The 57,671-nt window shown below is 40.0% G+C and carries 32 protein-coding genes and 3 tRNA genes (1 of these 35 running past the window's edge); 11 read left to right on the top strand and 24 right to left on the bottom strand.

The window, feature by feature from the left end; all coding sequences use genetic code 11:
- From ACPFYS_RS00175 to ACPFYS_RS00165, 3 genes are all read right to left on the bottom strand, one after another.
- Nucleotides 1–2,334: the 5' portion of an ABC transporter permease gene (locus tag ACPFYS_RS00175; protein WP_427876768.1), read on the bottom strand. Its footprint begins 369 nt before the window's first position; 2,334 of the gene's 2,703 nt are visible here — the first part of the coding sequence; the start codon lies at nt 2,332–2,334; the stop codon falls past the left edge of the window.
- Between the two features lie 18 nt (nt 2,335–2,352).
- Nucleotides 2,353–3,195 carry an ABC transporter ATP-binding protein gene (locus ACPFYS_RS00170; RefSeq protein ID WP_427876766.1) on the bottom strand — a complete coding sequence of 281 codons (843 nt, stop codon included), beginning with the start codon at nt 3,193–3,195 and terminating at the stop codon, nt 2,353–2,355.
- A 269-nt stretch (nt 3,196–3,464) separates the two neighbouring features.
- Nucleotides 3,465–4,787, bottom strand: coding sequence for an O-acetylhomoserine aminocarboxypropyltransferase/cysteine synthase family protein (locus ACPFYS_RS00165; RefSeq protein ID WP_427876764.1), 1,323 nt, complete (start codon nt 4,785–4,787; stop codon nt 3,465–3,467).
- 294 nt (nt 4,788–5,081) lie between these two features.
- On the opposite strand from ACPFYS_RS00165, the gene ACPFYS_RS00160 reads away from it, so the two are divergent.
- From ACPFYS_RS00160 to ACPFYS_RS00140, 5 genes are all read left to right on the top strand, one after another.
- On the top strand, nt 5,082–5,738 hold the full coding sequence (locus tag ACPFYS_RS00160; RefSeq protein WP_427876762.1) for a YraN family protein: 657 nt from the start codon (nt 5,082–5,084) through the stop codon (nt 5,736–5,738).
- A complete protein-coding gene (locus ACPFYS_RS00155) occupies nt 5,738–7,363 on the top strand; it encodes a YifB family Mg chelatase-like AAA ATPase (protein ID WP_427876760.1) in 1,626 nt (541 codons plus the stop codon). Before ACPFYS_RS00160 ends, ACPFYS_RS00155 begins: the two co-directional genes overlap by 1 nt.
- Complete coding sequence (dprA, locus tag ACPFYS_RS00150; RefSeq protein ID WP_427876758.1) at nt 7,360–8,949, top strand: DNA-processing protein DprA; 1,590 nt, start codon at nt 7,360–7,362, stop codon at nt 8,947–8,949. Before ACPFYS_RS00155 ends, dprA begins: the two co-directional genes overlap by 4 nt.
- Before the next feature lie 113 nt (nt 8,950–9,062).
- The gene (locus ACPFYS_RS00145) at nt 9,063–11,075 is read left to right on the top strand and encodes an FAD-binding protein (RefSeq protein WP_427876756.1); all 2,013 of its coding nucleotides are present in this window, start codon (nt 9,063–9,065) and stop codon (nt 11,073–11,075) included.
- Between the two features lie 38 nt (nt 11,076–11,113).
- Nucleotides 11,114–11,201: transfer RNA gene (locus ACPFYS_RS00140), tRNA-Leu, on the top strand.
- Nucleotides 11,202–11,478: 277 nt separating this feature from the next.
- Here ACPFYS_RS00140 and ACPFYS_RS00135 read toward each other — a convergent pair.
- From ACPFYS_RS00135 to guaA, 3 genes are all read right to left on the bottom strand, one after another.
- Nucleotides 11,479–12,210 carry a GntR family transcriptional regulator gene (locus tag ACPFYS_RS00135; protein ID WP_427877688.1) on the bottom strand — a complete coding sequence of 244 codons (732 nt, stop codon included), beginning with the start codon at nt 12,208–12,210 and terminating at the stop codon, nt 11,479–11,481.
- 202 nt (nt 12,211–12,412) lie between these two features.
- On the bottom strand, nt 12,413–13,813 hold the full coding sequence (locus ACPFYS_RS00130) for a PTS ascorbate transporter subunit IIC (RefSeq protein ID WP_427896782.1): 1,401 nt from the start codon (nt 13,811–13,813) through the stop codon (nt 12,413–12,415).
- Nucleotides 13,814–14,346: 533 nt separating this feature from the next.
- Complete coding sequence (gene guaA / locus ACPFYS_RS00125; RefSeq protein WP_427876752.1) at nt 14,347–15,909, bottom strand: glutamine-hydrolyzing GMP synthase; 1,563 nt, start codon at nt 15,907–15,909, stop codon at nt 14,347–14,349.
- A 411-nt stretch (nt 15,910–16,320) separates the two neighbouring features.
- On the opposite strand from guaA, the gene ACPFYS_RS00120 reads away from it, so the two are divergent.
- From ACPFYS_RS00120 to ACPFYS_RS00110, 3 genes are all read left to right on the top strand, one after another.
- Nucleotides 16,321–18,798 (top strand): phosphoketolase, encoded by a 2,478-nt coding sequence (locus ACPFYS_RS00120; protein WP_427876750.1) that lies wholly within the window; start codon nt 16,321–16,323, stop codon nt 18,796–18,798.
- Between the two features lie 255 nt (nt 18,799–19,053).
- Nucleotides 19,054–20,757 carry a phosphate acetyltransferase gene (pta, locus tag ACPFYS_RS00115; protein ID WP_427876748.1) on the top strand — a complete coding sequence of 568 codons (1,704 nt, stop codon included), beginning with the start codon at nt 19,054–19,056 and terminating at the stop codon, nt 20,755–20,757.
- A gap of 151 nt (nt 20,758–20,908) precedes the next feature.
- Nucleotides 20,909–22,138: an acetate/propionate family kinase gene (locus ACPFYS_RS00110; protein WP_427876746.1), complete on the top strand. Its 1,230-nt coding sequence runs from the start codon at nt 20,909–20,911 to the stop codon at nt 22,136–22,138.
- Between the two features lie 159 nt (nt 22,139–22,297).
- Here the strand turns inward: ACPFYS_RS00110 and ACPFYS_RS00105 are convergent, their stop codons facing one another.
- The 3 genes from ACPFYS_RS00105 to ACPFYS_RS00095 form a co-directional block, all read right to left on the bottom strand.
- On the bottom strand, nt 22,298–23,479 hold the full coding sequence (locus ACPFYS_RS00105; protein WP_004126753.1) for an IS256 family transposase: 1,182 nt from the start codon (nt 23,477–23,479) through the stop codon (nt 22,298–22,300).
- 130 nt (nt 23,480–23,609) lie between these two features.
- The gene (gene aroA, locus ACPFYS_RS00100; RefSeq protein ID WP_427876744.1) at nt 23,610–24,971 is read right to left on the bottom strand and encodes a 3-phosphoshikimate 1-carboxyvinyltransferase; all 1,362 of its coding nucleotides are present in this window, start codon (nt 24,969–24,971) and stop codon (nt 23,610–23,612) included.
- Nucleotides 24,972–25,056: 85 nt separating this feature from the next.
- A tRNA-Pro gene (locus ACPFYS_RS00095) sits at nt 25,057–25,130 on the bottom strand.
- Between the two features lie 195 nt (nt 25,131–25,325).
- On the opposite strand from ACPFYS_RS00095, the gene ACPFYS_RS00090 reads away from it, so the two are divergent.
- Complete coding sequence (locus ACPFYS_RS00090; RefSeq protein ID WP_427876742.1) at nt 25,326–26,438, top strand: ABC transporter permease; 1,113 nt, start codon at nt 25,326–25,328, stop codon at nt 26,436–26,438.
- A gap of 83 nt (nt 26,439–26,521) precedes the next feature.
- Here the strand turns inward: ACPFYS_RS00090 and glgX are convergent, their stop codons facing one another.
- The 14 genes from glgX to pyk form a co-directional block, all read right to left on the bottom strand.
- Nucleotides 26,522–28,660 carry a glycogen debranching protein GlgX gene (gene glgX, locus ACPFYS_RS00085; RefSeq protein WP_427876740.1) on the bottom strand — a complete coding sequence of 713 codons (2,139 nt, stop codon included), beginning with the start codon at nt 28,658–28,660 and terminating at the stop codon, nt 26,522–26,524.
- Between the two features lie 112 nt (nt 28,661–28,772).
- The gene (locus tag ACPFYS_RS00080; RefSeq protein WP_427876738.1) at nt 28,773–29,663 is read right to left on the bottom strand and encodes a Nif3-like dinuclear metal center hexameric protein; all 891 of its coding nucleotides are present in this window, start codon (nt 29,661–29,663) and stop codon (nt 28,773–28,775) included.
- A 127-nt stretch (nt 29,664–29,790) separates the two neighbouring features.
- Nucleotides 29,791–32,850, bottom strand: coding sequence for a DNA polymerase I (gene polA, locus ACPFYS_RS00075; protein WP_427876736.1), 3,060 nt, complete (start codon nt 32,848–32,850; stop codon nt 29,791–29,793).
- A 99-nt stretch (nt 32,851–32,949) separates the two neighbouring features.
- Nucleotides 32,950–33,741, bottom strand: coding sequence for an ANTAR domain-containing response regulator (locus tag ACPFYS_RS00070; protein WP_427876734.1), 792 nt, complete (start codon nt 33,739–33,741; stop codon nt 32,950–32,952).
- A 216-nt stretch (nt 33,742–33,957) separates the two neighbouring features.
- On the bottom strand, nt 33,958–35,049 hold the full coding sequence (gene menA, locus ACPFYS_RS00065; RefSeq protein ID WP_427877687.1) for a 1,4-dihydroxy-2-naphthoate octaprenyltransferase: 1,092 nt from the start codon (nt 35,047–35,049) through the stop codon (nt 33,958–33,960).
- Between the two features lie 38 nt (nt 35,050–35,087).
- Nucleotides 35,088–35,861 (bottom strand): energy-coupling factor transporter transmembrane component T family protein, encoded by a 774-nt coding sequence (locus ACPFYS_RS00060; protein ID WP_427876732.1) that lies wholly within the window; start codon nt 35,859–35,861, stop codon nt 35,088–35,090.
- Nucleotides 35,862–35,902: 41 nt separating this feature from the next.
- A complete protein-coding gene (locus ACPFYS_RS00055; protein WP_427876730.1) occupies nt 35,903–37,774 on the bottom strand; it encodes an ABC transporter ATP-binding protein in 1,872 nt (623 codons plus the stop codon).
- A 172-nt stretch (nt 37,775–37,946) separates the two neighbouring features.
- Nucleotides 37,947–38,549: a tryptophan transporter gene (locus tag ACPFYS_RS00050; RefSeq protein WP_427876728.1), complete on the bottom strand. Its 603-nt coding sequence runs from the start codon at nt 38,547–38,549 to the stop codon at nt 37,947–37,949.
- Between the two features lie 40 nt (nt 38,550–38,589).
- Nucleotides 38,590–39,129: a tryptophan transporter gene (locus ACPFYS_RS00045; protein ID WP_427877686.1), complete on the bottom strand. Its 540-nt coding sequence runs from the start codon at nt 39,127–39,129 to the stop codon at nt 38,590–38,592.
- A gap of 696 nt (nt 39,130–39,825) precedes the next feature.
- Complete coding sequence (locus ACPFYS_RS00040) at nt 39,826–41,163, bottom strand: glycoside hydrolase family 3 protein (protein ID WP_427876726.1); 1,338 nt, start codon at nt 41,161–41,163, stop codon at nt 39,826–39,828.
- 220 nt (nt 41,164–41,383) lie between these two features.
- Nucleotides 41,384–44,038: a VWA domain-containing protein gene (locus tag ACPFYS_RS00035; RefSeq protein WP_427876724.1), complete on the bottom strand. Its 2,655-nt coding sequence runs from the start codon at nt 44,036–44,038 to the stop codon at nt 41,384–41,386.
- Between the two features lie 257 nt (nt 44,039–44,295).
- The gene (locus ACPFYS_RS00030; protein ID WP_427877685.1) at nt 44,296–45,840 is read right to left on the bottom strand and encodes an alpha-amylase; all 1,545 of its coding nucleotides are present in this window, start codon (nt 45,838–45,840) and stop codon (nt 44,296–44,298) included.
- Between the two features lie 279 nt (nt 45,841–46,119).
- Nucleotides 46,120–46,193: transfer RNA gene (locus ACPFYS_RS00025), tRNA-Leu, on the bottom strand.
- Between the two features lie 232 nt (nt 46,194–46,425).
- On the bottom strand, nt 46,426–47,865 hold the full coding sequence (gene pyk / locus ACPFYS_RS00020; protein ID WP_427876722.1) for a pyruvate kinase: 1,440 nt from the start codon (nt 47,863–47,865) through the stop codon (nt 46,426–46,428).
- A 632-nt stretch (nt 47,866–48,497) separates the two neighbouring features.
- Here pyk and ACPFYS_RS00015 point away from each other — a divergent pair.
- Entirely contained in the window at nt 48,498–49,874 is a 1,377-nt protein-coding gene (locus ACPFYS_RS00015; RefSeq protein ID WP_427876720.1) for a hypothetical protein, read from the top strand.
- Nucleotides 49,856–57,130 (top strand): hypothetical protein, encoded by a 7,275-nt coding sequence (locus tag ACPFYS_RS00010; RefSeq protein ID WP_427876718.1) that lies wholly within the window; start codon nt 49,856–49,858, stop codon nt 57,128–57,130. The genes ACPFYS_RS00015 and ACPFYS_RS00010 overlap by 19 nt, the downstream gene beginning before the upstream one ends.
- Before the next feature lie 442 nt (nt 57,131–57,572).
- Here ACPFYS_RS00010 and ACPFYS_RS00005 read toward each other — a convergent pair whose 3' ends face one another.
- A complete protein-coding gene (locus ACPFYS_RS00005) occupies nt 57,573–57,671 on the bottom strand; it encodes a type II toxin-antitoxin system YafQ family toxin (RefSeq protein ID WP_427896807.1) in 99 nt (32 codons plus the stop codon).

The following is a 57,671-nucleotide window of genomic DNA, read 5'->3' as shown; positions in this document are numbered from 1 at the left end:
AGCTATTAATCCAATGAACACCATCATAATCGTATTGATAGCACTCTCCCACGTTGCACGCTGGAATACGCTTCCACTAGTCATAACCTCAGCATAATTAGATGTAACATTTCGAATGTTTTTAACAATATCTATAAGATTAGCTTTTCTAGAATCTACCGAAATAAGCAGCATATGCGTTGTAGGCTTAAGATAGTTATTGAAGTATGATTTGCTCACAAAAGCGGTATTATTTGAATGCACACCAACATTTCGATACTTCTTAAACTGAACCTGCTTTACGGTAATGTTCTTATCATTATTACTAGAGTCCGTATTCATACCAGTGAATGGCGTAATATTGTCGCTATTATCATCGCCATCTTCACCAGAACTGTACTTTTCTACGTAAGCTTGTAAATTCAGGTCTCCTTCTTTAAGGCTAAAAGGCTTTCCACCCTCACTGTCAAACTTAGGCAAAAGCACAGAATCTTTCTTTATTTCAACGCCATCAAGATCAGTGTGCATTACATTTCTAAGTTGATTTACATTATCAACTCCAGCTACCATAGCGTACTCAGTTTTGCCTTTGACATTCTTGAAAGTCATAGGAACCGCAGGAAGCAACTCAGTATGCTTTATTCCACTAATCTTTGAAATATCGGCAGCTAGAGACTCATCAACATTCTTGCCTTGAACAATAATGTCAACACTGTATCTATCATCAACAAAACCTTTAAGAGTTGCTTTACCACACGTTGCGCCCGTTACCACTGTTGAAACAAGCGTTACACCTATAAGCAAAGCAGTTCCAGTTGCTGCAACTCTTCTAGGATTTCGCTGCACATTTGCGTTAGCAACTTTAGATGCTGGCCCACAAAGTGCCATGATTGCGCCGGTCGTCTTCATAGCTAGCGGCATCCAGAATGTGGCTGTCATAACAATACCAATGAACACAAGCGCGCATCCAAACATTGCTCCGAGCAAAGTCATCCAAGAATCAGAACCAGCATTAGGCGACTTCCCCGCAATCATATTTGACAAAGCATTAACACTTAAAGCAGTAAATAGCACACCTACAACAATAAATAGAACGCCAAAAACTGCTCGAACAATACTAGCTCGCTTATCTTTAATCAAATCCATTGGTCGCAATGCTTCCATAGGCGTTACTTTTGTAGCAGACCTAGCAGCACCAATAGACGCAAGAACCGTTACTATCACGCCAATTACAATTGGCCACACAATCGCTGAAAGTGAAACAATCAAAGGAAGCCTAGATAATGGGCCAGAATTAATGTTTACGTTACTAATAACGCCCATAAATCCGATTGCACAAAGCACACCAACACTTGCAGAAATAACTCCGAGTATTGCAGCTTCAAGCAAAACTGCAGAATAAAGCTGGTGCGACTGCGCGCCAATTACGCGCAAAAGCGCAAGAGTGCGTCTGCGTTGAGCAACCAAAACTTGGAATGTGTTTGCTATTACAAGCGAAGAAACCAGCAAAGCTAGAATACCAAATGACAACAGGAACATAACCACGAAATTAGTGCCGTTGGACACATCTCGAACAACTTTTACACCAACTTCATGCCTAGACATAAAAGAGAATTTCTCTGGAAGCAAAGCGTTAATTTTAGGAGCTAAATCACTTGCTTTCGCATCATCAACACTCATATATACTTTGTTTTGCACAACTTGATCGTCAAAATTTTTAAGATTGTTGAGTTTTGCAGAAAAATCATTCGTTATACCACCAAGATACATGCCGCGATATGAAGTTGGTATTTGAGAATGTTCTCCATCGTCTACAAGACCAACCACATGAACATCGTATGATTTTTCATTATTCCCACCAGTATCATCTACTTTAACCAAAGTTACAGCATCACCAATATTTGCATGTATTGATTTAGCAACACTTTTAATAAGTGTAATTTCGCCTATTTTTTGCGGATCTCTACCTTCTGTTGATTTATACACAGGAAGATTACCATACAAGCCAGTAGACCAAGCAATACTTGTAACTGATTTATCGCCTTTTTCTACTCTTACAAGAGTAGACGTATCGTCACTACGGATAGCGTTAACACCAGGCATCTTCGATATTTTGTCTAAGTGAAGATCTTTATAATGGATTTCACTACTCGGAGAACTGTTAGGATTCTTAAATGAGATTGCATAATTTGCGCTACCGAATTCTTCTGTTGCGTTACGAGCCATCAAGTCGTCAACACTATTTACAAAAAGCAAAGTAGCGCTCATAAACATGCTGCCTATAAGAATTGCAATTCCAGAAGCTATTAGCATGCGTGAGCTTTTACGCATAAGTTTTAGTGCGATTTTCCACATTCTAACTTCACCACCTTGTTATTGCAATTGAGACGGTTGATTATTAATATGATCTACTTCGCTTCTTTCCATAAGCATTTTGCTCATGCCTTCTGCAGTAGGGTGATATACATCTTCAACGATTTGACCATCTGCAAATACGATTGCTCTATCTGCATAAGACGCTGCAACAGCATCGTGAGTAACCATAATCACAGTTTGACCAAGCTCTGTTACCGACTTCTTCAAGAAATGCAAAACTTCTGAACTAGAAGCAGAATCGAGATTACCAGTAGGCTCGTCTGCAAAAACTACGGAAGGCTTAGAAATCAAAGCGCGCGCAATAGCAACTCTTTGACACTGACCGCCAGAAAGTTCAGCAGGCCTATGCTTTAAACGATTTTGCAAGCCAAGAGTATTAACCAGGATGTCAAACCATTGCTTATCTGGCTTTTTGCCTGCCAAAGTAAGAGGCATAAGAATATTTTGCTCAGCACTAAACATTGGAAGAAGATTAAAACTTTGGAAAATAAATCCAACCATTTCGCGTCGCATAAGTGTAAGCTGCTTATCGCTCATGCCTGTAATATCTAGGCCATCTACCAAAACTTTCCCAGAATTAACACTGTCAAGACCAGCCAAAGAGTGCATTAAAGTTGACTTTCCAGATCCAGACGGGCCCATAATCGCCGTGAATTTTCCACGCTCAAAACTAACGCTTACATCTCGCAAAGCGTGAACAATGCCCGCACCCTTGCCAAAATCTTTAACAACATGCAAAGCTGCAACCGCTGTTTCACCAATCAAGTTCTGATTAAAATCTGCTCTAGAATCTAAAGCATTTTCTCGCTCGTATGAGCTTGTTTCGTACGAACTGTTCATAACTGCTCCTTTTCTTAAAAAGTAGTAATCGCATAGTTATCTACTGCTAATACTTAAATTTACGGAAAAATACAGCTGATTACCATCGTACGTAAGGCGGAAATTATTTAGAAAAAATTATCGTCTCATACTAAAGTATGATGCGCAAATTTACAGAATATATAAACAAAAATCGGAGCACATACAAATACAATATGCGCTCCGAATAAAATGGTAATGGATCTTCAGGAATATTTTTTAATTAATAACTTTTGTTTTCTCTTTTCTATTTAAGCAAGACCTGCTTTACGAACCGCGTCAAATCCACGCTGCAAATCAGCAAGAATATCGTCAATATGTTCAGTTCCAATAGACAAACGAATAGTGCCTTCATGAATACCCTGATCTTCCAATTCTTCAGGAGTTTCCTGAGAGTGCGTGGTAGATGCAGGGTGAATAACCAACGACTTCACGTCAGCAACATTTGCAAGAAGCGAGAAAAGCTGTAAATTGTCAATAAATACGCGAGCTGCATCCCTTCCACCTTTAATATCAAAGGTGAAAATAGAGCCTCCACCATTCGGGAAATAACGCTTATAAAGCTCGTGATCAGAACGACCTTCAATAGAAGGATGACTTACAGACTCAACTTCTGGCACAGTTTGCAAATATTGAACAACTTTCAACGCATTCTCAACGTGACGCTCAACACGCAAGCTCAAAGTTTCCGTGCCTTGCAAAAGCAAGAATGCTGCAAACGGGCTAATGCAAGCACCAGTATCGCGCAAAATAATCGCACGAATACGAGTCACAAAAGCCACAGATCCTAAAGCTTCATAGAAGTTCAAACCATGGTAGCTAGGATCAGCTTCCGTAAGAGTTGGGAATTTTCCTGGAACTTTAGCCCAATCGAAATTACCGCCTTCAACAATAACGCCACCAAGAGTTGTGCCATGGCCGCCAATAAACTTCGTAGCAGACTCAACTACAATATCTGCACCATGCTCAAGTGGACGGAAAAGGTATGCAGTTGCGAAAGTGTTGTCAACAAAAACAGGAAGATTGTGACGATGAGCAATCTCGGAAATAGCCTCAAAATCAGGCAAATCGGCGTTAGGATTGCCAAAAGTTTCAAAGTACACTAGCTTCGTATTTGGCTGAATAGCATCCTCGAAGTTTTGAGGATTCTTAGGATCCACAAAAGTAGTTGTTACACCATCTCTAGGAAGAGTGTGACGAAGCAGGTTATAAGTTCCACCATACACATTCTTTGAAGACACGATGTGATCGCCCTGCTGCGTGATGTTACGAATAGCATAATCTACAGCTGCTGCACCAGAAGCAACAGCCAAAGCTGCAGTTCCGCCTTCAAGAGCCGCAATTCTACGCTCAAAAACATCTTGAGTAGAATTCGTTAAACGACCATAAATGTTTCCAGCATCACGCAAATCAAAACGAGCTGCAGCATGATCAAAATCATGGAATACGTAGCTTGTTGTTTGATAAATAGGAACTGCACGAGAATCAGTTGCCGGATCCGCCTGCTCTTGACCAACATGCAATTGCAAAGTTTCAAAATGATACTTTCCTTGCACTTCTTCAGTATTGCTCATAATACCCCTCCTCGAATCGATTTTTCGCTTACTAATCTTTTAATAACATTGCAAAACTATGCTCAGCTATTTTTGCTAGTGATACGACATTAAACTATGAACAACAAGATAACAAACGTATCGTTATCAGCTTTACCTATAACGCATTCTCAAAAGCGCAAGTTTATGCGAAAAATTTTCTAAAAAATATTCAACAAAATACTGAAAAATGAACGCAACACGCCGACGCAGAGCCTGTATCCACAATAAGCAAAAAACATAGCTTAACTACTCAAACAATGATGAAATTGCGACATGTTGAAGAATAATTATGCGTTTGGCGGAACGCTTGAAGACGCCGAGTACAATGTGCAAAAACATGTTGTAAACCACCGCAATGAGGATTATTACACCGAGTGCGACTACGAATATCAAAATATAGATAATGCTATCGATCAAATATCTAAACAACTTTTCGAACACTCAATAGGCAATAAAGAACTAGGCGTTTGTGGAGAAAAGTATGCTGCACTACGACTAATACAAAAAGGATGGAAAATCATAGATAAAAATTGGCATAGCAAAATCGGAGAACTAGATATCATAATGCTTACTCCCAATAAAACTATCGTATTTGTGGAAGTAAAAACTAGACGAAACACAAATTACGGTACTCCACTTGAAGCAGTTAGCGTAGAAAAACAGCGAAAAGTAAAAAGAACCGGAATGCAATGGTTGCGTGAACATGGATCAGAAATACCGCACAGAAGCATACGGTTTGACATTGTTTCAATATTAGTAGTTTCAAAATACACGTACTCTGACAGTGCTCTTACTTTTCAAACACTTCAGGAGATACGAGAGAACAATCAAAATACTTACATCAACTCGAGCATGAAAGAAAATAGCACGAAAATAGATCCAATTCACGATAAAGCAATCGAATTTACACACCTTACAGGAGCTTTCTAATGGTTATTGGCAACGCACTTTCCGTAGGATTAATCGGATTAAAAGCTTTTACTATACAATTACAAGCATTCATATCGAGCGGAACAGTTGGATTCTCTATAATCGGTCTTCCAGACACCTCACTAAGCGAAGCTCGAGAACGAGTAAAATCAGCGTACACTGCTCTTCACTGCAAGTGGCCAGATAAGAGAGTTACAGTGAACTTATCCCCTGCTTCTATGCCAAAAAGCGGCTCCTCCTACGATTTAGCTATAGCAGCGAGCATTCTTGCGGCAGAAGGAATACTTCCACTTAAAGAATTAGATAAAACAGTTATATTAGGCGAATTAAATTTGGACGGAACTATACTACCGATCCAAGGAATACTTCCAATATCGCTATACGCTAAAAATCAAGGAATGAAACGACTTGTTATTCCGAGAGAAAATATGAAGGAAGCGAAATTACTAGAAGGTATAGAAGTAATAGACGTTCATCACATTGTAGATTTAATAACCCAACTTAACGGAAAACTTCCCGAAGAGTCACTAAAACTTATAGAAGAAGACACTATATATAAACGTATTCGCATAAACGAAAGAAAAATAAACGAAAATATAGAAAATTCTGAATCAAATGGAAAAGATATTTCCCCATCAGGTACAGGAATTTATAACAAAATCGGCGACATGTCGGAAGTAATCGGACAAGAGCATACAAAATGGGCTTTGCAAGTTGCTGCAGCAGGAGGACATCACGTGATGATGATTGGTCCTCCAGGCTCTGGAAAAACTATGCTAGCATCTAGATTGCCTAGTATCATGTGCCCACTTAATGAGAACGAGCAGCTAGAAGTAGCATCTATAAGATCTCTTTGTGGAACTTTGCCATATTACGGTATTAGTGACATACCTCCATTTGAAGCTCCGCACCACACTTCTTCAGCAGCATCACTTATTGGAGGAGGAGCTGGATTAGCAAAACCGGGTCTTATTACTAGAGCACATTGCGGAGTACTTTTTATGGATGAAGCTCCTGAATTCTCACCAAGAGTTTTACAAACTTTACGAGAACCACTAGAGTCTGGTTTCATAGCAGTATCACGCTCTAAAGGAACGGCATTTTATCCTGCAAAATTCCAGCTAGTAATTGCAGCAAACCCATGCCCTTGCGGATACGCTTATGGAAACGGCGAGCGCTGCACTTGCAAAGAAAAAGATCGAATACGATATTTTTCAAGACTTTCCGGACCTATTTTAGATCGTATTGATATTCAGATGGACGTTCCTCCGGTTGAGCATATAACCACATCTTCACGCGATCATAAACAATACGAGTCGAAATCAACTGTGCTAACTAGCGAAATGATGCGAAAAACTGTAATTACAGCACGCCTGACAGCACAAGAAAGATTTAAAGAACAAGGATGGAATTGTAATGCTAAGGCTTCAGGAACCTGGCTTCGAAAAAATACTTCAACTCAGGCAATTTCTCTTATAAATCGCGCTTTAGAAAAACATCAATTGAGCTTACGAGGAGCAGATCGTGCACTGCGTCTTTCGTGGACTTTGGCAGATCTTGCTGGACACACTTCACCAGACGTATCTGATGTAGCTCAAGCAATTAGTTTAAGGACAAGATTATGAACACAGTTAGCAAACAAGGTATAAAACTTGATAACCAGGAAAACTTGTACTCACCAGATGAAGAAACATTAGCGCGAGCTATTCTTACTTTTTGTTTAGAAGGCGCTGATGCGATTATGTACGCTTTATTACTTGGAGCGCAAAAGGCTCAACTAATTGTTGAAGCTTTACGAGCAATTTCTGATGATATACAAAAGCATATGTTAAAACCAAAAGCAGAACAAATGCAGTTTGCTTTTACTTCACAATGTGCTCAAAACGATGAGGAATCTGCAAAAAATACTATAGATAAATCAATTCAACAGAGCCGCCAAGAAATTATGAAAATTATTAAGCAAAATGATTTTACTAAACGTTTAGAACACTACTTCAAAATAGGTCTTAATGCTTGGGGAAATAAAAAAGCGAACGATACACAAACTGATATTGCTTTACACAAATCAATATCGATATGGTGTATGCGTTTAATTCATATTCCTACATGGGATACACAACATTTGAAATCATGGTTTACAATGTCTTCAAAACAGTGGATTGTGGCTCCACACAGCCCTTACTGGCCTAAACAGTTGCAAGATTTAGCAATTCGCGGACAATGGGCGCCACCTTTATGCTTATGGGGTATTGGAAACCCATACGCACTTGTACAATGCAGACAACCTCTTGCTATAGTAGGCTCGCGAGGGTGCACAGATTATGGACACGATCTTGCATACCATTTTGCTTACTCATGCGCATCAAAAGGGCATAGCATAATTTCTGGAGGAGCTTTTGGAATAGATGCTGCAGCACATTGGGGTGCATTAGATGCTTTAAGTTCAAATATTGGATCCACTCTGCCAATTGGAAGAACAATAGCAGTTTTTGCAGGTGGATTAAATAATATTGGCCCTAGCTCTAATAAAATTCTTTTTGATTCGATTGTTGAAAACGGTGGTGCTTTAATTAGCGAACTTTGCCCAGACACAACGCCTATAGCTCGTCGTTTTCTTCTGAGAAATAGAATTATTGCGGCTCTAGCATCTAAAGTAATAGTTACTCAGGCGCGAGCTCGTTCCGGAGCACTAAATACTGCTACTTGGGCATCAGATTTAAACCGTGAACTTTACGCTGTTCCAGGAGATATAACTAGTCCTCACAACACAGGATGCAACAATATTATTCATGAAGGAAAAGCAATAATGATTCGTTCTAAATATGATATTGAAGAAATATTTCAAACATCTCACCATTACATTTCATCAACTCAATCAAATTATTCACCAAAGATATCTAAAGTAGAACGCGAAGAACAATCTAATAATCAAAATGAAGCAAAAGAAGACACCAGTAATTCTGATAAAACTGTAACTTTTGATTGCAAAAATTCATTGCAAGAACAAATTATTACAGCGATACGCAAATGTAGAAGAAAGAAGGAAGATGCAACTGTAGATACAGTGTATTCCGAAATAGTTACATGCTATAAAAATACTTCAAGTAACGAAAATGCTCCTTCTATAGCTGAAGTTTCAGGAATCATAACAATGCTTGAATTAGACGGTATTATTAAACGAAACAATGAAAACTTAGTTATTACTAAATAGTTGGTTAAGTAAAAATAATATAGCAGAAAAGCTTACTCACTACTATGCGTACAATTAAAGCTAGTAACTTGCCACAATAATATGAGAAATATGTAAGATTGTGAGAAAACAGCATGCAGGCAGAATCTAACAAGCAGCGCAAATTACCTGAAACTTTATTACTACACGAAAACTACGATGCAGTTATTGTCGGTTCAGGAGCTGCAGGACTTTGCGCAGCGCTTGGGTTTATAAGATCAAAAGCATACGAAAAGCTCATAGAAGCTGGCAAAAGACCTAGTATTCTTGTGCTATCAAAATTACAAGCATTACGTTCACACACAGGCTCTGCTGAAGGTGGAATTGCAGCAAGCCTGGGAAATGTTACTAAAGATTGCTGGCAATGGCATTATTACGATACTGTTCGAGGAGGAGATTGGCTTAGTGACCAGGATGCAGCAAAAATTCTTGCTTTTAATGCGCTCGATACAGTAGTTGAATTGGAGCATGATGGTGTTGCTTTTTCGCGAACACTCGACGGCCATATTAATCAGCGTCGATTCGGAGGACATACTGCTCACTTTGGTAAAGAACCTATAGAACGCGCGGCATACGCAGCCGATAGAATTGGGCATCAAATTTTATACTCACTTTGGCAACAATGTGTAGCAAATAACGTAAGTTTTATAGAAGAATGTTACGTAACAGATATTGCTATAAATAAAGAAACTCACAGCGTAGAAGGTTTAGTAGCATTACACGAACCTACAGGTAAATTACATGAAATAAAAAGCTCTTGCATACTTTTAGCAACAGGCGGAGCAGGCCGCATTTTTGCGACAACTTCAAACTCTTGGGATTTAACCGGCGACGGAATGGCACTTGCTTTAAATGCTGGATTACAGATTGAAGATTTGGAATTTGTACAATTCCACCCTACTGGCCTTTCTCATACTGGAATACTGCTTTCTGAAGCAGCTAGAGGAGAAGGTGGGATTCTTCGTAACTCCTTAGGCGAAGCTTTTATGAAAAAATATGATCCAATTCACGCTGATTTAGCCCCTAGAGATGTAGTTAGTAGAGCAATTGTAGCTGAAGTTGATGCTGGACGCGGTATTGCAGACATTAACGATAATAAATCTAGAAAAGATTGCGTCTGGCTAGATATGACCAGCATAAGCAAAGAAAAAATATTAAGCGTATTGCCACAAGTAAACGAAACTGTACAACAGTATGCACATATGGATCCTACTAAAGATTTAATTCCAATTCGCCCTACTGCACACTACACAATGGGCGGAATACCAACTACTTTAAATGGAGAAGTATATACTTGGGATAGAAAAAACCAGACTATTATTAACGGGCTGTACGCTGCAGGTGAATGCGCATGCGTAGGAGTGCATGGAGCTAATCGTTTGGGCGGAAATTCACTTTTAGACGCTTGCGTTTTTGGTAAACTCGCAGGATTAAATATGGCAGAATTGTTGCTAAAAAATTGCAGTAACGAAAACAAACTAGATTATCACGCAGAAACACTTAAAAATACATCTAAAAATCGCATCGATTTCCTAAACAACGTGCTTTTTGAAAACGAAAAGAATTGCGATAATCAAAAATCAGATTGCAATAATAGTTCTTATAAAACTGACGTAAATGAGAATAAAGAATTAGATTCAACAAAACTACTCAAAGATGATGATACAAACCCTTATGAAATACTTAAGAATCTAGAAAATATTATGGAAAATGCTGCAGCAGTAAGATGCAGCGAGAATACACTGAAAACAGCATTATCAGTATTAAAAAATCAGATAATTCCAAAAGCAAAATCTTTACGCGCACACACTACTTCGCTTGTATTAAACCAAGAATTATGCGCAATTATGGAACTTAATAATATGCTTACTCTTTCAGAGAGTTTATTAGTAGCTTCTCTAGCACGTCACGAGTCACGCGGATCGTTTAATAGACTCGATTATCCAAGAAAAGATACTGAAAATGTTCCTAATCATTCATTTATTGATAAGTCCGGTAATGTAATAAATAAGCCTGTTAAAATTGTTGATTTTCAACCATATGAGCCTGTTGACGATAAATTTATTACAAAAATAGACAAAATTGCAACACGCCGAAGCGAAGAATAAAAAAAGATGTTATAGTCTTATCTGTTGTCTAAAACAACGTCCGGGTGGCGGAATGGTAGACGCGCTAGCTTGAGGTGCTAGTGCCTATTTGTTACAGGCGTGCGGGTTCAAGTCCCGCTCCGGACACGATGTGATGTCTCAGCGGATTTATTCTCATATTCCGCTGAGATTTTTTATTTTTCATCATAATCTTAAACGCATATTCCAGCTTTTGCAGCGCGCGCAGAATACTACACGCACAAAAATTAATAAGACCCTAACGTATTACAAAAATACGCTAAGGCCTTATCGCAAGCAAAATACTAAAAGCACTCGTGTTCAAAACTGCCACTATAAAATAAAAGCAAATACAGTAAAACACAAACCCGTTGAAATACTTTGCTTATTACTTTACGTTTATTTATTACTTAGATTGAGAATGCAGATTGAACTTAATTTCCCCACTATAAGGAGAGTAAATTGCAACGCCAAAAGTTACTATAGTGCCGAATTTATCTTTTACTATAGAACTTGCTGCTAATGCAGGAGTATCTACTGGAAGATTGAGAATATCTGCCATTGATTCACAAACGCGTTCAACACGAACTTTAACTTCGTTTTCTACAAGCTGAACAGCATAAGCGTTAAAAAGAAAGTCGCTTAAAGTTTCCTTATTAAAATTGTTCGTGAGTACTTTCGGAAATCGAGAAGCCGATAAATACATAACACTGTAATGCGCAACTACATCATCAACATAACGCAAACGCTTCAAACAAATCAACTCATCAGAAGGATTTAACCCAAGTCGTATTGCTGCGTCTTCATCTTTAATGACGTCGTTTTCTATAACTTCTACTCTGATTTTAGATTCAGGTGAAGCACAGTGTTCATAAAATCCCTGTGCACAATCAGAAAATATAGACCGATTGCTACTACTAATAATTTTAGGAGAGCGGAAAGTACCCCTACCCTGCTCACGAATAAGTAAACCCTCAGAAATAAGATTATCAACAGCATGACGCAATGTTATACGACTAACATTGTAATGCTTACATAATTCTAATTCTGTAGGTAATTGTTCCTCAGGGTCCATTGCTTCTATGCGCTGACGAAGGTTATTGCGCACAGCAATGTATTTAGGAATACCGTCTGCCAATACTATCACTCTCCTATGTATTCAAATATTAGATATGCAAAAAGCCGTTACTACTAGCGTATATAAGCGCGCAAAGTGTAATAACGGCTCATGTAAAACTAATAACTCGTCTCATCCTACAGTATTACCATAAAACAAACAAATCTATGTTAAAATAAACAATTTCGAATGATATGAGAATTAATTTTGTTTTATTTCGAAGTTATATAGACTTTTCTAAATTTTCCTTTATTCTCTTACTACGAATTTTCTCATTGCGAGTAATAAGTATTGATGAAGCGTAGAACAATACTACAGAAATAAGTATCAAAGCTATTAACACTACGCGACCACCAACAATGTTGACATAACCAAGAGTTACACCAACAACACCATAATCAGCATCAGAATACGTAGAATTTGCGCTTCCCAAGTTTCCTAATACAGGAAGAAGGAACAAAGGAAGGAATGTAATGAAAAGACCGTTTATAAATGATGCAATTACGCATCCACGCCTACCACCTTGACCATTGCCAAACACACCAGCAGCACCACCGGCCATAACGTGAGCGACAATTCCAGGAATAATAATAGTTGTTCCTAACCCGATCATTACTGCCATACCAATTAATCCTCCAGCAAAACTGGAAAGGAAGCCGATCAAAACAGCATTCGGAGCGAAACCAAAAGTCATAGGAGCATCTAATGCAGGACGAGCATTTTTTACCAGCTTTTCAGATATACCTTTGAATGCTGGAACAATTTCATCCAAAACAACCTGAACGCCTGCAAGTATAACGTATACGCCTGCAGAGAATTCAGCAGCCTTCAAAATAACGAATACAATAAAGTTCTGTCCATGAGACAATTGAGTTTCAACGTAGGTAGCTCCTGCAAATAATGCAACAGTAACATAAATTACAGCCATAGAAAGAGCAATTAGTACAGTAGTATCTTTCAAGAAACCAAGAGCTGCAGGGAATTTAATATCTTCTGTAGAAGGCGATGGACGCTTCTTTGAAGCAGTGAGCTTAGCAACTAATGCGCCTAAAGCAACTCCAGTGCCAGCAGGATGACCTAAAGCAACGTCATCTTTACCAGAAGCTTTTCTCATAAATGGCTGAACAAGCGCAGGGGAAATAGTAGTAAACAAGCCTTGAGCAATAGATCCCCACAACAAAACTTCCCACGTGCTAAATCCTGCAACATTGAAGATAACAGCAAGCATACTTGCCATGTAAAAAGCTACGTGACCTGTTAAGTAAATGAATTTGAAACGAGAAGTAATAGAAAGGATGATATTAACAATCATGCCAAAGAAGAAGATAATCGCTGATTCTGAACCATACTTGAGCAATACAGTTCCAATAATCGCTTCATTATTTGGAACTACGCCTTGTACATGGAAAGCATGCTGGAACATGATTCCAAATGGATTAAGCGCTTCGGTAATAACACCAGATCCAGCAGCCAGAACCAGGAAGCCAACTAATGTACGAATTGAACCTTGCAAAATATCTGAGAATTTCTTTCTCTGAACCGCAAGTCCTATGAAGGAAATAAGTGCAACTATTACAGATGGTTGCCTAAAAATATCGAGTAACACTGACAGAACGCCGTCCACGTAACTCTCCTTACCTATATTTCAATCGATATAGTTTCGATATGGTTGAGCGGTTTTACGTAGTTATTGGCAGTAAAAATATCTTACAAACTTCGCAAACGATACCGTAGGCGAAACTATTCGAAATTCACGGATAGTTTCGTAGCACAGTAAAACTACACATACAAAATTAACGGTTCCGCAATGAAGCAAAGTAGTAAGAGCTACTACGAGCAGTAGTTTTTACACCCAGCCAACAACTACTGTTACAGCTCATACTGTTGTTTCATGTCTTTTTCATTATATCGTTAAAACATTATAAATGATTAAAATAACGCTATTTATTACTAAAATATTTATAAAATAGTAATAAAATCCGGAAATTTATCTGTTTTTAAAAAATTCGACACGCCATTAATACAGAAAAAAGCGTTCCATTTTTCATGAAACGCTTCATTTTAAAGAAATTTTTACAGTTTTTATCAAAAATAAACAAATGTTTTACAGTATAAACAAATGTTTATATTTTGGCAGTTTTTATCTCACTTAAGCTGTCACTCCCACTCAATAGTTGCAGGCGGCTTAGAAGTGACATCCAAAACAACTCGATTAATTTGACGACATTCATTAGTGATTCGAGTAGAAATTTTTGCTAGAACATCGTACGGAACTCGCGACCAATCAGCAGTCATAGCATCCTCAGAGCTTACTGGACGAAGAACAATCGGAGAACCATACGTGCGCTCATCACCCTGAACTCCAACAGAATGAACATCTGCAAGCAACACAACTGGGCATTGCCAAATATCGCGGTCTAATCCAGCTTTAGAAAGCTCTTCTCTTGCAATAGCATCTGCTTCACGAAGCACAGCTAAGCGCTCGCGTGTAATCTCACCAACTATACGAATACCCAAACCTGGACCAGGGAATGGTTGACGCCACACAATCTCATCTGGAAGACCAAGCTCAGTACCAATAGCGCGAACTTCATCTTTAAATAAAGTACGCAAAGGTTCGATAAGCTTGAACTTCAAATCTTTTGGCAAACCGCCGACGTTGTGATGCGACTTAATATTTGCAGCACCGTCTCCTCCACCAGATTCAACAACATCTGGGTAAAGCGTGCCTTGTACAAGGAACTTAACTTCTGCTCCAGTTTTACCAGCTTCTTCAATAACTTGACGCTGAGCTTTTTCGAATGTGCGAATAAACTTTTCGCCAATAATCTTGCGCTTACGCTCTGGCTCGCTCACGCCTTTAAGAGCATCTAAAAAGTCATCTTCTGCATCCACAGCAATAAGCTTAATTCCAGTGGCTTCAACAAAATCATGCTTAACCTGCTCAACTTCACCTTTACGAAGAAGGCCATGATCAACGAAAACGCAAGTAAGCTGATCACCAATTGCTTTATGCACCAAAGCTGCAGCAACAGCTGAATCAACTCCACCAGAAAGCCCACAAATAACTTGCGCATTCCCAACTTCTGCGCGAATCTTAGCAACCTGATCTTCAATAATGTTAGAAGGATTCCAATTATTATCCAATCCTGCACACTTATGTAAGAATGTAGAAATAAGTTCCTGGCCCAATGGAGTGTGCTTTACTTCTGGATGCCACTGAACTCCATAAAGTTTGCGACTTTCATCCTGCATTGCAGCAACTGGAGCACCCTGAGTATGCGCTAATACTGTAAAACCTTCAGGAGCGCTTTTAACTGCAACACCGTGGCTCATCCATGTATTTTGTTCAACAGGAGAATTTGCAAGCAAGCCTTCAGAATCATCAATAGTCGCAGAAGTTTTACCATACTCACCGAGAGCAGCTTTATCTACATCTCCACCGAGCTCATGAGCCATAACCTGGAATCCGTAGCAAATTCCAAGCACAGGAACACCTGCTTCAAAAATCTTGGTATCAATTCTAGGAGCGCCCTCTTCATATACTGATGCAGGACCACCTGAAAGAATAATAGCTTGAGGATCTTTTGCAAGCATCTCATCAACAGGCATAGAGTGAGGCACAAGTTCCGAGTACACATTTGCTTCTCGTACTCTTCTTGCAATAAGTTGAGCATACTGAGCGCCGAAATCAACAACAAGAACCGGACCTTTTGCCATGATTCTCCTTATATATATGGTACGTTGCTTAAACAGCAACGCACATAGAGGACGTGTATATCAGTAAATTATTGCGTTGCGCAATTCCTATAATACTAGTTGCGCTTTTAGACGTTACGTTTGTGCGAAACGCCGTAAATGAACAAAGTATAAAAATACAGAACCGTAGTAATACAAGGAAGTTAACATAGAATATAACATAAATGATACTTTTGAACAGTTTTTTATGAACACTTTAACACATTTTTTCAACAAATTCGCACGCAGTAAGTAATCAAACGAACAAAAGTCAGACGCTGGCACTATACTGAAACGGATGGAAAAAGAGCTGAATACATTTGTTTTTCAGCTTCTATAACCAAATGGTAATGATCAAATTGCACTGAAAAGTGCTTGAGTACAGGAGTACACATGACGAGTCCTGTTATTGGCACCCCTTGGAAGAAGCTCAACGCTCCAGTTTCCGAGGAAGCTATCGAAGGCGTAGACAAGTATTGGCGCGTTGCTAATTACCTCGCTATCGGTCAGATTTATCTTCGCAGCAACCCTCTAATGAAGGAGCCATTTACTCGCGAAGATGTTAAGCATCGTCTGGTGGGCCACTGGGGCACCACCCCAGGCCTGAACTTCCTTATCGGCCACATCAACCGCTTTATCGCTGATCACCAGCAGAACACCGTGATTATCATGGGTCCAGGCCACGGCGGCCCAGCTGGTACTGCTCAGTCCTACCTCGACGGCACTTACACTGAGTACTATCCAAAGATCACCAAGGACGAAGCTGGTTTGCAGAAGTTCTTCCGTCAGTTCTCTTATCCAGGCGGCATTCCTTCTCACTTCGCTCCTGAAACCCCAGGTTCCATCCACGAAGGCGGCGAGCTTGGTTATGCACTCTCCCACGCTTACGGCGCTGTTATGAACAACCCAAGCTTGTTCGTTCCAGCAATCGTCGGCGATGGCGAAGCTGAAACTGGTCCTTTGGCCACCGGTTGGCAGTCCAACAAGCTTGTGAACCCACGTACCGACGGTATCGTTCTTCCAATCTTGCACTTGAACGGCTACAAGATTGCTAACCCAACTATTCTTTCCCGTATTTCTGACGAAGAGCTTCATGAGTTCTTCCACGGCATGGGCTACGAGCCATACGAGTTCGTTGCTGGCTTCGACGATGAGGATCACATGTCCATCCACCGTCGCTTCGCCGACATGTTCGAAACCATCTTCGATGAGATTTGCGATATTAAGGCTGAGGCTCAGACTAACGATGTAACTCGCCCTTACTACCCAATGATTATCTTCCGCACTCCAAAGGGTTGGACCTGCCCGAAGTTCATCGACGGCAAGAAGACCGAAGGTTCTTGGCGTGCACACCAGGTGCCACTGGCATCTGCTCGCGACACCGAAGCTCACTTCGAGGTTTTGAAGAACTGGATGAAGTCCTACAAGCCTGAAGAGCTCTTCGATGAAAAGGGCGCTGTGAAAGAAGACGTTCTTTCCTTCATGCCAAAGGGCGAACTCCGTATTGGTGAGAATCCAAACGCCAACGGCGGTCGTATTCGTGAAGACTTGAAGCTTCCAAAGCTTGAGGATTACGAAGTCAAGGAAGTTAAGGAATTCGGTCACGGCTGGGGTCAGCTCGAAGCTACCCGTCGTCTTGGTGTTTACACTCGTGACATCATCAAGAACAACCCAGATTCCTTCCGTATCTTCGGACCAGATGAGACTGCTTCCAACCGTTTGCAGGCTGCTTATGAAGTAACCAACAAGCAGTGGGATGCTGGCTACCTTTCTGGCTTAGTTGATGAGCACATGGCTGTTACCGGCCAGGTCACCGAGCAGCTTTCCGAGCATCAGATGGAAGGCTTCATTGAGGGTTACTTGCTCACCGGTCGTCACGGCATCTGGAGCTCCTACGAGTCCTTCGTACACGTTATCGACTCCATGTTGAACCAGCACGCAAAGTGGCTTGAGGCTACCGTTCGTGAGATCCCATGGCGTAAGCCAATCTCCTCTGTGAACTTGTTGGTATCCTCTCACGTATGGCGTCAGGATCACAACGGCTTCTCGCACCAGGATCCAGGCGTAACCTCCGTGCTCTTGAACAAGACCTTCAACAACGATCACGTAATCGGCATCTACTTCCCAGTAGATTCCAACATGTTGCTTGCTGTTGCTGAAAAGGCTTACAAGTCCACCAACATGATTAACGCTATCTTCGCTGGTAAGCAGCCAGCTGCTACTTGGTTGACCCTCGACGAAGCTCGCGAAGAGCTCGAGAAGGGTGCTGCTGAGTGGAAGTGGGCATCTAACGCTAAGACCAATGACGAAGTTCAGGTTGTTCTCGCTGGTATCGGCGATGTTCCACAGCAGGAATTGATGGCCGCTGCCGACAAGTTGAACAAGCTTGGCGTTAAGTTCAAGGTCGTTAACATTGTTGACTTGCTCAAGTTGCAGTCCGCTAAGGAAAACAACGAGGCTTTGACTGACGAAGAGTTCACTGAGCTCTTCACCGCTGACAAGCCAGTCCTTCTCGCTTACCACTCCTATGCACATGACGTTCGCGGCTTGATCTTCGATCGTCCAAACCACGACAACTTCAACGTTCATGGCTACAAGGAGCAGGGCTCCACCACCACGCCATACGACATGGTTCGCGTTAACGACATGGATCGTTACGAGCTTACCGCTGAAGCTTTGCGCATGGTTGACGCCGCTAAGTATGCCGACGAAATCAAGAAGCTCGAGGACTTCCGCCTCGAAGCCTTCCAGTATGCAGTCGACAACGGTCTCGATCACCCAGACTACACCGATTGGGTATGGCCAGGCGTTAAGACCGACAAGCCAGGCGCTGTCACCGCTACCGCTGCAACCGCTGGCGATAACGAGTAGTTTTAAGCTGATAAAGTTAAAACTGGTTAAATAAACATTTCGGGAGTTAGTCCAAACGGATTAACTCCCGATTTATATAAAAATAAAAACACAAAAAATATACTAAGCAACAACTATTTTCGTGCGTGTACATTACGCAATTCACATACAATAGACGAAGTTGGATTGTATTGCAGAGCGCATACGGCAATAAATTAGTGCATGCAATATAAAAACATACTAAAGTAACACGAACGTATCAAAGGAGAACACATCGTGTCACACGTAAATGTCGCTATTATAAGCACTGAAGACGCAAAAGGTCACAATGCCGTATCGCTAGGCGTAACACACATATTAGCAAACCATTACGCTACTACTGTTTTTAGAACATCAGCAGATATTAACGACGCTTTTACAAGTGAACTTATCAGAATATCTAAAACTACAGCAACAGAAGAACAGATTGTAGCAACAGATCCTCTAACAGTTTTATCAAATAAAGAAACATTACGCGGAGATATTGTCTCGCATTACCACGAATTAATTGAAAGCACAAAATCTCAAGCATCAGTGATTATTACAACTGAAGAAACTCAAGTATATGATCCAGATTTATTTACTTTCAACGCTACAGTAGCAGCAGATTTAGCTTCTCCTGTTTTGCTAACAGTATCAGCTAATGGAAGAAACGCTCAGCAAATTTTACAGACAATTGATTCAGCAAACGCTTGTATTATTAAGTCCTGTACGAAAGTTTTAGGCGTATTTGTAACAAACTGCCCTGAAGATTTAGGAATCGAAGTAGTACGAAACTATACTTCTCGAAATTACATAAATCTAAACGAAGAAAAATCTAAAGTAAGCCAAACACCACTATGGATTTTGCCACCTTTAGACGAGAAAAATACTGACAAAATATTAGAAACTTTTACTAAATACGTAAATGAGGACGACTTACTTAATACACTTCGACAACCGTTCAATGCACCAACAACACCATACGCTTTTCAGTACAGTTTACTTGGTAAAGCAAAATCTAATAAAAAAACAATAGTTTTGCCAGAAGGAGAAGAAGATCGTATTCTTAAAGCGGCAGATTATTTACTCGAACGAGATATAGTCAACCTAATAATTGTCGGAGAACGTGAATCTATATTGGAACGAGCCGAAGAATTAAATCTTAAATCAGTTTGCAAAGCAAGTTTCCAATCAATGCACGATGAAGCAATGCTTAGCCATATGGTTACAAAGCTTTGCGAATTGCGTTCAAAGAAAGGAATGACAGAAAAGCAAGCGCGAGAACAGCTAGCTGATGCAAGCTACTTCGGCACAATGCTGGTAGTTCTAGGTCAAGCAGATGGCCTTGTTTCTGGTTCTGTAAATTCAACCGCTAACACTGTGCGTCCTGCTCTTCAAGTTATCAAAACTAAGCCTGGTTCTAAGCTGGTTTCTGGAGCATTCCTTATGTGTTTCAAAGATCATGTAGCAGTATTCGCAGATTGCGCAATTAACCCAAATCCTACTGCTGAACAGTTATCTGATATTGCTATACAATCTGCTCACACAGCTTTAGCATTCGGAATTGAACCTAAAGTCGGAATGTTATCGTACTCAACTCTAGGATCTGGAAAAGGCCCAGACGTAGATTTAGTAGAAGAAGCTACACAGTTAGTTAAACAGAAAGCTCCTGATTTAGCAGTAGTTGGTTCAATACAATTCGATGCAGCATGGTCTCCGGTAGTTGCAGCAGCAAAAGCAAAAGAAAACTCTGTTGCAGGTCACGTTAACGTTTTCGTATTCCCAGACTTATGCGCAGGAAACATTACTTACAAAGCGGTACAACGATCCAGCGGAGCACTAGCAGTAGGCCCAATACTTCAAGGCTTAAATAAACCTGTTAACGATTTATCTCGAGGAGCTCTTGTTCAAGACATTATTAATACTGTTGCTCTAACTGCTATAGAAGCTCAATCATAAATTGTATTTTAAAACAAAATTAATTTTATAACTAAATATTAAAATTTTGAGTTCCTACAATACTAGATTTCACTAGTGTTGTAGGAACTTGACGATACAATATCACATGGCAATATACGGCCTTATTTAATACTTTATGGAGGATGCCCACATGGCAAAAACCGTTCTTGTTATCAATTCTGGTTCTAGTTCGATTAAGTATCAGCTCGTTGACTTGGAAAGCGGAGAAGGTATCGCTTCCGGCATCGTTGAGAAAATTGGCGAGCCAGTTGACGGCCACTACAAGCACGTATTCAATGGTGAAAAGCATGAGTTCGATGAGCCAGTTCATGACCACGAGCAGGGTTTGAAACGCGTACTTGGATTCTTCGAGGAATATGGTCCAAAGCTTTCAGAGTCTGGCATTGTTGCTGTCGGCCACCGCGTTGTTCAGGGTGGATTAACATTCCCTAAGCCTGCATTAGTAAACACTAAGACAATCAATAAGGTTAAGGATTTGGCAGTTTTGGCTCCACTTCACAACGGCCCAGAAGCTGTTGGCGCTGAAGTCATGACTGAACTTTTGCCAGATGTTCCACAAATTATGGTATTCGATTCCTCATTCTTCCATGATTTGCCACAGGTTGCAGCAACTTATGCTTTGAATAAGGAAATCGCAGATCGCTATCATATTCGTCGTTACGGTGCTCATGGCACTTCTCACGAATACATTGGCTCTGTTGTTCCAAGCGTTGTAGGTAAGCCTGCAGAAGGTTTGAAGCAGATTGTTTTGCACATTGGTAACGGTGCTTCTGCTTCTGCTCAGATTTCTGGTAAGCCAATTGAAACCTCTATGGGCTTAACCCCACTTGAAGGCTTGATGATGGGCGGCCGTACCGGTGATATTGATCCAGCTGTAGTCTTCCACCTTATTCGCAACGCTCATATGAACGTGGACGAGCTTGATACTCTCTTCAACAAGCGTTCCGGCATGATGGGTATGACTGGCCACGGCGATTTGCGTGATATTCATAAGCTTATTGCTGAAGGTGATGAAAACGCTAAGCTTGCTCTCGGCGTATACGTTCATCGCATTGTTGGATACATTGGCAATTACACTGCTCAAATGGGTGGCGTCGATGTTATCACCTTCACAGCAGGCGTTGGCGAAAACGACGAAATCGTGCGCGCTCGCGTATGCGAAAAGCTTGAGCCATTCGGCGTTAAGCTTGACAAGGAAAAGAACCTTGTTCGTTCTAAGGAGCCACGCGTTATTTCCACTCCAGACAGCTCTGTGATTATTGCTGTAATTCCAACGAACGAAGAGTTGGCTATCGCACGCAAGGCTGCAGCTATTGCTGAAGCTGGCGAAGATAGCTACGGTAACAAGTTTAAGCACTAAATCGTTGGCGCTTAACAGCGTAAAACAAACAAATAAATAGATAAATAAATATAAATAATCCCGAGCCTTTTGGCAGTGTCAAGAATTTTGTGTAAACTCCACTAGTTGTCAATCAAGCTATCAATCCAATAATATTTGCTTTTCTACGAAAAGCAAATATTATTGGATTTCGAATTTTTCGTGCAGGTCATAAGACGCTAATCCAAATCCTCTATGAATTCTTTCTTTAGATAATTCATTTTGTTCAATACAAAATACTCCTAGATAACGATTTAAACTATCCTCTGCTGGAAACTGTTCCTTTGCTTTTAATCGTTTTTTTAGTTGCTTATTGAGACTTTCAATTAAATTAGTCGTATAAATACTTTGACGAATTTGTTTAGGGAAGTCAAAAAAGACTAATAAATCGTCATAAACTGAATCAATACTTGCACAGACTTTAGGATAACGTTTGTGTATGTTTTCTAGAAATTCGTTTAATTTTTTCTCTGCATCTTCTTTATTGTTTGATTGATAAACTTTCTTAAGTGAATCTACTAATTCTCTTTTATCTTCAACTCTTACCTTCTTTTGTAATTGTCGGATTAAATGAACCCAACAAGTTTGATATTTTGCGTTAGGAAACACGCTTAAAAGAGCAGTCTTAACCCCACTAAGTCCATCTGTAATAAATAGTAAAACTTCTTGTAATCCTCTTTGTTTCAATGATTCCAACATTTCTTTATAGTGTTCAGCAGATTCAGTAGGATAGATTGCATAATCAAGAATTTCTTTACTGCCTTCTGGAGTAATTCCTACTAAAAAGTGAACAGCTTCCTTTTGAACAGTAGCTCTTCTTAAATGAACATACGTTGCATCAGCATAAATCACTGCATAACGAGATTGAACTTTTCTTTGATGAAATTCTTTAACAGAGTCTTCAACTTGTTTTGTAATATTTGTTACGGTAGTAGGGCTATAGTGATGACCGTAAATATCTTCGATACACTCTGCAATTTCACGGTTAGTAAAGCCTTTAGAATAAAGTTTAATAATAACCTCTTCTAATTTTTCGGAATTTCTTTTATAAGCTTTAATAATTTTTTGCTCGAATTCTCCGTTACGATCTCGTGGAATATGGATATTTAAAATACCATATTCTGAATAAATTTTACGATTATAGCCACCATTTCTTGAATTTCCGGTGTTATATCCCTCTACAGAATGTTTAGGGTAGTTTAAATGCTCTGTTAATTCAACTTGAAGTAATTGATTAATCCCATTTTCAATCGCTTCTTTTAATAAGTGATTAATATTGTCACCTTGTAATAGTCTTTTTGTCAATTCTGTGTTAAAATCCATTTAGAAGTCACTCCTTTGTTAATTTGTTTTGGTAGATTAATTATACAACTAGTGGCTTCTTTTTTTATACTCTTTTTTGTGTTTACACAAAATATTGTACACTCTCAGCCTTTTGACCCGGGATTATTTATTATTCAAGCATTTTATGCCACATTCCTGGAAAATCAGGGATTGTTTTGCGCGTGGTTTCAATGTTTTTCACGTAAATACCAGTTATGCGCAAACCTAACATTGCAGCAAAAGTTGCCATGCGATGATCTGCATAAGTTTCCATCACTTCCCCATGCATATTATTATTTGGCTCAATGCGAATGCCATCTTCAAGCTCTTTAGCGCCAATCCCAACTCGGTTCAATTCCTTAACTAAAGCTTGCAAACGATTCGTCTCATGACCTCGCAAATGTGCAATACCATGAAGTTCACTTGGCCCATCCGCAAACGCAAGAATTGCTGCAATACTCGGAGCAATCTCCCCTGCTGCACTCAAATCAAGATATGGAATTGCATTAATCACACCATTGCTTTCAACATGCATTATTCCAGCGTCATCGCTTGTTTTTTCAAAACTAATTTTTGCTCCCATTTTCTCTAATATTCCAGGAAGCAATCCCCCAGGTTGAGTTGTTGAAAGTGGCCAATTAGGTATGCTGACACTTCCTGCGTTAATTAAAGCCGATCCTAAAAATGGCGCAGCATTAGAAAGATCAGGCTCTATAGTAACAGTATCCGCTAAAGCTATTTTGCTCTCTTTAACATGCCATATTGCGTTGCTAGTCATATTTACAACACCACCAGCTTTGCAAATATCGTCCATAGTCATACGAATATGCGGCATACTTGGCAATGTTGATCCCGTATGCTTAAGACTTAAATCCCCATGTATACGCGAGCCAATCAGAAGCAGCGCAGAAATAAATTGTGATGATGAAGAAGAATCAATTTGCACAACTTTTTCAGAAAAATCATTTATTCTAGATTCAATCGCAGGCGGAGTAATAGTAAAAGGTAGAAAACCATCCTCTCCGTGATACTCTACGCGAGCACCAAGCTGCTCTAAGCCGTCAAGAACTGGCTTCATAGGACGAGCGTAAGCTTGTTTATCTCCGTCAAATCTCACAGCTTTATTTGCGAATAAAGCTAAAGCTGTAACAAAGCGCATTACAGTTCCAGCTAAACCGCAATACACTTCAGCATTATCTGGAACTCTAAAAATTTCGTCTTCTGGAGGAATTACGCGAAGTTTAGTGCCATCTTCATTTAGCGACTCACATTTAACTCCGAATGTAGATAAAGCGTTAATCATAAGCTCTGTGTCTCTCGAGCGCAATAATCCTCGTAAAACTACAGGTTTTGTACCTATTGCTGCCAAAATTAAATAACGATTCGATAATGATTTACTACCAGGAACCTCAATAAAAGCTTTTAATTGATGATTAGCACACGGTGCTTTCCAAGAAGTAGTGCAATCCGCAGTATCGTTAATATCACTCATACTATGAATACTATCTATAAATATGTACGGCTGAATAAGAATAAAAAAAAAGCAAAATACGCATATTTCATTAGATATAAAAAAGTCGGGGTGACAGGATTCGAACCTGCGACATCCTGCTCCCAAAGCAGGCGCGCTACCAAACTGCGCTACACCCCGAGGCTTCAAAACCATAACCATGGCTTCTGAGCACAATTGACTATATTAGCGCAGATTTTCGACAAACGCAAACCACGACACACTATAAATTTGTAATATTTTCAGTACAAATAATTCAACTATTCACACAAAACTGTTATAAATACGATATAACAAGCTAAAATAGTAAAAGACTTACAACTAGCAAGGATCGATATGGGACGTTTTCAACGCGCTGAAGCTGCGGGACTTATTGCTTTCTTAGTATGCGCAGTAATTAGTATAGCCGTAATATCATGGTACATGTCTGCTATGCCTCCTATATGGCTAGTAAGTCAAAGATTATTTAGCGTAACATCAGGTATCGTAGCAGCATGCAGTATGTGCACTTTTGCGGTAGGATATTTGCGAACCAACTATTTCTTTAATGAACAAAAAATCATTAGAATTGCTAAGCACGTTTTTGAATTAGTTGCGTTATCAACTATTTACGGCGCAACAATGTTTCTTATGTCTTTTGCGATGCTATCTATTATAAATAGCATCGTTGGTAGGGCTGTTGTTAACAGTTATCTTCCCGTTTTATGCTCTGCACTTTCTGGAATTGTAGGATACGCAACTTTAGTTCAAGCAGAATTGCTGGAAGCAAAAACTGTAGCTTCTTTGCTACCACTTTTCGTAATTTCAGGAGCAGCAACAGCAGGACTTACCTCTGACGATCCATACTGGTATAACAACAACTTCTCTCAACTAGGTGACCGCACAACATTTGCAGCCAGCATGTTTAACGCAACTTTAATACTTTCCGGAATATGCATTATTATTACAAGTTACTTTGCGGTTTCAGAATTCATAGCTACTCAGAGAGAACAAGTTTATCAAAACGATAAAAAACGTTCGCCACGACACTTCTACATTCGTACAGGAATTATGGCAATGCTGCTTATACTTGGCGGTATAGCTTTTATTGGTATTGGTACGTTCCGATACACTCCTCACCCAGTTCTGCACGACACCTGCGCAAGAGGAGTTACAGGGCTGATTTGCACTATGCTAATATTTCTACCTTGGCTTGCTCCACAGCTTTCAAAAACTTTTTACATAGCATCAGATTTGGCTGTATTACTAACATCATGGGCTGGAAGCCAGTGGATTAAGGGCAATAATACTCTTACAAATGTTGAAGCTTTATCCTGCATGCTTTTCCTGGGTTGGATTATTGTGTTCTCACGTCAAGTTGCTGCAATGGAAAGCGATAGATTGCAATCGAAAATTAACAGAACGCTTATTTCTCAAGCCTTGGATGAAAAACTTAAAGCCAATTCATAGATATCAAAATTAATAAATAAAAACTAATAAGGCGGATGATTAATACCATCCGCCTTACTTTTATTTAATAAAATTGACTACAGTTAATCCATAGGATGTTCAGGTTTGCTCTCGCTCATTAAAAGCATAAAACTCCTAGAGCGAGCGACAATATTGAAACCTGCCTCATAATGCAATTCTGGGCCTTTAGGATTATTAGTATCTACAACAAGAGTCCATTTTTCACCATAACGTTTATCTGGAAGAGTGAAAGTAATTGGCTCATAATGTGCGTTAAATATGAGGATAAAATCATTATCAACCATTCTGCTTCCATACCAGTCTGTTTCTGGAATGTCAGAACCGTTCAAATAAACCATTACTGAAAGCGCATGGGTATTTGACCAGTCTTCCATGTCCATAACTGTACCGTTATGATCAAGCCACTCTACTTGTGGAATATCGGACACGTCATCACTTGCAGATCTGCCTGTAAAGAATCTACGACGATGCAAAACAGGATGACTCAAACGCAAATGAATTAACTTTGAAACGAAATCAAACATATCACGCTGAGTTTCGTCGTAATTCCAACTCATCCACGAAATGCTATTATCTTGGCAGTAAGCATTATTATTACCGTGCTGGGTACGCATAACTTCGTCTCCAGCACAAATCATAGGTATACCCTGGCTTACAAGTAAAGTAGAGAACAAATTACGAATTTGTCTCTCACGCAACTCATTAACATCGTGAATATTTGTTGGGCCTTCTACGCCGCAATTCCACGAACGATTATCGTTTGCTCCGTCCCTATTGCCTTCCTTATTGGCTTCATTATGTTTCTCGTTATAGCTCACTAAATCGTTCATAGTAAAACCATCATGAGCAGTTATAAAGTTTACAGAAGCAACAGGTTTACGACCATTCTGCTCATATAAATCAGAACTACCCATTAAACGACTAGCGAACTCAGGTAAAGTCGAAGGTTGAGAACGCCAAAAATCACGTACACAATCACGATATCGGCCATTCCATTCAGACCAACTTGCAGGGAAACCACCCACCTGGTAGCCACCTACGCCAATATCCCAAGGCTCAGCAATAAGCTTAACATTAGAAATTATAGGATCCTGCTCAATAATATCGAAGAATGCGGAAAGCTTATCAACTTCCTGGAACTGTCGAGCCAAAGTAGCAGCCAAATCGAAACGGAAACCATCAACATGCATTTGCGTAACCCAATATCGCAAACTGTCGGTAATTAAACGCAAAGCTTTAGGCGAACGCATCAACAGAGAATTTCCAGTACCTGTAGTATCAAAATAATGACGCTGATCATTATCTACAAGACGGTAATAAGCACGATTGTCTATTCCACGGAAACTCAATGTAGGACCACGGTCATTACCTTCTGCAGTGTGGTTGTAAACAACATCAAGAATAACTTCCATTCCAGCAGCATGATAAGCCTTTACCATGGATTTAAACTCATTCACCTGCTCGCCACGCTGCCCAGAACTTGAATAAGAATTTTGCGGAGCAAAGAATCCAATTGTGTTATAACCCCAATAGTTACTCAGCCCTTTATTCTGCAGGAAAGAATCATTTACGAACTGATGAATAGGCATTAGCTCAATAGCTGTAACACCAAGCTTTTTCAAATACGCTATAACATCTGGATGAGCTAAACCAGCGTACGTTCCACGAATTTCAGGAGGAACTTTGCGATCCAAATTAGTCATACCACGAACATGTGCTTCATAAATAACACAATCATGGTAAGGAATCATTGGATGCTGATCATTACCCCAATCGAAATATGGGTTAATAACCGCTGCTTTCATAGTATGAGGCGCTGAATCTAAAGTATTCATTGCTGTAACATCATCTGGATTATTGAACCAGTACGAGAACAAGCTTTCATCACCATCAATATTTCCTTCTATAGCCTTCGCATAAGGGTCAAGAAGTAATTTGTGTGGATTACACCACAAACCATGAGCAGGGTCATAAGGACCATGAACACGATAACCATATCTTTGACCTGGCTGAATTCCAGACACATAAACATGCCACACATAGGAATTCTGCTCGATCATATCGATACGAGTTTCATTATCCTGCTCATCAAACAAGCATAATTCAACGCGCTTTGCAACTTCGGAAAACAGCGCAAAATTCACGCCGGCACCATCATAATTGGCTCCAAGCGGATACATAGATCCTGGTCTAATCTGCATAGTTACAGTATCTCATATATTCGCTAAAGTTTCATAACAGTGTCGGCGTTATTTGTAAAAACTTAACTAAAATTTGTAAAACTACACGTATTTCATGCAAAACACGAAACAACTAATGTATAACGTAATTCCAAGGATCGCACGCAATACCAAACCAAGTAACTTCTGGTCTAGCTCCAGAAACATTCTCAACAGCATCAGCAATATCTGGTATTGCATAGTTGAACCATAAAGATTCTATAGCACTGTGAGAAGTGTTTATTATAGCAGGTCGAACCCTATTATTTGTTTCGTTCATTAAACCACAAGACTGTCGTAACTGTAATTCGTAACGTGAACGCTCAATCGAATCCAAAGTAGGATGATGCCTCATATCGCTAGTAACATACACGTCAGCTTCGCACTCTCGTACCTTATCCAAGTATGAGTCACCAGCTCCAGGAACAACTGCAACACGACGAACCATAGTATTAATATCACCGCAAACTTGTACACCAACTTGTGTTTGTGGCAAAGCATCGAACACTCTCTGAGCAAAATCGCGTAAAGCCATAGGTGCAGGAAGCTCACCAACTCGTCCAATACCGACTTCTCTACCGTACAAATCAGTGTCTTTCGAAGGAACAAGCGGATGCAAATATTGTAATCCAAAATAATCAGCAGCAGCGTGAGCAACACCACGCCAGGCAACATCAGCGTTAGTATGACCAACCCACAATGCGCAGTGACTCTCTACCAAATAGCGTACAATCTCACCTCTAACACCATTGCCAGAGACTTCATGTACAGGCTTATAAAAAAGCGGATGATGCGTTATAAGCAAATCACCATCCATACCGCAAGCTCTACGAACCGTAGCTAGTGTAGGATCAGAAACGCAAACAATTCGATGAACCTGGGAAGACAAATCACCTACTATTAATCCAGGAGCATCCCACGATTCCGCATTCTTTAATGGATACAATGATTCAAGTGCCTGAACAGTTTGATATAACGTAGTCATAAATCTTCCTCTCTATAACCTAGTTCTGCATCTTACTTGCACTAAATACGCACAAATAAAACAACACTGTTAATACTCTACTATAACAATCAAATGCTTCTAAAAACATACATAATTTTAAGTATCTTTAATGCGCAGCCAACTGCCAATCCGCACCAACTCCTGTTGAGACATTCAGCGGAACTTTAAGCTCCACAGCATGTTCCATTGCTTCACGAACGATAGATTCAACCTGCTGCTCTTCTCCTTGAGCAATTTCTAAGACTAATTCGTCATGAATTTGCAAGATTACACGACTTGCTACATTAGCTTTTTTAAGATTTTCATCTACACGAATCATGGCAATTTTCATAATATCCGCTGCAGTTCCCTGTATTGGAGCGTTTAAAGCTCCCCTCTCAGCGGCTTCACGCGCAACCCTATTTGCAGAAGATAACTGCGGGAAATAGCGTCTTCTACCAAACATTGTTTCTGTATACCCTAGTTTTCGCGCTTTATCTACTAAAGATTCAAGATAGTCGTGAACATTGCCGAATGTACTAAAATACTTATTTTTGAGCACTTCAGCTTCAGCAGGCGTAATACCCAGCTGTTTAGCCAAACCGTAAGTACTTAAACCATACGCAAGACCGTAACTCATAGCTTTTACGTGACTTCGCTGATCTGCACTAACTTCTTCCATAGGAATGTTATAAACAAGGCTTGCCACATATTTATGAAAATCAACACCCGAGCAGAAAGCTTTAATTAATGACTCGTCTGAAGAAGCATGAGCCATTATTCGCAACTCAACTTGCGAATAATCACAACTCATCAAAGACTCGTATCCTTCACCTGGAACAAAAGCTGCACGAATTTCCCTACCAATAGCATTACGATTAGGTATATTTTGCAAATTAGGATCCGACGAACTTAAACGTCCAGTAGAAGCAACCGTTTGCTCAAAAGTAGTATGAATACGAGTATCATGCAAATTAGTTGCATCTATAAGACTTTGCACAATCTGCTTTAATTTATTAGTTTCACGATATTTAAGCAAAGCTCCCAAAAATTGGCTAGGTTTTTCTTCTGGATCAAGCTTCGCATACATAGCTTGTAGAGCTTCAGCATTCGTAGTATAAGAGCCATTCTTAGTTCTACGAGTAGGTTTCAAACCCATATCTTCAAAAATAGTCTTACGCAACTGCTTTGGACTCTGTAAATTAACGCGATCACCAGCAATATCCCATGCAAGATTTTGAGCAAATTCAGAATCAGCTACAAATTTATTGCGCATGTCAAGCAAACGCCTCATGTCTACAGCAGCACCAACATCTTCCATTTTGCGCAAGACTCTAGAAACAGGCATTTCAAGGTTTACCATAAGACCAGTTTGCTTACGAGCATCAAGTTTAGGCGCAAAATATCTAGACAAAAAAAGAATAAGCATAGCTGTCTGCAGAAGCTGCTTTTCTTTTTGAAGACTAATATCGTCATCACTATTTTGAGATTCATCATTATCATACGAGAGTATATCTAACTCGCCTTGCTCAGCTGTATTCGCAAGATCTTGTGAGCCTTCTAACCGTATATCAAGAAAATGTTCAGCCAAACTTTCTATACTCTCGGCAGTAAAATCAGGTTCCACTAAATAAGCAGCAAGTCGAGTATCAATAAGAGGATTAATGTCACTTTTTATAGAATCATCATATTCTTTAGTGCAATACAATGCTAATGAATTTAAAAGCCCCAAAGTCTTTTTATAATCATAAACAATTGTTATTGGAATGTATTTTTGTATTAAAGCACGTAATTGTGAAATAATCTCACTACTATTTTTTAAATCGCTAGCGTTCACTATTGCAGCTTTATTTCCTGCTAGCATAACTATTGAATTAGCACGCAAACTAGTGCTATCTTCACCAAATCTAGTTTGAGCGTATAAGATTATTTCTTTTCTATCTTTTAAAGGCTTGTAGCAAGTAAGATCAGAATTTATGAAAATAGTAGAATTACTATTTTCTTCTTCTAAAGATTTTTTACCACTATTTTTTTCTATCTCACTAATATACGAGCCGATGGTATCGCTAAGATGTTTAGACCACTGTTCTACATCTTCTTTAGATTTGATTCTTACTACGCTTATGCTATCTACGATTTCTTGGAAACGATTCATATCGTCGCATAAGTTAGAATCAATGTTCTCGCTTATATTTTCAGAATTCGCATCATTGCAAGCAGATTCCATAATTCTAATAGACGAATCGATATCTAATTTATTGCCTTTACTAAAAGTTTTTAAAATCTTACGTTTTTTAGCGTCACCAAACTCTAGTTGAGTAAGTAACTTTCCTAATTCATCTGCATGAACATTACCATAGTCTAATTCGTTAACACTAACACCAAGGTCCAAATCACAAACAAGCGCATTAACTTTACGATTTAACAACACTTGATCTATATTTTCTCTTAAAGACTCTCCTTTTTTACCAGAGATTTCATTAGCGTGATCAAGAACCCCTTGCAAATTACCAAATTGCTGAAGCCACTTAGCTGCATACCCATCGCCTACTCCAGGAACTCCAGGAATATTATCTGAAGTTTCACCTCGCAACGCTGCTAGATCTGGGTATTGTGAAGGTGTTACATGGTATTTTTCCTCCACAGCTTCAGCATCCATCTCTTTAAGATCTTTAAAATGATGACCAGGATACAACACAGTAATATTGTCATTAATTAACTGAAATGCGTCACGATCACCAGACAACACTAATGTTTTGTATCCAGCTTCGGAACCCATTGTAGCTAGAGTTCCTATAATGTCGTCACCTTCATAACCAGTTTTTACTATGTAAGTTACACCCAATGCATCCAACATTTTTTGGATTATTGGAAGTTGCGTAAGAAGTTCTTCCGGTGTTGCATCTCTAGTAGCTTTATACTGAGGAAGCAATTTATTTCTAAAAGTTCCACCTTTAACGTCGAAGGCTATAGCAAGCTTATCAGGATGCTTTTTCTCAATAACTTGAGAAAGCATAGTAACAAAACCCCAGATAGCATTAGTAGCTTGACCTGATCTCGTAGAAAAGTTATCTGCAGCAACCGCATAAAAAGCACGGAATGCAAGAGAGTGGCCATCTACAACCAACAACGTCTCTTTTGCTACATACTCATTTAATGAAGATTCTGTGACGACGTCGGTACTCACTTCTGGCAACCCACCTGCATTCCGTATTCTTAAATATATTTATTAATCAATTATTGTTTGTTATTAAATTTAGAAAACTTATTACTAGTTTAATTTAGGTCACGCTTCGGCAGAACTACTAGGCTTATCATCACTATATTTAGCAATAATTGCCATAGCTAAACGCTTCTTAGGAATTCTCTGATCCATAGAAGTCTTTTGAATCCAGCGGAAAGCTCCCTGCTCAGAGAAACCTGCTTTGTCCATAAGCAAACCTTTTGCTCTATCAACAAGTTTTCTCTCTTCAAGAGTATCTTCCGCTTTCTTTAGCTTCTCTTCAGTTTTACGTAACTGATCTTGAGCATCCTGTAGCTTGCTTTCCGTACGCTCTACACTATCTAACAAATCATTTATTTCACTGAAACGTCCCATAGCAACTTCCAAAGCTGGAAGTAACTTAGACTCTTCATACGGCTTAGTTACATATGCCATTGCTCCAGCACCAGTTGCCTGCTTTACTAAGTCTGCTTGAGAAAATGCAGTAAGCATAACAACTGGAGCAATATTTTCATCACATATTGTTGCAGCTGCAGTAATACCATCAACAACAGGCATTTTTACGTCCATGCACACTACATCAGGACGATAAGTGCGAGTAAGTTCAATAGCTTCCTCTCCATTAGCAGCCTGCCCAACAACTTTATAATTGTTATCTTCAAGCATTGCAACTAAATCCATACGGTTAACTGCTTCATCTTCAGCAACAACAACAGTGCGTACACTACTTTCTTTAGAAGACTTAGATTCATTCCCCTCAGAGTCTTCTGCATTCGCAGCTTTACGTATTTCATCATCACTAAGAACTACAGGCATTTCGTCACCCAACTCATTGTTTACGTCCGCCAAAGACATACAAACCTCTTTCCTTAACACAGGCCTCAGGGCAGCATCGCCATGCTTATCTTTGCATAGTAAGCGCAAACACCCATATTCACAAATAATCCCACGCACAACACTATGTACAAACGAAACTATCAGCGTTTAGCTTGCGCACGCGTCATACTGTTCTGTAGATTTTACCCTCAAGCATGTATAAGACACGTCCAAAATCCTTGAATTATATAGGTTTTAACCAATAAAAGCAGCTAAGATAAAAGCTAAAGCTCCAAGTAGAGCAGATAGAACGCACATGCCAAAAGAATTACGATAATTGCCTTCTAACAAGCTCTTAATAAGCACGCGCGCTTTCATAATTATCAGTAAAATAATTAAAAGTAGAACAATTGTTAAGATAATAAATAAGAACAAAAATAGTGAGTTTGAACTTTTACTAGCATTTAATTTTGATACATCACCAATCACCCATATAGAAGGCAAAAAAGTAGATTTAACAACTGCAAAAAATACATACGCAATAGCAATAGTAGTAAACAAAGCCACTTGCAAAGATGCTAAAATTCTACCGTTTCGCTCTCCTAAACGAGCCATAGCAGTAATTTTCCCATGCTCTTTATCTTCGTTAATATCTCTAAGATTATTGATCATCATTAAACATGCAGAATATCCCCCAGGAATAAAAGATACTAAAACACAAGAAATAATATTAATCAGTGAAGTAAAATGCACGTTTTGTGAGCTTATACCAACTGAGTAAATCATTGCGCAAAGAGTTCCTAAAAATGCAACTGGACCAAAAAAGAAGAACGCACTAACTTCTCCCCAACCGCTATAACCATACGGATGCTTTCCTCCTGCATAAAACCATGCTCCAAGCAAACAAAACGCACCCAGCGCAATCATCCACCATAATCCAGATAAAACTGTGACTATAAAACCACATACGCAAGCGAATGCTGCACTTAATAAAATAGCGATCTTAACTTTTTTAGGAGATATTCCAGCATCTGCCAAACGCCATGAAACATCACATAAAGATTTATTTTTTTGACCTTGAACGGATCTTAAATTGCGATTATCATCCAATCCGCGAATACCATCGCAATAATCATTAGCGTAATTTACGGAAACTTGCATTCCTACGGCAACACACGCACAAAGCACGGCCTGAACAATAAACTGCAGTAAAACATTAGAACTAAACTGCACACCGTTAGTTTTTAACACTCTTAAAGATAATGACACTGCCATCAGTACCGGAACTAAACCGATAGGTAGTGTGTATACTCTAGCACCTTTCACCCAATAAGATACGCTTTTAATAAGTATTCGCGTATTGTTCATAACGAGTTAAACCTCTTTTAGAAAAGCTTTGGAAGCAGAATAGATGCAGCAATTGGCATTGCTATTATAAGAGCAGAAAGAAGAAGCAAAAAAGCACCTCTCCATCCAAAAACGTACTTTTTATAAGCAGATTTTCGAGTACGTAAATAGAATCCTCTCTCCTCCGCAGCTAAAGCGCAACTATCCGCTTTACGAACTGACGAAACCAATAATGGAACGATAAGAGGCATCATCAACTTCAGCTTTTTGAAAGGATTTTTTGTATCAAATTCAACACCACGAGCCATTTGAGCCTCGGTAATTTGCGACATTTCGTAGGCAAAAATTGGCACAAATCTTACAGCAGTCATAATTGTAAAAGCGTAGCAGTAAGGAACATGCAAGTATTGGACAACAGCATTAGCTAAATCATTAAGCTTAGTAACACTAAGAACGCTGATCAAAGGAAGAGCAAAACAGAAAAGTCTTAACGACGCTTTAACGCCTATTTCAATACCATATCTTGTGAACCATAAGAACAAATAGTTTCCGCTTTGTGCAATAGCAGTTTGAAGAATGAACATAACGCATGAAAGTATGAACATAGCTTTTACAAGCGGGAATAAAGCTTTAAAAACTCGAGCACAAGCCATGCCTATTAGAATTAACACAGCGAGCGAAATTAAAACAGTGTATTGTTGCGCTAAAAATACGCTTATAACAACGCTTATAGCAAGTACAAGTTTGGCAATAGGATTAGCTTTATGAAACAGCGTGTTGCCTGAATTATAATTTAAAATTCTCGTTTGCATACACTCATCACCTTTATTGTTCTACTATCTTCTATCTATTATTATTTGGCTTTTCGTAAAGCTTCTACTAATTCACTTCTTTCATACAATCCTTTGCATTGAGTGAATCCTTTAGATACTAAGCCTTGAGAAACTGCACACAAAAGCGGAGGATATAATGCTGCTTCTTCACAAACATCACGCTGCTCAAACACAGTATTAGAAGACCCTTCACAAACAAGTTTTCCATTATTAACAACAACAAGTCTTGTAGCAAAATCAAGAACAACTTCCATATCGTGACATACCATAATCACACAGCAACCGTTTTCGCGTAACCGTTCAACAACTTGCATAATTCGCATACATTCAAGATAATCTAGTCCGCAAGTAGGCTCGTCAAGAAGTAAAATTTTAGGCTTTGTTACAACAGTTGCAGCCAAAGCTACCATCTGCCTTTGCCCGCGAGAAAGCATAAACGGACTATCTTTAGGATTAAGATTAAGCTCCTCAATAATTTTCATAGCTTTTTTATTAGCTTCTTCTTCACTATCTCCTAGCAAAGTGCAGCTTAAAGATACTTCTTCAAGAACAGTTTCTTTACACAATTGTCGATCAGGATTTTGAAAAAGCGTAGACACATAAGCTGCAATCTGACTTATTTTCATTGGCTTAGTGCTAACAGAATCAATATATATTGAACCTTCCGTAGGCTTTAGTAAACCGTTTATTAGTTTAGTAATAGTAGTTTTACCTGCTCCGTTTCGACCTACTAAAGCAACTAATTCTCCAGCGTAAGCGTCGAAAGATACTTTATTCAAAGCTTCTACACCGTTTTTGTATTGGAAACTTACTTCTTTCAAAGAAAGACGAGGCGTTGAATTTTCAGAAATATTATTTCTAGTAGTTTCGAACTCACTTATTTTTTTAGCAGATTGAATTACAGAAGTACCGGAATATTTTTCAGCAGTATTAATAGTATTAACTATTGTATTTACAGTCTCTTCTACCCCTACAGGAAGATTTTCATTAGAGCATATTTTTTCATCCTGCAACTGTTTTACTAAATGCGTTGTTCTAGGATAATTAATTCCAACGTTTGAAAGTAAATCTATATTTTGCAAAGCTTTAGAAACTGGAGCATCAAGCACAAGTTCTCCTTTAGAAAGAACTATAAGACGCTTGCAATACTCACTTAGCAATGCAACTTTCTGCTCTATAACTACGATAGTAATACCAAAATTCTTGTTTAAATCACTCAGTATAGAAAAAATAGTTCTAGAGGAAACAGGATCTAAAGCGCAAGTTGGCTCATCTAATACCATAACTTTTGGTTTAAGTGCCAAAATTGCAGCAATAGCAACTTTTTGTTTCTGTCCGCCTGAAAGAGTGTCTAAATCACGATTCTTTAACTCAGAAATACCAACAGTTTCTAAAGCCTCATCTATTCTGTTAGGTATTTCTTCATGCGATACTCCAAAATTTTCTAGACCAAAAAGAAGCTCATCTTCAACATTTACGGCAACCATTTGTGCATCTATGTCTTGAATTACTGAACCAATTAAACACGCTATATTTGTAAGAGCAAGTTTGTTAGTATCATGACCCGCTATTTTTACACTTCCTGAAAGAACACCAGAATAGTGATGAGGAATTGCACCAGAAAAAAGCGAAGCAAGCGTTGTTTTACCAGCACCACTTGGGCCAATAATTCCAACAAATTCACCCTCATCCACTCTCAAATTAATATTTTTCAAAGCGTAACGTTCAGTTTTATTATCCGGATTATTGCTATCACTGCTGCTACGGTTTGAGTACTGAAAAGATACTTCATCAAGTTCAAGTAAAGAACAACTAACTTGCGAGCTGCCAGTTTCTTCAGCAACATTCTCTTTTTCTTTATGAAGCGCGGCAGATTCTTCATTAAAAGACATAACAAATCCCTAACTTTTCACAAACCCTAATAGGCACAATATTATTAATGGTAGCCGATACGCTTACCTTTTACATTGAAAACAACTTCAACAAACGCAAGTTGACGCCAATCATATATTGACTGGCATCAACTCACGCATGCTGAAATTAATTTTCAATTATCTATTTACTTTATTTGCGAATAACAAATTTCAATGGAGTATGAAGAACTCCAACAATTACAGCATTAAAAACTGCAGTTCCAAATACAATCGGAGCCATAACAATCATAGTCTTAGGAGAATGCATTATAAATGTAGAGGCTACAGAAGCAAAAATCATTCCAGATACAACAGTTGTAATAAACGTTGCTATTAATGGAAATACGCTTACTTTACGATTAGCATCCTTAGGGAAGAAACGAACATAAGCAAGAACTAGTAAAGTCATAACAACAGCTGCAACAATATCACACAAATAATTCATGAAAGGAATAGTAGCAGTAATTTGCATTAATGTTGCTGCAAGAGCGCCGATAATAGCACCCTGATATACTTTTGGACGAATCAATAAAATAGATAAGCAATATGATGCTATCAAAAAATTAGGTTTAATATTTCCAGCAATAGCAAGAGCTTTACCAGCAGTAAAATCAAGAATGCAGCCGGCTGCGAAAAGAACAGCTACAATCAGTAGTGAATTAATATCAAGCGTACGTTTTTTTACACTACTGCCTTCTAATATTGCAGATGTAGAGTTTTTAACTTGTACACCATTTTTATTTGCATTAATCATTTTTATCTCCTTTTAATACTTGCAAATATATTTTTAAAAATTACTTGTGAAGAATAAGCTTAAGTGGGCTGTAAAGCACTTCAACAATTACTGCATTAAAAGCTGCAGTCCCAGCAACAACAACCGCAAAAATTGGAATCATATTAGGATTCTTAATAACGAACAAAGCAGCGCAAATGCCGAAAATTAAGCCAGATATTAAAGTAGCAATAAATGTTGCAATGAATGGGAATACGCTTACTTTACGATTAGCATCCTTAGGGAAGAAACGAACATAAGCAAGAACAAGAATAGTCATAATAGTAGCTGCAGGAATATCGCATACATACTCAAGTAACGGTACTGAAGTATTAATCTGAATTAATGTTGCTGCAAGAGCGCCGATAATAGCACCCTGATAGACCTTCGGACGAAGTAACAAAATAGACAAGCAGAAGGAAGCAATAACAAACTCAGGTTGAATATTTCCACCTATAGAAAGCATTTTAGCTACTGTAAAATCAAGAATGCAGCCGGCTGCGAAAAGAACAGCTACAAGCACAAGAGACGTAATATCAAGCGCATTCTTCTTTACTTGCATATTACCTAAAATTTCTGCAGCTGATTCTTTAATAGTTGAAGAGTCTTTAGCAATTGCAATATCATCAGAATTTAATTCTGCTTTTGTTGCTTTTGTTGCTTTTGTCATTATCTTTCTCCTTGACTTTTGAGTAATCTCAATTTTTGAAAATTTCTTAAGAAATTACTTAGTTTTCCGGTTTTATTTCAGTTGATTTCTAATTTGCAATTAATTGATAGGCTTGGATATAAAAAAGACCCCCGGGTTCACCCGGAGGTCTTACAAGCCTAAAATTTTATGCAGCTTCTAGAACTTCAGAGTAAACTCACGCCAAAGAGAAGACTGCCACCACCACATACGAAAAGCGCTACGAGCATTACGGACTTCAGCATTAACAGTACGCATAATATCCGCTCCTTTCGCACTTAAAACTTAACTATGTGTGGTCAATTCACAAACTCAATCCGTAAAAATTACGATCTTTGTTTGTGTTGTCATCGATGCTAACACTATAAAAGTACAAATGCAATCTAATTTATAAAAAATATTTTTCGCAGAATCTTGCAGAAAAAATTAAAGCAAAATCATAATTCTCAATAATCCTTTATATAACAGGAAAAAATCAGCATATTGAAAAAGAAAAATGCTCGGATTTTGCAAAGAAAATTTTTGCAAAACGCCGAGCATTATTTAAACATGCTGAAATTTACAAAACAACTAGTTTTTATTAGCTATTCGTAATTTTGCAGCAATAATACGTTTTACAGACTGATCAATACGACTTTGACTAATATCTCCCTTTTTAACAGCATTAATCACAGCATTGTAAGCCTGGTGTAAATCTTGTGGGCACAAAAGCATATCCAAACCTGCTTTAATGCCAGTAATAGCAGCATCAGCTGAATTGTATTTATTCGTTATAGCACCCATTCCTAAAGAGTCAGAAATCAAAATGCCCTTATAACCAAGTTTTTCGCGAGCAATATCAGTCATAATCTTTTTAGACATACTAGCTGGGGTATTATCGCCGGTAACTTTAGGATATGAGACATGACTTACCATAATAAAACTCACACCATTTCGTACAGCATCTTTGAATGGAACTAAATCAGTTTTGTCTAGTTCACTCTCAGTAATCTGAGAAATAGTAGTTCCTTTATGAGAATCAGTAAAGGTAGAACCATGACCAGGGAAATGCTTATAAGTGGCAAAAACGTGCGAATCCCACAAGCCATTACTGAAAGCACTTGTCATTCGAGCAACTAAAGCAGGATCTGAGCCGAAAGAACGATATTTTATAAGCATGTTTCTCGGATTCGTAAGAACATCCGCAACAGGAGCAAAATCAACATTAAAACCAAGATCAGAAAGATACGATCCCATATACTTTCCAATTTTTTTAGCATTATTAACATCACCACTAGCGCCAACATCGCTCATATTTGGTGATTTATTAACACCCATAGATTTATTTATACTAACTCTTGCAACAGTTCCGCCTTCTTCATCAACTGAAATAAAAGCTGGCAAAGAAAGCCTAGACTCACTAATCTTCTGCAATCCAGAAATCATAGTTTTAGTTTGATTACTATTCTGCAAATTGTCTGCACTGTACATAACTCCGCCAACAGGAAGAGCATCAAAAGACTGTTTAGTTTGGGAACCAGAAGCAGTTACGACTCCTTTAAATCCGCTTAAATCTTCTGGACGAACCATAAACATTTGCGCAACTTTATCTTCTAGAGTCATTTTTGCGAGGATAGTATCGACGTTTCTGTTATCTTCAACTATTGCTTTGTTTTTACTATTATCATTATTTTTTATACGTTTAGCATCATTACTAATTTTGATTTTAGTAGAAGACTGCTGACGTGACTGTATAGTCTTAGAAGAAAACTCAGAATGTAAAACCTTCAAAGCAAACATCATAGCTACACAAAGTAAAGCCATAATAGAAACAATTACCACGAAAACAGCTATACGTTTGCCAGTATTAGATACGCCTATCTGTTGATCGTAATCATTACTATGATACGCGGAATTGCGACGCCTCATTTTTTCAACACTACGCATTCTATTGCGCATTCTACGGTCTCGCATAGTTATCCTCAACTTTATTTACAGAGCACACAATTCATGTATGCAACCAAAAAGTAAAATCATATAAGATATTTTCTGCTTGCAACACTTAAATAAAAGTACTGCAAGCAGAAAATATATTTTACAACGAACTAATATCACCACTTATTCGCATTACACGTAAAACGTAGATTTATTAGTTAGTCTTATTAACCTCACACACATAACCTGTTTTACCGCTAAATGTTTTCTGCAAATATGGCGTACTAAACAGATTATCTCGCTGATCGTTCCACGACCACTGATCGTCAACCTTCCACAGCATCATATACATTTCAGGTTCACCATCTTTATCTGTGTGACTTGGCTCTCCAGGCATCCAATTCTCATAACCCATATCTTCGCCGGTTGCCCAATGAGCAAATATTCCTCCGTCACTTCGTTCAGAGGTATAACCGCCAATCCAAACGTACTTTATACCTTCTTTTTCGGCTAAGTCTATAAGCTTCTGCTCCTTTTCTTTAGTACTTGCAGTAGCCAATAAGCCGCCATCCTTCATGCAAGAGTTATTTGCCTGAGTCCATGTGGCATCTTCTTTATGCATTACAAGATCAGTCTTATTTGACTTATTTTTGCTGTATTTCTTCTTTGCTGGCTTAAACGACAAATCGTCACCAATACCACCAGAAGTATGGTCCTTAGAATCAGCAACTAAAGCAGAAATAACTCGATCACTGTAAGGATCAGAACCGGAATCCGAATCATATTCAAGGCAATAAACGTTATCTTGGTTTACTTTGATGCGCTTCAAAATATCATTCATATCTGAAATAGAGTTAATATCCCAGAAGTAACCGTTTGTTTTATTAGCAATATTCTGCAAAATACTGGAATCAGCATCACTCGTGCCAATTAAGTAAACAGGTATGTTATTTGTTTTAGCTAACTCAATAACATCGTCTGCAGAATGACGGCTTGCATTATCTTCACCATCAGTAAAAGCTATAACGCAGTTAAAACCTTCATGGTTTGCAGCATTTGTAACGCCAGTGTACAAGGCGTCGTACAAAGCTGTACCTCCATCTGCAGATATGCTGTTAATACCGTTTAATAAACGATCCTTATCATTAGTGTATGTTGCCATATACATGATGTAATTATCAAACGATATAAGCTCAGCTTTATCTCCCCTCTTGTAGTTAAGAGTTCGCACAAAGTCACTCATAGTCTCTTGCATAGTGTTCATAGATGAATCCATGGAACCAGATTTATCTAACACAATTTCGTAGTTAACGCTCTGTTTATCTTTAATTCGTTCAACTTTACGTATTACACGCTCCGCTTCACGACCACCGCCGATCTTCTCTTTGATTGCGGCTGTAGGAGAATTAATTTCCAAAGCTTTACCGTTTTTATCAGTAAGCGAGAAGTACAGCTTTACGTGAGGATAATGCGAAACATCCGCATCCACTATTTTCACTGTATAATCCTTGTACTTCTTTGATTTCATTAAATCAGCTCGTAAAGTTTTATAGCTAATTCCTTGAACATCCGAACTCGTCTTGCTTTGACTCATTCGGTACCATACAAACGCGCCCAAGCTAGCAAGTATTACTGCAATTGCTGCAATTATTGCAATAATAGTATTTCTTAATCTACGAGAACTTGCTTCTTTATCGTAAGGATTTGGCCCATAGCCTGAAGGAATTCCTCCATTAAAATTACCTGCTCCTCCTGGCACTCTCATTTGATTAGGAGCTCCGCCATATGGACCGCCATAAAAACCAGCATTTGATCCACCGTATGTTCCGCCAGGATTCACATTAGGAGCACCTGTAGGAGCACCACCAGTAGCACCTGTAGTAGCACCACCGACGTTAGGTATTCTGCCAGGGACTCCTCCATTTGAAACAGGAGAGCCACTAGAAGATCCACTTAAGCCATTATTTATGTTACGTGCAGAAGTGGAAGCACCTCTTGATCCTCTTGACATTCCATCAGCAACAGACTTAATAGCAGAACCAGCCGCATGCCCAGTTGCAGCAGCAACATGCCCGGCTGCAGAAGCAACATTTCCAGCTGCAGACGCAGCATGTCCAGTTGCAGCAGCAGCCCCAGCCGCCCCAGCAATATTACCAGCAGCATTTCCTGCAGCGCCAGCAGCAGCGCCAGCAGCAGCATTTCCTGCAGCGCCAGCAGAACCACTTAACATGGCACTTGCAGCACCAGCGACAAAACCACTAGCTCCAGCTGCAGCACCACCAATAAAACCTTTTGCAAGTCCTCCAGATTCAGCTGCACTATCAGCAGCTTCAGCATCCTCTGAAACTCCAGCAGCTTCAGACATGCCAGTAGCATTACTAGCATTGTTAACAGCATTACCAGCAAATTGAGGATTCATAGAATATTCTGGATTAACAAAATTCTGCTCTAAATTAGGTTTACCAGCTGGCAAACCGAAATTCCCACCAGCATTTGCCTGAGGAGGCATCATTTGAGAAGCAGGATTAACTACACCGCTATTACCTTGCGGTGTTGTTCGCAGCATCTGAGTCTCTGCAATATCAGCATTTCCTATAGCTTGATTTGGCTGAGAAACTGCCGACTGAGAAGTATACTGACCATTTTGCTGATTAAATACTTGAGTATAAGCTTCTTGAGACGATTGCTGAGTAGGCATAACCTGCGTCTCTTGAACCGGCATAACCTGAGTTTCCTGAACCGGCATAACTTTCGTCTCCTGCAAAGACTGTTGCTGAGCAGAATCATTCACAGCCTGAACAGGACTACCACATTCTGAGCAAAATTGCATATTGTTATCAATGCGTGCTCCACAATTAGGACAATACATGCGAAACTCTTTCCCTAACGAGCATATTCGTATAAGCAATCAAACTCATACAGGCTTAAAAACACACTCTCTCACAAGATTATATACTTTTATAGAAAAACTATCCAACACTTATCAAAAGTTAGTAAAAACACTGTAGATTAATCAAAATAATAAAGAAAAATATCACGCCTAAAACGAAACTTAATTAAATAAAAAGCTGCTCTCACAACTAAGCAAGAGCAGCAAAACCAAAGAATCAACAATCTTAAAAAATTTTAAACGTTCTCCTTAAGATCTGATTTAATTTTTTTCATTCTTAACTTTGCTCTTACTCCAATAGCGAGAACGCACAGAACAAAAACAATTGAGCAGACAATCACAACCATGTACTTACGAGAACTGCTTAATAACGAACTGCCCAAGCTTTTAACAGCATTAGAGTGCAAAGCTATAGCAGAATTTGCAGGAATAGTGGTTTCAACTTTTCCATTATCTACGCGTACTGTTTTACTGCAATTCCGTGATACATAAACGTTGCAATACTCACCATCAGGTAAATCTGTTTTATAGCTTACATATTTAGGTTTTTCCGTATTATTAATAGCCAAAAAACCTTTATTACCACGGCTAAAAGCAATGTTATTATCATTGTCATCCTGCCAATTTGTTACTTTTGTACCCTTAACAGCATTGTAGAATCCAATCATTCCACGAATCGAAGTTAAACGCTGAGTACACTGCCAAGTTGATTCTTTAGAACAACTAACATCAGGAATAGAAGTCTCCGTTGCGCCAGGAGCACCTTCGTCTCTAGAAGAAAACTTGTATCCAGAATAAACATTAGGAGTACCATACGGGTACGCTAGCATAAAAGCATTAGCAAGTTCATATTTAGTACCATCTTTATAGCTAAGCGTTTTAGTATCACCATCACGCTCAGTATCCCAATTAGTAACAAATATCGCAGCCTTATCGTTTGGAATTAAACTGTCTGTAATATGGTGCAAATTCTCTATTGAGCCGTAGAAATAATTACGCAAACGGTACGAATAATTAAATTCATCAACTTCACCCGTTTTAAGATATTTATCAGGTTGATCTTCTTTAGCACCATTTGTATCACCAATAGTTTCTTGCATCCACCAGATCTTATCCGGTGTAGTACCAGCTTCCTTAGCTGCAGCAGCTTTAATACCTTCAACATCTTTTGGAGACATATGTTTTACAGCATCAACTCGAAAACCTGCCACTCCAATTTTAAGAAGCTTCGCAAAATATTTTCCAAGAATTTGCTGCACATGAGGCTTAGAAGTATCCAAATCAAGCAAACCAACAAGACGATAATTCCACACAACTTCAGCCTTATTATACGTATAAATATTTCTATCTATTTGATGAAAATCATCCTTCGTATATCCTGCATCCGGATAACTTTGAGCAGCAGCATCATACTTACTTCCACCAACGCCAACAGTGTCTTTATTATCAAAACCAGTAGTATGGTTAATAACCGCATCTACAATAATTCCAACACCAGAAGCCTTGCAAGTAGTAACCATCTTCTTAAATTCTTTTTCAGTACCGAGTTTAGAATTAAGCGAATAACTCACAGGCTGATATGAAGTCCACCAAGCTTTACCTTTTATATGATCTTCAGGAGGAGAAACTTGCACATACTTCACACCTTCGGGTCCATACGTTTCTTTACATTCTTTAGCAACACTACGCCAATTTTGTTGAAAAGCAGTAACTATAACGCCTTTAGGAGGTAGACCATTTATACCAGATGATGCCGAAGCATGTGTTGGTGCTATGAACATTACGCTCATAACTATTGTTGCTACTGCAGAAAGCAATGCGCAGACTGTAGAAAATAGATTACGCACACACATGCTTCCGACTCGTAAGCATTTAGATTTTACTACCGTTAAATTAATAGCAGATTTTGCACGACGGATCATCTTCGTTCCTTTCAAGCAAGACAAAGCAGAGTATTACTCGCAACAGTCACACTATGGATAATTATAATACTTTATGCTCGCATAAATCTGAAAAATATAGAAAAACGCCACTCAGCAAGCTAAGTGACGTTGTGCACGTGCCCCCGGTGAGACTCGAACTCACACTGCACAGATTTTGAGGCTGTTTCCTCTACCAATTGGGATACAGGGGCATTTTAAATTTTCCGCGTTTTTGCGCGACTTGTTGACTATACCACACTTTGAACAATATGCAAATACTTAGCATATTTTGAGCGTGTCGCAAATAAATGTTTAGAACAAGATATTGCGCGCAACCCGCATTAAGCAGGAAGCGCGCAATAAATAATCTAAACATAAGCCGCACAAGTTACGAATTAGAAAAACTAATATAAACGTAACTTATTAGCAAAGTAAGCTGCAAAATTAGTCGCAAGCACCTACAGTGTGTACGTAGATGGAATCTGTGCGACCAGCCTGACGCTCACCCTGAGCAGTGCTCAAGACAACGATCTTGTCGCCGTCAGCAACCTTACCAGCTTCACGAAGAACCTTGTCAGTGAAAGTCATAAGCTCATGACGATTCATATTGTGATAATCCTCATCGATAAGGAAGCCTTCAGTGCCCCAGCTCAAAGCAAGCCAGTGATAAGTATGCTCGTTATTAGTCAAACCGTAGATTGGAGCAGCTGGACGTTCACGAGAAATGCGATGAACAGTGCAACCGGTCTGAGTGTAAGCAATGATAGCCTTAGCATTTAACTTTTCAGCCAAATCTACTGCAGCAGAAGACACAGCGCCAGTGCAAGACATATCAAGCTCAACTGTTGGGATACGATCGTAACCATTTTCAGTAGCATACTGAGAAATGCGAGACATAGTCTGAACAGTTACATCTGGATACTTACCAACAGCAGTTTCGTTAGAAGTCATTGTTGCGTCAGCACCATCGAGAACAGCATTAGCGCAATCAGAAGCCTCTGCACGAGTTGGAACAGGAGAATTAACCATAGTTCCAAGAACTTCAGTAGCAACGATTACTGGCTTTGCATAACGACGAGAAAGCTCGATGCAACGCTTTGTAACAAGCGGAACCTGCTCGAGTGGCATTTCTACAGCCATATCACCACGAGCAACCATAATGCCATCGAAGGTCTTCACGATCTCTTCCAAGTTCTCAACAGCCTGTGGCTTTTCAATCTTAGCAACGATCGGAATACGACGACCTTCTTCGTCCATAATTTCATGAGCACGATCAATATCGCTTGCAAAACGTACGAAGGACATTGCAATAATGTCAGCACCAGTACGGATTGCCCAACGAAGATCAGCCTCATCCTTCTCAGTCAAAGCTGGAAGAGACACGGCAACACCTGGAAGATTAATACCCTTGTGGCTGGAAACTGGACCTGCAACAACAACCTTAGTATGAACGTTGTTTCCTTCAACCTTGGTTACCTCAAGACGAACCTTACCATCATCAATAAGAATTGGATCACCTGCATGGCAATCACCTGGCAAGCCCTTAAATGTGGTAGAAGTGCGATGCTCATCACCCTCGATATCATCAGTAGTAATGACGAACTCTTGGCCTTCTTCCAAATAAACCTTATCTTCGCCCTCAGCGTTCTTCTTGAACCAACCGCAACGAATCTTTGGACCTTGCAAATCAACAAGGGCAGCTACATTACGGCCAGTAGACTTAGATGCAGCACGCACATTGTTGTACACGCGCAAATGATCCTCAGGAGTGCCGTGCGAACGGTTAAGACGAGCAACATCCATACCCGCTTCAACGAGCTTGGTAATGCCTTCCAACGATTCGGTAGCTGGTCCGATAGTATCAACGATTTTGGCTTTTCTCATAATGTTTTGCCTATTTCCTTGTTTGTTTATTTTTTATGGGTAATACCCAATTTCCGTGTCTAGTGTACCAGCAAATTGTGACCTATACGCGAAACTCACAAGAGTCACGAAACTATTTATTAGCATCACTTATTAGTATCACTTATTAGCCGCATCCATTTGACGCAACTCTTTCTTTAGATCGCGTATTTCGTCGAGCAAATTGCATCGTATCCAAGAATTAAGAAACTAGAGTATATACTTTCTAACGCTCGGTAGCTTCAAACGATGGTCATGACATTTCAAACACTAATAAACATTTGTTTAGAAAATACCCAATCACATATCTTCGACACACCATAAGACGTATAACAGATTACGAAAATAATAAGAAATTTTCGAAAAATATATGATGTTATAACATTTAGCAAAAAATTTTCATTTAGAGCACCCCCCCCCCGTAGTAAATTTTACAGTCTAAACTAATTTCAAACTAAAAAATATTATGAAAAATAACAAAAATGATAGAATTTTAAATAGATCCGTTTAAATAGAGAGTTTTATTACTGGCATTGGAGAGATTTGTCATAGAATTCGTTCTATTTATTTGTTTGGAAATTCGTTAAAGATTAGGGAAAATTAAGGAGATTGTTATGACTACCGCTAATCCTTCAAAACATACATCATCATCAAAATCTTCTAGAAAGCGTTCTGCACACAAAGTACACACTCTTCCGTTAGCAACAATGGCTGCTTTGTTGACAGCAGCAACCTGCTTAGGCAGCCAGCCTGCAATGGCTGTTACAGCAAACACAATTATTACACCAACATACACTACAACAGCTAAAAGTCTCACGAAAGCTGCCGATCCTGTGTATCAAGATCGTGAAGCTGATGTGGTTGTTAACAATCCAGAATGGCTTAAAACTCCTAATATTCTTGAGTTCCAGCGCTATCGTTCTACTAATGATGAAAAGAAAGACAATAAGATAATTAATTCCAACGAACATGGTAGCGATGAGTACAATACTCTGATTAAAAAAACGGATATGTATGCACATATCGAAACAATAAATGGTGCTAAATATCTCGTGTTCGACGTATTCTTCAACAATGATGCTCAATCGATGGTAACAAATTCAAAGAGGCAGTGGTATATATGGCAAGTACCGTATCAAATTGCTGAATTAAATTCTGATGGTTCGTATAAGAGCGACACAATTCGCGACTTACGTTTTGACGCTTACAAACTTAAAGATAAATTAAAAAACGACAAAAGAAAACGCAAGATGAACCTTACTCTTTCGCGCGATTCTTCCAATTTTGAAAAAGTAGACAATCAGTCAACATCTATAAACTTACTTAGCGATAACGAGAAGAACTTCGGTGTAGGAAAACCTTCAAGATTCCATTATAGTTTAGGACCGAATCAGGGAAGCGATATACAATATGAAGAAGATATGAAGAAGCTATTCCATGGAAATTATCAGGATTACGCTATTGGTAAAGCAACTTACCGAGCGAACCCATATAGTAGCAAGAATTATGGAATAGGTATTCAAACTTCAGAAGTAAATCTTGCATTCCATATGCATGCCGCAGTAAAGCTTAACAGTACAGCGATTAACGAAAACGCTACGACGTATGATGAAAAGTACGCTAATATACATAATGCTTGGACTTGGGCAGATTCTGCAACATATGGAAGCACAACAAGCTCATCCTACGTGTGGCTTTCTGGACGAGATCCAGAATCTGATGAAAAAAACTTAAAACGTCACAAGGATGACAGCATAGCGCCAAAAATTTATTACAATGGCAATGAAATAACCGACGACACCAAGACCATTGAACTCAAGGAAGGCGATAAACTAAGCTTCACTACCACCGATAACAAGGGTTATATTGAGAAGTTTAGTATTTCTGGTTTAAAAGACAAACCTATAACCAAGCGAGGTGTTGGAAGCGAAAGTAAGCCGCTTTCAGCAGGCAACATCAAAGTTGCTAAAAAATGGACGGCAAGGAAGTAACTATTACTTCCGAGGATGGCTCTGGCAACGTTACCACACGCAAAGTTAAAATCACAGTTACTAAAACACTTGCTGAAGAACATCCTATTACCGGTAAAACCATTAATGTTACCGTTGGTGATAAATTACCGGAATTGACAAAACTTGTTGAGATTACAGACAAAGACAAGCTTAAACAGAATCCAACCTTAAAGTGGAACGGCAGTGCTCCAAAAACTGATACAGTTGGCGTATTTACCCATGGTATTAAGGGAACATACTCCGATAATTCCACGAGTATAACAAAACCAGTTGTAACCATCAATGTTAAACCAAAGAAGCCAGTTATCGAAACTGATCTGACTAATCTTGCTGGAAAGAAAGGGCAGAAAGTAACAGTATCTGTTGGAAGCGGTATTCCTGAAGGCACTATTACAACAGTTAAACTGTTTGGTAAAGATAACAAGGAAATCGGCTCTACTACAACGATTAAGGATGGTAAAGCGGAGATTACTGTTAAGGATGGAATTCCTGAAGGCGACGTGTATGCAACAACGACTGTAAAGAAGCCTGATAAAAAGGGTCCTAAAACAACAATTCCAGGATTTGAACTAACTTCAGAAAAAAGTGATACAAGACAAGCTACTGCGCCTAAGGATACTAAGGCCCCAACTATCACTGTTACCGCTACTTCATCGCCTGTAACAGTTGGGCAAGATCTGAAGATTCACATTGTTGCTACAGATGATGTGAAGGTTGAAGAAATCAACTATATACAGGCATTAACGGGCGCCAAGCTGCTTCAAGATACTGATATCACTAGTGGTCGTGCAAGTGTTTCAAAAACCACTGACACTGATCAGGAACAAGTGTTGGATCTTACTGTTACGAATATGCAGCCGAAGGAAGTTGGCACACATACCCTAACCTTCACTGTAACCGACTCGGCAGGAAAAACCGGCACCGCAACTCTAACCATAACCGTGAAGCCAGCTGCTCCAACCATCACTACCCCAACAAGCGGAAGCGATCAAGGCTCAGCCACGATCACTCCAGCAGACGGTACTGATACTCTGGAAATCACTTATACGCCAGAAGGTGAAACCACCACGAAGACCATCACTGTCAAGAAAGGCACTGACGGCAAGTGGAAGATTGATGGAAACACTCCAGAAGGCGTAACCGTTAACGAAAACGATGGTAAAGTCACTATTCCAGCAAACAAAATCAAAGACGGTAGTAAAGTAACCGCTAAAGATAAGAACGGTAACAACACTTCCGACGAAGCCACTGGCCAAACAGGAACCAACCCATCAACCACTCCTGAAACAAAGAAGCCAGCTGCTCCAACCATCACTACCCCAACAAGCGGAAGCGATCAAGGCTCAGCCACGATCACTCCAGCAGACGGTACTGATACCCTGGAAATCACTTATACGCCAGAAGGTGAAACCACCACGAAGACCATCACTGTCAAGAAAGGCACTGACGGCAAGTGGAAGATTGATGGAAACACTCCAGAAGGCGTAACCGTTAACGAAAACGATGGTAAAGTCACTATTCCAGCAAACAAAATCAAAGACGGTAGTAAAGTAACCGCTAAAGATAAGAACGGTAACAACACTTCCGACGAAGCCACTGGCCAAACAGGAACCAACCCATCAACCACTCCTGAAACAAAGAAGCCAGCTGCTCCAACCATCACTACCCCAACAAGCGGAAGCGATCAAGGCTCAGCCACGATCACTCCAGCAGACGGTACTGATACCCTGGAAATCACTTATACGCCAGAAGGTGAAACCACCACGAAGACCATCACTGTCAAGAAAGGCACTGACGGCAAGTGGAAGATTGATGGAAACACTCCAGAAGGCGTAACCGTTAACGAAAACGATGGTAAAGTCACTATTCCAGCAAACAAAATCAAAGACGGTAGTAAAGTAACCGCTAAAGATAAGAACGGTAACAACACTTCCGACGAAGCCACTGGCCAAACAGGAACCAACCCATCAACCACTCCTGAAACAAAGAAGCCAGCTGCTCCAACCATCACTACCCCAACAAGCGGAAGCGATCAAGGCTCAGCCACGATCACTCCAGCAGACGGTACTGATACCCTGGAAATCACTTATACGCCAGAAGGTGAAACCACCACGAAGACCATCACTGTCAAGAAAGGCACTGACGGCAAGTGGAAGATTGATGGAAACACTCCAGAAGGCGTAACCGTTAACGAAAACGATGGTAAAGTCACTATTCCAGCAAACAAAATCAAAGACGGTAGTAAAGTAACCGCTAAAGATAAGAACGGTAACAACACTTCCGACGAAGCCACTGGCCAAACAGGAACCAACCCATCAACCACTCCTGAAACAAAGAAGCCAGCTGCTCCAACCATCACTACCCCAACAAGCGGAAGCGATCAAGGCTCAGCCACGATCACTCCAGCAGACGGTACTGATACCCTGGAAATCACTTATACGCCAGAAGGTGAAACCACCACGAAGACCATCACTGTCAAGAAAGGCACTGACGGCAAGTGGAAGATTGATGGAAACACTCCAGAAGGCGTAACCGTTAACGAAAACGATGGTAAAGTCACTATTCCAGCAAACAAAATCAAAGACGGTAGTAAAGTAACCGCTAAAGATAAGAACGGTAACAACACTTCCGACGAAGCCACTGGCCAAACAGGAACCAACCCATCAACCACTCCTGAAACAAAGAAGCCAGCTGCTCCAACCATCACTACCCCAACAAGCGGAAGCGATCAAGGCTCAGCCACGATCACTCCAGCAGACGGTACTGATACCCTGGAAATCACTTATACGCCAGAAGGTGAAACCACCACGAAGACCATCACTGTCAAGAAAGGCACTGACGGCAAGTGGAAGATTGATGGAAACACTCCAGAAGGCGTAACCGTTAACGAAAACGATGGTAAAGTCACTATTCCAGCAAACAAAATCAAAGACGGTAGTAAAGTAACCGCTAAAGATAAGAACGGTAACAACACTTCCGACGAAGCCACTGGCCAAACAGGAACCAACCCATCAACCACTCCTGAAACAAAGAAGCCAGCTGCTCCAACCATCACTACCCCAACAAGCGGAAGCGATCAAGGCTCAGCCACGATCACTCCAGCAGACGGTACTGATACCCTGGAAATCACTTATACGCCAGAAGGTGAAACCACCACGAAGACCATCACTGTCAAGAAAGGCACTGACGGCAAGTGGAAGATTGATGGAAACACTCCAGAAGGCGTAACCGTTAACGAAAACGATGGTAAAGTCACTATTCCAGCAAACAAAATCAAAGACGGTAGTAAAGTAACCGCTAAAGATAAGAACGGTAACAACACTTCCGACGAAGCCACTGGCCAAACAGGAACCAACCCATCAACCACTCCTGAAACAAAGAAGCCAGCTGCTCCAACCATCACTACCCCAACAAGCGGAAGCGATCAAGGCTCAGCCACGATCACTCCAGCAGACGGTACTGATACCCTGGAAATCACTTATACGCCAGAAGGTGAAACCACCACGAAGACCATCACTGTCAAGAAAGGCACTGACGGCAAGTGGAAGATTGATGGAAACACTCCAGAAGGCGTAACCGTTAACGAAAACGATGGTAAAGTCACTATTCCAGCAAACAAAATCAAAGACGGTAGTAAAGTAACCGCTAAAGATAAGAACGGTAACAACACTTCCGACGAAGCCACTGGCCAAACAGGAACCAACCCATCAACCACTCCTGAAACAAAGAAGCCAGCTGCTCCAACCATCACTACCCCAACAAGCGGAAGCGATCAAGGCTCAGCCACGATCACTCCAGCAGACGGTACTGATACCCTGGAAATCACTTATACGCCAGAAGGTGAAACCACCACGAAGACCATCACTGTCAAGAAAGGCACTGACGGCAAGTGGAAGATTGATGGAAACACTCCAGAAGGCGTAACCGTTAACGAAAACGATGGTAAAGTCACTATTCCAGCAAACAAAATCAAAGACGGTAGTAAAGTAACCGCTAAAGATAAGAACGGTAACAACACTTCCGACGAAGCCACTGGCCAAACAGGAACCAACCCATCAACCACTCCTGAAACAAAGAAGCCAGCTGCTCCAACCATCACTACCCCAACAAGCGGAAGCGATCAAGGCTCAGCCACGATCACTCCAGCAGACGGTACTGATACCCTGGAAATCACTTATACGCCAGAAGGTGAAACCACCACGAAGACCATCACTGTCAAGAAAGGCACTGACGGCAAGTGGAAGATTGATGGAAACACTCCAGAAGGCGTAACCGTTAACGAAAACGATGGTAAAGTCACTATTCCAGCAAACAAAATCAAAGACGGTAGTAAAGTAACCGCTAAAGATAAGAACGGTAACAACACTTCCGACGAAGCCACTGGCCAAACAGGAACCAACCCATCAACCACTCCTGAAACAAAGAAGCCAGCTGCTCCAACCATCACTACCCCAACAAGCGGAAGCGATCAAGGCTCAGCCACGATCACTCCAGCAGACGGTACTGATACCCTGGAAATCACTTATACGCCAGAAGGTGAAACCACCACGAAGACCATCACTGTCAAGAAAGGCACTGACGGCAAGTGGAAGATTGATGGAAACACTCCAGAAGGCGTAACCGTTAACGAAAACGATGGTAAAGTCACTATTCCAGCAAACAAAATCAAAGACGGTAGTAAAGTAACCGCTAAAGATAAGAACGGTAACAACACTTCCGACGAAGCCACTGGCCAAACAGGAACCAACCCATCAACCACTCCTGAAACAAAGAAGCCAGCTGCTCCAACCATCACTACCCCAACAAGCGGAAGCGATCAAGGCTCAGCCACGATCACTCCAGCAGACGGTACTGATACCCTGGAAATCACTTATACGCCAGAAGGTGAAACCACCACGAAGACCATCACTGTCAAGAAAGGCACTGACGGCAAGTGGAAGATTGATGGAAACACTCCAGAAGGCGTAACCGTTAACGAAAACGATGGTAAAGTCACTATTCCAGCAAACAAAATCAAAGACGGTAGTAAAGTAACCGCTAAAGATAAGAACGGTAACAACACTTCCGACGAAGCCACTGGCCAAACAGGAACCAACCCATCAACCACTCCTGAAACAAAGAAGCCAGCTGCTCCAACCATCACTACCCCAACAAGCGGAAGCGATCAAGGCTCAGCCACGATCACTCCAGCAGACGGTACTGATACCCTGGAAATCACTTATACGCCAGAAGGTGAAACCACCACGAAGACCATCACTGTCAAGAAAGGCACTGACGGCAAGTGGAAGATTGATGGAAACACTCCAGAAGGCGTAACCGTTAACGAAAACGATGGTAAAGTCACTATTCCAGCAAACAAAATCAAAGACGGTAGTAAAGTAACCGCTAAAGATAAGAACGGTAACAACACTTCCGACGAAGCCACTGGCCAAACAGGAACCAACCCATCAACCACTCCTGAAACAAAGAAGCCAGCTGCTCCAACCATCACTACCCCAACAAGCGGAAGCGATCAAGGCTCAGCCACGATCACTCCAGCAGACGGTACTGATACCCTGGAAATCACTTATACGCCAGAAGGTGAAACCACCACGAAGACCATCACTGTCAAGAAAGGCACTGACGGCAAGTGGAAGATTGATGGAAACACTCCAGAAGGCGTAACCGTTAACGAAAACGATGGTAAAGTCACTATTCCAGCAAACAAAATCAAAGACGGTAGTAAAGTAACCGCTAAAGATAAGAACGGTAACAACACTTCCGACGAAGCCACTGGCCAAACAGGAACCAACCCATCAACCACTCCTGAAACAAAGAAGCCAGCTGCTCCAACCATCACTACCCCAACAAGCGGAAGCGATCAAGGCTCAGCCACGATCACTCCAGCAGACGGTACTGATACCCTGGAAATCACTTATACGCCAGAAGGTGAAACCACCACGAAGACCATCACTGTCAAGAAAGGCACTGACGGCAAGTGGAAGATTGATGGAAACACTCCAGAAGGCGTAACCGTTAACGAAAACGATGGTAAAGTCACTATTCCAGCAAACAAAATCAAAGACGGTAGTAAAGTAACCGCTAAAGATAAGAACGGTAACAACACTTCCGACGAAGCCACTGGCCAAACAGGAACCAACCCATCAACCACTCCTGAAACAAAGAAGCCAGCTGCTCCAACCATCACTACCCCAACAAGCGGAAGCGATCAAGGCTCAGCCACGATCACTCCAGCAGACGGTACTGATACCCTGGAAATCACTTATACGCCAGAAGGTGAAACCACCACGAAGACCATCACTGTCAAGAAAGGCACTGACGGCAAGTGGAAGATTGATGGAAACACTCCAGAAGGCGTAACCGTTAACGAAAACGATGGTAAAGTCACTATTCCAGCAAACAAAATCAAAGACGGTAGTAAAGTAACCGCTAAAGATAAGAACGGTAACAACACTTCCGACGAAGCCACTGGCCAAACAGGAACCAACCCATCAACCACTCCTGAAACAAAGAAGCCAGCTGCTCCAACCATCACTACCCCAACAAGCGGAAGCGATCAAGGCTCAGCCACGATCACTCCAGCAGACGGTACTGATACCCTGGAAATCACTTATACGCCAGAAGGTGAAACCACCACGAAGACCATCACTGTCAAGAAAGGCACTGACGGCAAGTGGAAGATTGATGGAAACACTCCAGAAGGCGTAACCGTTAACGAAAACGATGGTAAAGTCACTATTCCAGCAAACAAAATCAAAGACGGTAGTAAAGTAACCGCTAAAGATAAGAACGGTAACAACACTTCCGACGAAGCCACTGGTAACGCCGGAAACAACAACGGAAATTCTGGTTCTGGAACAGGTTCTGGTTCTGATTCGGGTAACGATTCCACGTCTAATAATGGCGGTTCAGATAGCGGATCTACTACTGGTGGTAGCAGCTCTACAGATTCCGGCGCTCAAAATAGCACCAATGAATCAAGTAGCGCTGATAATGCTAACAACGCTGGTAACACTGAAACCGGTAATGCTGGCAACAGCAAAGCTGGTAATGCATCCACTGGTGCTTCAGGTTCCAACGCATCTACTAAGTCTGGCAACAAGGTTCCTGCAAAGCATTCGTCCCAATTAGTAAAGACTGGTGCTGAAGTGGAACGAGCAGGATTGATCAGCGCAATGATTGGTGTACTGGGAGCTGCAGCAGCATTCTTCTCTCGCAAGAAGAATCGCGAGTAAAAAGTTCACCTACAAAATTAAACAAAAGTGAACCAATAATTGAAAATAATTAGAAAAAGGAGCTGAGCCACAAACCCAGCTCCTTTTTCTATATCACTGCTCACTTACACATACAAACTCTTGTATTGTGATTCAAAACATATCTTATTTAAGAAAAACCATCTTTGAATATATTCAAATAAACGATAATAAAATTAATAAAAACAATTTTTGACGGAACTGCAATATAAAAATTGCTCTTAAACCACACTTCCCCACATAAACGGCTGGGTGCAAAGTGTGTGCACCTTTTAACGTTAACATCCTGTGCACTCAACCCTACACCGTCGACATGTTTCCCCAAACAGCCAAAACACACTCAAAAATCGCCAAGAACCAGCTTAAAGCCGCTTCACATTAAACCCTTTAGCAATAAAAGCTGTAAATTTAAAAATGTATTATTTTATTTCTTAAACAATTCTGAATGTGTACCAAGCCTATATAACATCAAAACAAGAACTTCATTCTTAATTTCATAAACTAAAAGCCAATCTGGTTCAAT

The organism is Gardnerella sp. 2492 (assembly GCF_050320365.1).
Lineage (GTDB): Bacteria > Actinomycetota > Actinomycetes > Actinomycetales > Bifidobacteriaceae > Bifidobacterium.
The sequence above is the reverse complement of the archived record's forward strand: the minus strand, read 5'-3'. Positions and strand labels throughout refer to the sequence as shown.

Excerpts from the sequence above, each read along its gene's own strand:
- ACPFYS_RS00030 (WP_427877685.1), bottom strand. The coding sequence starts at position 45,840 with ATGTTCATAGCACCAACACATGCTTCGGCATCATCTGGTATAAATGGT.
- ACPFYS_RS00080 (WP_427876738.1), bottom strand. The coding sequence starts at position 29,663 with ATGACTACGTTATATCAAACTGTTCAGGCACTTGAATCATTGTATCCA.
- ACPFYS_RS00145 (WP_427876756.1), top strand. The coding sequence starts at position 9,063 with ATGCAGGCAGAATCTAACAAGCAGCGCAAATTACCTGAAACTTTATTA.
- ACPFYS_RS00110 (WP_427876746.1), top strand. The coding sequence starts at position 20,909 with ATGGCAAAAACCGTTCTTGTTATCAATTCTGGTTCTAGTTCGATTAAG.
- ACPFYS_RS00045 (WP_427877686.1), bottom strand. The coding sequence starts at position 39,129 with ATGCAAGTAAAGAAGAATGCGCTTGATATTACGTCTCTTGTGCTTGTA.
- pyk (WP_427876722.1), bottom strand. The coding sequence starts at position 47,865 with ATGAGAAAAGCCAAAATCGTTGATACTATCGGACCAGCTACCGAATCG.
- ACPFYS_RS00015 (WP_427876720.1), top strand. The coding sequence starts at position 48,498 with ATGACTACCGCTAATCCTTCAAAACATACATCATCATCAAAATCTTCT.
- ACPFYS_RS00160 (WP_427876762.1), top strand. The coding sequence starts at position 5,082 with ATGTTGAAGAATAATTATGCGTTTGGCGGAACGCTTGAAGACGCCGAG.
- ACPFYS_RS00090 (WP_427876742.1), top strand. The coding sequence starts at position 25,326 with ATGGGACGTTTTCAACGCGCTGAAGCTGCGGGACTTATTGCTTTCTTA.
- ACPFYS_RS00170 (WP_427876766.1), bottom strand. The coding sequence starts at position 3,195 with ATGAACAGTTCGTACGAAACAAGCTCATACGAGCGAGAAAATGCTTTA.
- ACPFYS_RS00040 (WP_427876726.1), bottom strand. The coding sequence starts at position 41,163 with ATGAGGCGTCGCAATTCCGCGTATCATAGTAATGATTACGATCAACAG.
- ACPFYS_RS00035 (WP_427876724.1), bottom strand. The coding sequence starts at position 44,038 with ATGTATTGTCCTAATTGTGGAGCACGCATTGATAACAATATGCAATTT.
- ACPFYS_RS00105 (WP_004126753.1), bottom strand. The coding sequence starts at position 23,479 with ATGGATTTTAACACAGAATTGACAAAAAGACTATTACAAGGTGACAAT.
- ACPFYS_RS00120 (WP_427876750.1), top strand. The coding sequence starts at position 16,321 with ATGACGAGTCCTGTTATTGGCACCCCTTGGAAGAAGCTCAACGCTCCA.
- guaA (WP_427876752.1), bottom strand. The coding sequence starts at position 15,909 with ATGGCAAAAGGTCCGGTTCTTGTTGTTGATTTCGGCGCTCAGTATGCT.
- ACPFYS_RS00055 (WP_427876730.1), bottom strand. The coding sequence starts at position 37,774 with ATGTCTTTTAATGAAGAATCTGCCGCGCTTCATAAAGAAAAAGAGAAT.
- ACPFYS_RS00070 (WP_427876734.1), bottom strand. The coding sequence starts at position 33,741 with ATGTCTTTGGCGGACGTAAACAATGAGTTGGGTGACGAAATGCCTGTA.
- ACPFYS_RS00010 (WP_427876718.1), top strand. The coding sequence starts at position 49,856 with ATGGACGGCAAGGAAGTAACTATTACTTCCGAGGATGGCTCTGGCAAC.
- ACPFYS_RS00060 (WP_427876732.1), bottom strand. The coding sequence starts at position 35,861 with ATGCAAACGAGAATTTTAAATTATAATTCAGGCAACACGCTGTTTCAT.
- glgX (WP_427876740.1), bottom strand. The coding sequence starts at position 28,660 with ATGCAGATTAGACCAGGATCTATGTATCCGCTTGGAGCCAATTATGAT.
- ACPFYS_RS00050 (WP_427876728.1), bottom strand. The coding sequence starts at position 38,549 with ATGATTAATGCAAATAAAAATGGTGTACAAGTTAAAAACTCTACATCT.
- dprA (WP_427876758.1), top strand. The coding sequence starts at position 7,360 with ATGAACACAGTTAGCAAACAAGGTATAAAACTTGATAACCAGGAAAAC.
- aroA (WP_427876744.1), bottom strand. The coding sequence starts at position 24,971 with ATGAGTGATATTAACGATACTGCGGATTGCACTACTTCTTGGAAAGCA.
- ACPFYS_RS00165 (WP_427876764.1), bottom strand. The coding sequence starts at position 4,787 with ATGAGCAATACTGAAGAAGTGCAAGGAAAGTATCATTTTGAAACTTTG.
- ACPFYS_RS00155 (WP_427876760.1), top strand. The coding sequence starts at position 5,738 with ATGGTTATTGGCAACGCACTTTCCGTAGGATTAATCGGATTAAAAGCT.